The organism is Brachybacterium sp. GCM10030268 (assembly GCF_042666305.1).
Lineage (GTDB): Bacteria > Actinomycetota > Actinomycetes > Actinomycetales > Dermabacteraceae > Brachybacterium.
Genome location: NZ_JBHTCW010000002.1, coordinates 171,248 through 228,918, shown reverse-complemented (window position 1 = coordinate 228,918; position 57,671 = coordinate 171,248). Strand labels below are relative to the sequence as shown.

Annotated in this window: 49 protein-coding genes (2 of these 49 running past the window's edge); 13 read left to right on the top strand and 36 right to left on the bottom strand. The window is 70.8% G+C overall.

Translation table 11 applies throughout. The annotated features are described in order from the left end of the window. The 3 genes from doeA to ACFQRD_RS04030 form a co-directional block, all read right to left on the bottom strand. A protein-coding gene (gene doeA, locus ACFQRD_RS04040; RefSeq protein WP_377017118.1) for an ectoine hydrolase crosses the window boundary here: on the bottom strand, positions 1-1,077 show its 5' portion. The gene continues 129 nt to the left of window position 1, outside the view; 1,077 of the gene's 1,206 nt are visible here — the first part of the coding sequence; the start codon lies at positions 1,075-1,077; its stop codon lies off the left edge, out of view. Continuing rightward, positions 1,077-2,336, bottom strand: a complete 1,260-nt coding sequence (locus ACFQRD_RS04035; protein ID WP_377017120.1) for an aspartate aminotransferase family protein — start codon at positions 2,334-2,336, stop codon at positions 1,077-1,079. Before ACFQRD_RS04035 ends, doeA begins: the two co-directional genes overlap by 1 nt. 197 nt (positions 2,337-2,533) lie before the next feature. Next, positions 2,534-3,541: a LysR family transcriptional regulator gene (locus tag ACFQRD_RS04030; protein WP_377017122.1), complete on the bottom strand. Its 1,008-nt coding sequence runs from the start codon at positions 3,539-3,541 to the stop codon at positions 2,534-2,536. Positions 3,542-3,709: 168 nt separating this feature from the next. Between ACFQRD_RS04030 and ACFQRD_RS04025 the strand changes: the two genes are divergently transcribed. Further along, complete coding sequence (locus ACFQRD_RS04025; RefSeq protein WP_377017124.1) at positions 3,710-4,789, top strand: NADH:flavin oxidoreductase/NADH oxidase; 1,080 nt, start codon at positions 3,710-3,712, stop codon at positions 4,787-4,789. 82 nt (positions 4,790-4,871) lie between these two features. On the opposite strand, the gene ACFQRD_RS04020 is transcribed toward ACFQRD_RS04025, so the two are convergent. Continuing rightward, a complete protein-coding gene (locus tag ACFQRD_RS04020; RefSeq protein ID WP_377017126.1) occupies positions 4,872-5,489 on the bottom strand; it encodes a MarR family winged helix-turn-helix transcriptional regulator in 618 nt (205 codons plus the stop codon). 127 nt (positions 5,490-5,616) lie between these two features. Between ACFQRD_RS04020 and ACFQRD_RS04015 the strand changes: the two genes are divergently transcribed. Further along, positions 5,617-7,854 (top strand): MMPL family transporter, encoded by a 2,238-nt coding sequence (locus ACFQRD_RS04015; RefSeq protein WP_377017128.1) that lies wholly within the window; start codon positions 5,617-5,619, stop codon positions 7,852-7,854. Positions 7,855-7,863: 9 nt separating this feature from the next. Next, positions 7,864-8,745, top strand: coding sequence for a formyltetrahydrofolate deformylase (locus tag ACFQRD_RS04010; protein ID WP_377017130.1), 882 nt, complete (start codon positions 7,864-7,866; stop codon positions 8,743-8,745). A 52-nt stretch (positions 8,746-8,797) separates the two neighbouring features. Here ACFQRD_RS04010 and ACFQRD_RS04005 read toward each other — a convergent pair whose 3' ends face one another. From ACFQRD_RS04005 to ACFQRD_RS03995, 3 genes are all read right to left on the bottom strand, one after another. Then, positions 8,798-9,748, bottom strand: a complete 951-nt coding sequence (locus ACFQRD_RS04005) for an SDR family oxidoreductase (protein WP_377017132.1) — start codon at positions 9,746-9,748, stop codon at positions 8,798-8,800. An 84-nt stretch (positions 9,749-9,832) separates the two neighbouring features. Then, on the bottom strand, positions 9,833-10,471 hold the full coding sequence (locus tag ACFQRD_RS04000; RefSeq protein ID WP_377017134.1) for a response regulator: 639 nt from the start codon (positions 10,469-10,471) through the stop codon (positions 9,833-9,835). Beyond that, positions 10,468-11,838 carry a sensor histidine kinase gene (locus tag ACFQRD_RS03995; protein WP_377803504.1) on the bottom strand — a complete coding sequence of 457 codons (1,371 nt, stop codon included), beginning with the start codon at positions 11,836-11,838 and terminating at the stop codon, positions 10,468-10,470. Before ACFQRD_RS03995 ends, ACFQRD_RS04000 begins: the two co-directional genes overlap by 4 nt. 120 nt (positions 11,839-11,958) lie before the next feature. Between ACFQRD_RS03995 and ACFQRD_RS03990 the strand changes: the two genes are divergently transcribed. Continuing rightward, positions 11,959-13,305, top strand: coding sequence for an acyltransferase family protein (locus ACFQRD_RS03990; RefSeq protein WP_377803503.1), 1,347 nt, complete (start codon positions 11,959-11,961; stop codon positions 13,303-13,305). Between the two features lie 89 nt (positions 13,306-13,394). Here the strand turns inward: ACFQRD_RS03990 and ACFQRD_RS03985 are convergent, their stop codons facing one another. The 13 genes from ACFQRD_RS03985 to ACFQRD_RS03925 form a co-directional block, all read right to left on the bottom strand. After that, positions 13,395-14,198, bottom strand: a complete 804-nt coding sequence (locus ACFQRD_RS03985; protein ID WP_377017278.1) for a carbohydrate ABC transporter permease — start codon at positions 14,196-14,198, stop codon at positions 13,395-13,397. A gap of 131 nt (positions 14,199-14,329) precedes the next feature. Beyond that, positions 14,330-15,286, bottom strand: a complete 957-nt coding sequence (locus ACFQRD_RS03980) for a carbohydrate ABC transporter permease (RefSeq protein WP_377017140.1) — start codon at positions 15,284-15,286, stop codon at positions 14,330-14,332. After that, on the bottom strand, positions 15,283-16,653 hold the full coding sequence (locus ACFQRD_RS03975; RefSeq protein WP_377803569.1) for a substrate-binding domain-containing protein: 1,371 nt from the start codon (positions 16,651-16,653) through the stop codon (positions 15,283-15,285). Before ACFQRD_RS03975 ends, ACFQRD_RS03980 begins: the two co-directional genes overlap by 4 nt. A 153-nt stretch (positions 16,654-16,806) precedes the next feature. Next, positions 16,807-17,391, bottom strand: a complete 585-nt coding sequence (locus ACFQRD_RS03970; protein WP_377017142.1) for a hypothetical protein — start codon at positions 17,389-17,391, stop codon at positions 16,807-16,809. Positions 17,392-17,473: 82 nt separating this feature from the next. Then, a complete protein-coding gene (locus tag ACFQRD_RS03965; protein ID WP_377017144.1) occupies positions 17,474-17,947 on the bottom strand; it encodes an NUDIX domain-containing protein in 474 nt (157 codons plus the stop codon). A 54-nt stretch (positions 17,948-18,001) separates the two neighbouring features. Continuing rightward, entirely contained in the window at positions 18,002-18,313 is a 312-nt protein-coding gene (locus tag ACFQRD_RS03960) for a hypothetical protein (RefSeq protein WP_377017146.1), read from the bottom strand. Between the two features lie 30 nt (positions 18,314-18,343). After that, the gene (locus tag ACFQRD_RS03955) at positions 18,344-19,069 is read right to left on the bottom strand and encodes an NINE protein (protein WP_377017148.1); all 726 of its coding nucleotides are present in this window, start codon (positions 19,067-19,069) and stop codon (positions 18,344-18,346) included. Between the two features lie 90 nt (positions 19,070-19,159). Further along, complete coding sequence (gene der, locus ACFQRD_RS03950) at positions 19,160-21,481, bottom strand: bifunctional cytidylate kinase/GTPase Der (RefSeq protein WP_377017150.1); 2,322 nt, start codon at positions 21,479-21,481, stop codon at positions 19,160-19,162. 20 nt (positions 21,482-21,501) lie between these two features. Beyond that, complete coding sequence (locus ACFQRD_RS03945) at positions 21,502-22,611, bottom strand: prephenate dehydrogenase (RefSeq protein WP_377017152.1); 1,110 nt, start codon at positions 22,609-22,611, stop codon at positions 21,502-21,504. Further along, on the bottom strand, positions 22,608-23,483 hold the full coding sequence (locus tag ACFQRD_RS03940) for a pseudouridine synthase (protein ID WP_377017154.1): 876 nt from the start codon (positions 23,481-23,483) through the stop codon (positions 22,608-22,610). The genes ACFQRD_RS03945 and ACFQRD_RS03940 overlap by 4 nt, the downstream gene beginning before the upstream one ends. Then, positions 23,483-24,355, bottom strand: a complete 873-nt coding sequence (locus ACFQRD_RS03935) for a ParA family protein (RefSeq protein WP_377017156.1) — start codon at positions 24,353-24,355, stop codon at positions 23,483-23,485. Before ACFQRD_RS03935 ends, ACFQRD_RS03940 begins: the two co-directional genes overlap by 1 nt. A 170-nt stretch (positions 24,356-24,525) precedes the next feature. Then, positions 24,526-25,524: a site-specific tyrosine recombinase XerD gene (locus tag ACFQRD_RS03930; RefSeq protein WP_377017158.1), complete on the bottom strand. Its 999-nt coding sequence runs from the start codon at positions 25,522-25,524 to the stop codon at positions 24,526-24,528. Further along, complete coding sequence (locus ACFQRD_RS03925; protein WP_377017160.1) at positions 25,521-26,474, bottom strand: heme o synthase; 954 nt, start codon at positions 26,472-26,474, stop codon at positions 25,521-25,523. The genes ACFQRD_RS03930 and ACFQRD_RS03925 overlap by 4 nt, the downstream gene beginning before the upstream one ends. A 305-nt stretch (positions 26,475-26,779) precedes the next feature. Here ACFQRD_RS03925 and tkt point away from each other — a divergent pair, with 305 nt between their 5' ends. The 4 genes from tkt (at position 26,780) to pgl (ending at position 33,462) form a co-directional block, all read left to right on the top strand. Further along, positions 26,780-28,879 carry a transketolase gene (gene tkt / locus ACFQRD_RS03920; protein WP_377017162.1) on the top strand — a complete coding sequence of 700 codons (2,100 nt, stop codon included), beginning with the start codon at positions 26,780-26,782 and terminating at the stop codon, positions 28,877-28,879. A 128-nt stretch (positions 28,880-29,007) separates the two neighbouring features. Continuing rightward, complete coding sequence (tal, locus tag ACFQRD_RS03915) at positions 29,008-30,120, top strand: transaldolase (RefSeq protein WP_377017164.1); 1,113 nt, start codon at positions 29,008-29,010, stop codon at positions 30,118-30,120. A gap of 73 nt (positions 30,121-30,193) precedes the next feature. Then, the gene (gene zwf / locus ACFQRD_RS03910; protein WP_377017166.1) at positions 30,194-31,756 is read left to right on the top strand and encodes a glucose-6-phosphate dehydrogenase; all 1,563 of its coding nucleotides are present in this window, start codon (positions 30,194-30,196) and stop codon (positions 31,754-31,756) included. Then, positions 31,753-33,462, top strand: coding sequence for a 6-phosphogluconolactonase (gene pgl / locus ACFQRD_RS03905; RefSeq protein WP_377803502.1), 1,710 nt, complete (start codon positions 31,753-31,755; stop codon positions 33,460-33,462). The genes zwf and pgl overlap by 4 nt, the downstream gene beginning before the upstream one ends. A gap of 167 nt (positions 33,463-33,629) precedes the next feature. Here pgl and secG read toward each other — a convergent pair whose 3' ends face one another. The 9 genes from secG to uvrA form a co-directional block, all read right to left on the bottom strand. After that, on the bottom strand, positions 33,630-33,872 hold the full coding sequence (gene secG, locus ACFQRD_RS03900) for a preprotein translocase subunit SecG (RefSeq protein ID WP_377017282.1): 243 nt from the start codon (positions 33,870-33,872) through the stop codon (positions 33,630-33,632). A gap of 106 nt (positions 33,873-33,978) precedes the next feature. Then, positions 33,979-34,758, bottom strand: a complete 780-nt coding sequence (gene tpiA / locus ACFQRD_RS03895) for a triose-phosphate isomerase (RefSeq protein ID WP_377017170.1) — start codon at positions 34,756-34,758, stop codon at positions 33,979-33,981. Beyond that, on the bottom strand, positions 34,755-35,957 hold the full coding sequence (locus ACFQRD_RS03890; protein ID WP_377017172.1) for a phosphoglycerate kinase: 1,203 nt from the start codon (positions 35,955-35,957) through the stop codon (positions 34,755-34,757). The genes tpiA and ACFQRD_RS03890 overlap by 4 nt, the downstream gene beginning before the upstream one ends. 133 nt (positions 35,958-36,090) lie before the next feature. Further along, positions 36,091-37,095 carry a type I glyceraldehyde-3-phosphate dehydrogenase gene (gap, locus tag ACFQRD_RS03885; RefSeq protein ID WP_377017174.1) on the bottom strand — a complete coding sequence of 335 codons (1,005 nt, stop codon included), beginning with the start codon at positions 37,093-37,095 and terminating at the stop codon, positions 36,091-36,093. A gap of 105 nt (positions 37,096-37,200) precedes the next feature. Next, positions 37,201-38,199 (bottom strand): DNA-binding protein WhiA, encoded by a 999-nt coding sequence (gene whiA / locus ACFQRD_RS03880; protein WP_377017176.1) that lies wholly within the window; start codon positions 38,197-38,199, stop codon positions 37,201-37,203. Continuing rightward, positions 38,183-39,295 (bottom strand): uridine diphosphate-N-acetylglucosamine-binding protein YvcK, encoded by a 1,113-nt coding sequence (yvcK, locus tag ACFQRD_RS03875; RefSeq protein ID WP_377017178.1) that lies wholly within the window; start codon positions 39,293-39,295, stop codon positions 38,183-38,185. The genes whiA and yvcK overlap by 17 nt, the downstream gene beginning before the upstream one ends. Continuing rightward, complete coding sequence (gene rapZ / locus ACFQRD_RS03870; protein ID WP_377017284.1) at positions 39,292-40,149, bottom strand: RNase adapter RapZ; 858 nt, start codon at positions 40,147-40,149, stop codon at positions 39,292-39,294. The genes yvcK and rapZ overlap by 4 nt, the downstream gene beginning before the upstream one ends. Before the next feature lie 80 nt (positions 40,150-40,229). Next, complete coding sequence (uvrC, locus tag ACFQRD_RS03865) at positions 40,230-42,191, bottom strand: excinuclease ABC subunit UvrC (protein ID WP_377017180.1); 1,962 nt, start codon at positions 42,189-42,191, stop codon at positions 40,230-40,232. 6 nt (positions 42,192-42,197) lie between these two features. Beyond that, positions 42,198-45,074, bottom strand: a complete 2,877-nt coding sequence (gene uvrA, locus ACFQRD_RS03860; protein ID WP_377017182.1) for an excinuclease ABC subunit UvrA — start codon at positions 45,072-45,074, stop codon at positions 42,198-42,200. 91 nt (positions 45,075-45,165) lie between these two features. On the opposite strand from uvrA, the gene ACFQRD_RS03855 reads away from it, so the two are divergent. From ACFQRD_RS03855 to ACFQRD_RS03845, 3 genes are all read left to right on the top strand, one after another. After that, positions 45,166-45,864, top strand: coding sequence for an MBL fold metallo-hydrolase (locus tag ACFQRD_RS03855; RefSeq protein WP_377017184.1), 699 nt, complete (start codon positions 45,166-45,168; stop codon positions 45,862-45,864). Continuing rightward, the gene (locus ACFQRD_RS03850; protein ID WP_377017186.1) at positions 45,861-47,606 is read left to right on the top strand and encodes a bifunctional 3'-5' exonuclease/DNA polymerase; all 1,746 of its coding nucleotides are present in this window, start codon (positions 45,861-45,863) and stop codon (positions 47,604-47,606) included. The genes ACFQRD_RS03855 and ACFQRD_RS03850 overlap by 4 nt, the downstream gene beginning before the upstream one ends. A 185-nt stretch (positions 47,607-47,791) precedes the next feature. Then, positions 47,792-49,303, top strand: coding sequence for a DUF222 domain-containing protein (locus ACFQRD_RS03845; protein WP_377017188.1), 1,512 nt, complete (start codon positions 47,792-47,794; stop codon positions 49,301-49,303). Between the two features lie 44 nt (positions 49,304-49,347). On the opposite strand, the gene uvrB is transcribed toward ACFQRD_RS03845, so the two are convergent. Together uvrB and coaE are read right to left on the bottom strand one after the other, a co-directional pair. Further along, positions 49,348-51,453: an excinuclease ABC subunit UvrB gene (gene uvrB, locus ACFQRD_RS03840; protein WP_377017190.1), complete on the bottom strand. Its 2,106-nt coding sequence runs from the start codon at positions 51,451-51,453 to the stop codon at positions 49,348-49,350. 10 nt (positions 51,454-51,463) lie between these two features. Beyond that, a complete protein-coding gene (gene coaE / locus ACFQRD_RS03835) occupies positions 51,464-52,108 on the bottom strand; it encodes a dephospho-CoA kinase (RefSeq protein ID WP_377017192.1) in 645 nt (214 codons plus the stop codon). 114 nt (positions 52,109-52,222) lie between these two features. Here coaE and ACFQRD_RS03830 point away from each other — a divergent pair, with 114 nt between their 5' ends. Together ACFQRD_RS03830 and ACFQRD_RS03825 are read left to right on the top strand one after the other, a co-directional pair. Then, the gene (locus tag ACFQRD_RS03830; protein WP_377017194.1) at positions 52,223-53,161 is read left to right on the top strand and encodes a trimeric intracellular cation channel family protein; all 939 of its coding nucleotides are present in this window, start codon (positions 52,223-52,225) and stop codon (positions 53,159-53,161) included. Then, a complete protein-coding gene (locus ACFQRD_RS03825) occupies positions 53,143-53,793 on the top strand; it encodes a cyclase family protein (RefSeq protein ID WP_377017196.1) in 651 nt (216 codons plus the stop codon). Before ACFQRD_RS03830 ends, ACFQRD_RS03825 begins: the two co-directional genes overlap by 19 nt. Positions 53,794-53,798: 5 nt before the next feature. On the opposite strand, the gene aroD is transcribed toward ACFQRD_RS03825, so the two are convergent. From aroD to ACFQRD_RS03800, 5 genes are all read right to left on the bottom strand, one after another. Continuing rightward, positions 53,799-54,635, bottom strand: a complete 837-nt coding sequence (aroD, locus tag ACFQRD_RS03820; RefSeq protein WP_377017198.1) for a type I 3-dehydroquinate dehydratase — start codon at positions 54,633-54,635, stop codon at positions 53,799-53,801. 9 nt (positions 54,636-54,644) lie between these two features. Next, entirely contained in the window at positions 54,645-55,727 is a 1,083-nt protein-coding gene (aroB, locus tag ACFQRD_RS03815; RefSeq protein WP_377017200.1) for a 3-dehydroquinate synthase, read from the bottom strand. After that, positions 55,724-56,266: a shikimate kinase gene (locus ACFQRD_RS03810; protein WP_377803501.1), complete on the bottom strand. Its 543-nt coding sequence runs from the start codon at positions 56,264-56,266 to the stop codon at positions 55,724-55,726. The genes aroB and ACFQRD_RS03810 overlap by 4 nt, the downstream gene beginning before the upstream one ends. Continuing rightward, positions 56,263-57,516 (bottom strand): chorismate synthase, encoded by a 1,254-nt coding sequence (gene aroC, locus ACFQRD_RS03805; RefSeq protein ID WP_377017204.1) that lies wholly within the window; start codon positions 57,514-57,516, stop codon positions 56,263-56,265. Before aroC ends, ACFQRD_RS03810 begins: the two co-directional genes overlap by 4 nt. Positions 57,517-57,589: 73 nt before the next feature. Then, positions 57,590-57,671 carry the end of an HAD-IIA family hydrolase gene (locus tag ACFQRD_RS03800; protein WP_377793886.1) on the bottom strand. 749 nt of this gene lie beyond the right edge of the window, so only the last 82 of its 831 coding nucleotides appear in the window; its start codon lies beyond the right edge, outside the window; the stop codon is at positions 57,590-57,592.

The window sequence follows — 57,671 nt, the reverse complement described above, 5'->3', positions numbered from 1 at the left end:
GACGGTCTTGTCACCGTCCACTCCCCACATCCAGGGGATCACGTGGAAGGTCATCCCCGGCTCCAGCAGGGTGTCGTCCCCGGCCATCAGCGAGAGGATGTAGCCCTCGTCCCAGCTCGGCGGGAACGCGATCCCGATGGAGTACCCGGCGCGGGTGACCAGACGGGCGCCGACCTCGTTGGCCTCGATGATGCTGCGCACGATGTGGTCGGTCTCCGAGACGGTCATGCCCGGCCGCATACGGCTGCGCAGCTCGGCCAGCGCCAGCTTCATCGTCTCCTGAGCTTGCCGCATCGACGGGGTCAGTCCACCGGTGACGACGGTACGCATCAGCGCCGCGTGGTAGCGACGGAAACAGCCGCCGACCTCGAGGAACACGTGCTCGCCCGGCTGGATCGTCCGCCCCTCCCACGTGGAGTGGCCGATCATCGAACGCGGACCCGAGGCGACGTAGGGCATGACGGCGGGGAACTCCCCACCGGCCCGGAACATCGCCGCCGAGATGGCGGCGGCGACGTCGTTCTCCGTGGCCCCGGGCACGGCGGCCTCGATCCCGGCGGCCATACCGGCCTCACCGGCGCGAGCGGCCCGGCGCATCACCTCGATCTCGACGTCGGACTTGCGCAGCCTCCCCTCCTCGACGATCCCGAAGCAGTCGACCAGCCCCTCACCGTAGGCGTCGTGGAGACGGTCCTGCTGGTAGGCGGGGAAGTAGTAGCTGTTGCGCTCGAAGCCCAGCCGGGCCTCCCCCAGCCCCCGGTCCTCGAGGACCTGGACCAGGGTGCGGATGGCGTCGCCGGTGTCCGGATAGGGGTTGGTGCGCTCCACCCAGGTGCGGTGGATGACGTTGGACTCCTCCATGGCGCGGGTGATCATCACCGGCTCGTCGTGCAGGGGCACGACCAGGGCCTGGAAGAACGAGTAGCCGGTGGTCTGGTAGTCGGTGAGGTACATGAGGTTCTCGGGATCCGAGATCACCACGGCATCCAGCCGGCGCTCGACCATGCGTTCGCGCAGCTCCCGCACGCGACGCTCGTACTCCTCGGGCGGGAAGGTCATGTCCTCGCGGCGGCGCATCACTTCACCTCCAGGGCGGTCTCGATGGCCTGCTCGAGCCGGTCCAGACCGGCGGTGAGGTCATCCTCGGGGATCGTCAGCGGCGGGATCAGCTTGATGACGCGGCCGCCGCTGCCGCAGGGCCCGATCAGCAGTCCGGCCTCGAAGGCCTCCTGCTGGACGAGCTTGGCGAAGGCGCCGTCGCCGGTGTCCAGGGCCTGCATCATGCCGCGCCCGCGCACCTCCCAGCTCTGCCCGGCGTGGGTCTCGGCGATGCGCTGGAGGCGTTCACGCATGACCTCGCCCTTGTCCCGGACCTCGGCGAGGAAGGTGTCATCGGTGAAGTAGTCCAGGGCGACGGTGCCGGCGACGAAGGACAGTCCCTGCCCGCGGAACGTGCCGGTGTGGGCACCGGGGGACCACTTGTCGTCGATCTCGGGCTTGTTGAGGTTCATGGCGATCGGGGTGCCGAAGCCGCCGAGTCCCTTGGCCAGGGTGATGATGTCCGGGTCCAGGCCCATCCCATCGAAGGAGAAGTAGCTCCCGGTGCGCCCGATGCCGGCCTGGATGTCGTCGATGATGAACAGCGCACCCATCTCGTGGGCGACGTCCTGGATCTGGCGGAGCCACTCGGCAGTGGCCACATTGACGCCGCCCTCGGCCTGGACGGCCTCGACCAGGAACGCCGCCGGCGGGGTCAGCCCGCTGGAGGGGTCGGCCACCGCCTCGGCGTACTCGGCGACCGCCGTGGTGCCACCCGGGGCGGTCTCGAAGGGCAGTCGCACGATGTTCTCCAGCGGCACGCCGGCCCACTTGCGGAAGGCGTCGTTCGCGGTCGCGGCGAGTGAGCCCAGCGTCATGCCGTGGAAGCCGTGGCTGAAGGCGACGACCTCGCGGCGTCCGGTGGCCAGTCGCGCGAGCTTCAGAGCGGCTTCGACCGCGTTGGAGCCGGTGGGGCCCATGAACTGCATCCGGTGGTTCATGCCCCGGGGGGCCAGGACCACGTCGTGGAACCGGGAGACGAAGTCGCGCTTGGTGGTGGTGTAGGTGTCCAGGCTGTGGCTGACGCCGTCGGCCTGGAGGAAAGCGATCATCGCGTCCTTCATCCTCGGGTTGTTGTGCCCGAAGTTCAGAACCCCCGCCCCGGCGAAGAAGTCGATGTAGGACTTCCCCTGCTCGTCGACCTGACGGGCATTGGAGGCCGAGCTGAACACCGTGGGGTAATTGCGGCTGTAGCCGCGAATCGTGGACTCATGCTGTTCGAAGATGCTGGTGTCCATGGGAGACCTCTCATCGTGGTGCGAGGCGATCCCGATCTCCGTACCGGACCCCGGCAGCGAAGATCGCCCCTTGTGGCAGGTGCGGTCCGGTGTGATGACCCTCACTCCCCGAGGAACCCCCCGTCAAGTACCCCACGCCCACGAGTTCTTCTCGAGATCTTCCGTCCCAGGTCGCGAGCCCGCGCGGAATCGGCGGATCAGTCTTCCCGCGTGGTCAGCGGCGCATTCCAGCACACCGCGTCCGCTCGCAGGGCGTCCCGCAGCCGCACCGCGTGCGGATTGGAATCGGCCCCGGGCCGCTGCACCAGGAACAGGGTGTTCAGCGGGCCGTCGCACGGATCGTCGAGCTGGATCAGCCGGCCCGCAGCGAGGTGCTCGGCGGCCAGCGACCGGGGCACCACGCTGTACCCGGCCCCGCGTGCGACGGCGGCCACGACGTCGTGGAGGTTGGGCACCGTCAGCGCGGGACCGATCGGGGGATGCTGGGTCCCGAACACCGTGCGCCAATAGCGGCGCACGATCGGCATGTCGTCGGCGTAGCTGATCAGCGGGACCTCCCGCAGCGCGTGGCACAGCACCTGCCCGGACTGCCCGGCACCGACGTGCTGCGCCCAGGATGGTGAAGCCACCAGCACGTACTCCTCGTCGGCCAGCGGGAATGATTCCAGAGCCCGGCCGCGCGGTCGCCGGGTGGTGACGATGAGGTCGTGCTGCCCCTCTCGCAGCTCCTCGAGCAGGGTGTCGCTCACGCCCTGGCTCAGACGCACGTGGACCCCGTCGGCCACCAGCGGGGCGATCGCCGGGACCAACCGGGTGCACACGAGCTCGGAGGGCCCCGCGAGGTGCACCGGGGCCGGGCGCCCCGCGGCGCAGGCCCCGTCGTCCACGCCGGCCAGGGAGTCCAACGGCTCGCTGATGCGGGCGGCGAGTCCTCGCGCATAGGCGGTCGGCTCGACGCCGCGGGGCCGGCGCTCGAACAGCCGGCGGCCGGTGTGCTTCTCCAGGGCGCGGATCTGGGTGGTCACCGTGGGCTGGGAGAGTCCGAGCGCCGGGGCAGCGGCGGTGAACGTCCCGGCCCGGAAGACGGCGAGGAAGGTGCGCAGGAGATTGAGATCCGCGGTGCCCGCTCCGGGGCGGTGCGGGTGAGGAGCCGCCGGCGACTCGGCGATCCGAGGTGCCGGTGTGGGATGGCGTGTATCCGTCATCCCCCGATCCTAGGCACGCATCCCATAGTGATCCCTATACCAGTCATAGGGTTCACGATTGGTGCATCGATCGCTGCGGTCGTACATTCGTGGCATCGGTGCTGACACGGCGGTCCCCCGCGACTCGTCCGGTCAGCACCGTTCGTCTCAGATGAGGAGTTCTCCACCATGACCCACGCTCTGTTCGACCCGATCACTCTGCGCTCCCTCGAGGTCCGCAACCGCATCTGGGTCCCCCCGATGTGCCAGTACTCCGTCCATGAGCAGGACGGGAAGGCGACCGACTGGCATCTCATGCACTACGGGTCGTTCGCGCGCGGCGGAGTCGGCGCGATCATCGTCGAGGCCACCGGCGTGGTTCCCGAGGGGCGCATCGCCCCGCAGGACCTGGGCCTGTGGAACGACGAGCAGCGCGACGCGCTCGCCCGCATCGTCGATCTGGTCCACGACCAAGGTGCGGCGATCGGCATCCAGCTCGCCCACGCGGGCCGGAAGGCCTCCACCCATCCCGAGTGGGGCACCGACGGCTCCGGGAGCCTCACCGAGGACGATGGCGGCTGGGAGACCGTCGGCCCCTCCGCCGAGCCGTTCCCGGGCCTGAAGGCTCCGCGGGCCCTCGACGCCGCCGGGATCGACGAGACCGTCGAGGCCTTCGTCGCCTCCTCCCGCCGTGCCGTCCAGGCGGGCTTCGACCTGGTCGAGCTCCACGGCGCCCACGGGTACCTGCTGCACGAGTTCCTCTCGCCGCTGAGCAACCTGCGCACCGACGAGTACGGCGGCTCGCTCGAGAACCGGGCCCGCCTGCTGCTGCGCGTGGTCGACGCGGTGCGCGAGGAGATCGGCGAGCAGATGCCGATGCTGGTGCGGCTCTCGGCGACCGATTGGGTCGAGGGCGGCCTCACCGCCGACGAGGTCGGCCAGGTCGGCGCCTGGCTGAAGGAGCACGGCGCGGACATGCTCGACATCTCCAGCGGCGGCAACTACGTCCCCGCCCAGATTCCCGTCGGCCCCGGCTACCAGGTGCCGCTGGCCACCGCCGTGCGCGCCGCCAGCGGCCTGCCCACGGCGGCCGTCGGCATGATCGACGAGCCGTTCCAGGCCGAGCAGATCGTCGCCACCGACCTCGCGGACGTCGTGCTGCTGGGCCGGGAGATGCTGCGCGACCAGAACTTCGCGCTGCGAGCGGCACGGGCCCTGCGCCACGAGGGTGCCTACATCCCGCCGCAGTACGGCCGCGCCCACCGCTGAGGGCCCGCCGCGGCCGAGCGCGGACGCATGTCCCCGGCAGCGGGGCAGCACCGGATGATCCGTCCGGATGCTGCCCCGCTCGTCATGTCGATCCCCCTGCCGGCTCTCGTGGTGAGGGCTGTGCACCCTCGTCCCAGTGCGCACCGTCGAGGGAGATCTCGGCAGTCATGTCCGCGAGGAACGCCGTGACCACCGCGCGCTGAGCGGGCGTCAGGCGACGCGCGGCGTGGACTCGGCGTGCCTGCTGCGCTCCCACAGTCCGGACGGCCGCGGCCCGCGTGGCTGCTTCGAGCCGGATCACCAGCGCCCGACGATCCGCCGGATGCCGCTGACGACGCACGTGCCCGCCGCGCTGGAGGCGATCGAGCAGCTTGGTCGTCGAGGCGGTGGAGATCCCCAGCGACTCCGCGATGGCACCCGGGGTGGCAGGGACACCACGGTTCTCGCAGACGATGAGGAAGTGCAGCGCCCGCATGTCGGTCTCGTTGAGGTTCATGTACCGCCGTGAGGCCTCGGACAGCTCCTTCTCAGCCGCTCGCAGGCGCCCGAGCGCGGACATCAGGGCATCGATCTGCTCGATGTCCTGCTCGCTCATCCCCGTGCGGTCGACCAGATCCTGATCGGGATCGCTCCCGGAGAGGCTGTACACGTCGGCCGCCGTCGGATACCCGCCCTCGATGCTCTCCCCCGGGCTCGCCATGCAGGCATGCTACTCGTGCCGCCTCACCCCTGCCCCCGGCGCACGACTAGCTAGCTAGGCTAGCTAGTCGTGCGATACTGGCCGTGGCGCACCGGCCGCGCCCCGAGCGGAAGGGACTTAAGCTGCGATGATGACCCAAGGGACAGATCGCTCCTCTCCGGAGGATCCGAGCCCCTCGCCGGCGGACACGCGTCACACCCACCGTCGGGCGCAGTCACGCACGGGGTATCTGCTGCGACTGCTGCTGCCATCGGTCCTGATCCTCCTCTGGCTGATCGCAGCCGGGATCGGAGGCCCCTACTTCGGCCGCGTCGACGAGGTCTCCTCCAACGACCGCACCGCGTACCTCCCGGAATCCGCCGAGGCCACCCGCGTCCAACAGCTCTCCGGCGACTTCACCGGCACCGATGCGATCCCCGCCCTGATCGTGATCACCTCCCCTGCCGAGCTCACCCCCGGGCAGCTCGAGACGATCAGGACGGCCACATCGTCTCTCGCCGATGTCGACGGCGTGCGCGGGGACGTCTCACCACCGATCCCGTCCGAGGACGGTCTTGCCGTGCAGGTCTTCGTCCCGATCGACGCGGAGGCAGATCTCGCGTCCGTGGTCCAGCGCCTGGACGGCCGGCTCGCGGAAGACCTCCCCCCGGGCGTCACCTCCCACGTGACCGGGCCGGCCGGGTTCTCCGCCGACCTCTCCGGAGCCTTCGCCGGAATCGACGGACTCCTGCTCGGGGTCGCCCTGCTGGCCGTCCTGGTCATCCTGGTGGTGGTCTACCGCTCCCTGCTGCTTCCGGTGATCGTCCTGGCCACGAGCATGTTCGCGCTGTGCACCGCGCTGCTGACGGTGTGGTGGCTGGCCAAGGCGGGGCTGCTGCTGCTGAGCGGCCAGACCCAGGGCATCCTGTTCATCCTGGTGATCGGCGCGGCCACCGACTACTCGCTGCTCTACGTCGCCCGCTTCCGTGATGAGCTGCGCCGCCGGCGCCGCGCCGGGCCTGCCACCGCCGCCGCGCTGCGCGGAACCCTCGAACCGATCCTCGCCTCCGGGGGCACCGTGATCGCCGGCCTGCTGTGCCTGCTGCTGTCGGACCTGAAGTCCAACAGCGCGCTGGGGCCCGTGGCAGCAATCGGCATCGCCTTCGCGATGCTCGCCGCCCTGACGTTCCTGCCGGCCGTGCTCTCCCTCACCGGGCGGGTCGCGTTCTGGCCTCGACGCCCCCGCTACGCCCCCGAGGCCCAGGCCGATGCCGCCGATGCCGATGTCGAACACCCCGCCACCGACAGCGGCGCCTGGGGCCGCCTCGCCCGAGCCGTGGCCCGTCGGCCCCGCCCGATCTGGATCCTCACCACCCTGGTCCTCGTGGCCGGCTGCGCCGGGGCGCTCCAGCTGGAGGCCGACGGCGTCCCCCAGTCCGACCTCATCCTCGGACCCTCACCCGCGCGGGACGGGCAGGAGGCGCTCGCAGAGCACTTCCCGGCCGGCCAGGGCAGCCCCGTCCAGGTGCTCGCCGAGGAGGACCAGCTGCAGGACGCCGCCGACGTGCTGCTGGGAACCGCTGGGATCGACAGCGTGACGGTGACCGCCGACGGTGTTCCCAGCGGGAGTGCTCCCGTCACCGCCGACGGCGTTCGGGGCCAGGGTGCCGCGGACGGATCGGCGCCCGAGCCGACCGTGGTCGACACCCGGGTGCTGCTGCAGGCCACTCTCACCGACGCCCCCGACTCGGCGGCGGCCGAGCGCACGGTCCGCGAGGTGCGGGAGAGCTTCGCCGAGGCGGGCGTGGACGCCGTGACCGGTGGCGTCACCGCGACGGCGATCGATACCGACGACGCCTCGGCGCGCGACCGGGCGCTCATCATCCCGGTGGTGCTGGTCGTGATCCTCGCGATCCTGATGCTCCTGCTGCGCTCCGTGCTCGCGCCCGTGCTGCTGGTGGCCACGACCGTGCTCTCCTTCGGCACCGCCCTGGGGGTCTCCGCACTGGTGTTCACCCATGTCCTCGAGTTCCCGGGGGCGGACCCGGCGGTGCCGCTGTTCGGGTTCGTGTTCCTGGTCGCGCTCGGCATCGACTACAACATCTTCCTCATGACCCGGGTCCGCGAGGAGACACTCCGGCACGGCACAGCGCGCGGGGTGGTGCGAGGCCTGGCTGTGACCGGCGGTGTCATCACCTCGGCGGGACTCGTGCTGGCCGCGACCTTCGCCGCGCTCGGCGTGATCCCCATCCTCTTCCTCGTCCAGATCGCCATCATCGTGGCGCTCGGCGTGCTGCTGGACACCTTCGTCGTGCGCAGCCTCCTGGTGCCCGCCCTCGCACTCGACATCGGCCGGACCATATGGTGGCCCGCTCGCCTCTCCTAGACTCGTCCCATGAGCAGTCCGATCCCCGCCCACCACACCGTCCCCACGCGCGAGTACGTCCTGACCTTCGTGTGCGAGGACCGCCCTGGCATCGTGCACGCCGTCACCGGAGCGATCGTCGAGGTCCGCGGGAACATCACCGAGAGCCGCCAGTTCGAGAGCGGTGCCACCCGGCGCTTCTACATGCGCCTCCAGATCGCCACCAACGCCTCGGCCGACGAGATCCGGGCCGCCATGGCGCCGGTGGCGGACCGCTTCGGCATCGAGTACAGCATCGACTCGGTGGGACGGCCCGTGCGCACCCTGATCCTCGGATCCACGGCCAAGCACTGCCTGAACGACCTGCTGTTCCAGATCGATGCCGGGCACCTCCCGATCGACCCGAAGCTGGTGCTGGCCAACCACGCCACGCTCGAACCGCTCTCGCAGTTCTACGAGGTCCCGTTCGAGCATCTGGCCACCAAGGACGCCGCGGAGAAGACGGCGTTCGAGGATCGCGTGCGCGAGGTCGTCGCCGAGCACGACATCGAACTGGTGGTCCTGGCCCGCTACATGCAGATCCTCTCCCCCGAGCTGTGCGCCGAGCTCTCCGGGCGCTGCATCAACATCCACCACTCGTTCCTGCCCGGTTTCAAGGGCGCCAATCCGTACCGCCAGGCGTACGCGCGCGGGGTGAAGCAGATCGGGGCGACCGCGCACTTCGTCACCAGCGACCTCGATGAGGGCCCCATCATCGAGCAGGACGTGATCCGGGTCGATCACACCCGTTCCCCGCAGGAGCTGATGGCGATCGGGCAGGACGCCGAGGTGCGCACCCTGCGCCAGGCCGTCACCTGGTTCGCCCAGTCACGGGTGCTGCTGGACGGGAACCGGACCGTCATCTTCCGCTGACCGACGCCGGGCGGGCCGCGGCGTCGGGATCGGGGCCCTTGCCCCGCACCGCTCAGAAGACCGGTCTGCCGCCGGTCACCCCGATCACGGTGCCGGAGACGTAGCTCGCGTCGGCCGGGCTCGCCAGGAACACGAACGCGCCGGCGCACTCGGCGGGCTGCCCGGCGCGGCCCAGCGGGGTGTTGCCGCCGAAGGCGACGTAGTCGTCCGGGACGCGGGTGGCAACGTTCAGCGGCGTCCAGATCGGCCCCGGCGCGACCGCGTTGACCCGGATCCCCTTCGAGCCCAGGTCGGAGGCGAGGTTGACCGTGAGGTTGTTGATCGCGGACTTCGTGGCCGCATAGTCCATCAACGGCACCGAGGGATCGTAGGACTGGATCGAGGAGCAGTTGATCACGCTCGAGCCCGGCTGCAGATGCTGGGCGGCCTCCTGGGTAATCCAGAACAGCGCCTCGAGGTTGGTGGTCAGCGCGCGATGCAGCCGCTCGGAGTCGATCCCGGCGAGACCCTTGGGCTCGGCCCTGCCCCACTGGAAGGCGGCATTGTTCACGAGCACGTCCAGATGCCCGAACTCCTCGACGGTGCTCGTGACCAGGGACCTGGCGGTCTGCTCGTCTCGGATGTCCCCGGGCAGCAGCAGGGCTCGCCGGCCGGCCTCCTCGATCCAGCGCCGGGTCTCCTCGGCGTCCTCCTGCTCCTCGGGCAGGTAGTTGATCGCCACGTCCGCGCCCTCCCGGGCGTAGGCGATCGCCACGGCGCGGCCGATGCCGGAGTCGCCGCCGGTGATGAGGGCAGACATCCCCTGCAGGCGGCCGTGGCCGACGTAGGTGCTCTCGCCGTGGTCCGGGACGGGCTGCATCGGGGAGGTCAGCCCCGGGGGCTGCTGGTCCTGTGCGGGGAACGACGGCTCGCCGCCGTGGGTGGAGAGGTCGTGGGCGCGCCGGGCGACCTCCGGCACCAGCGGCTGAGTGTCCGCGGACTGCTCGGACGAGGACTGGGACATGCCGTCTCCTTCTTCCATGGTGCGGTCCATGTACCGTAGCGCTGCCGCCTGTGCAGGTCACGGCGCGGAACGAGTGGTCGAGCGTCAGACCAGGCCGTGCTCCCATGCGGTGCGCACCGCGGAGGCCCGGTCACCCACGCCGAGCTTCTCGTACACGTGCATGAGGTGGGTCTTCACGGTCGCTTCGCCGATGCCGAGGCGGGAGGCGACGGCCCGGTTGGTGCAGCCGTCGGCCACCAGTCTCAGCACCTCGGCCTCGCGGGCGCTGAGACTGATCTGCTGGCTGCGCGCTCCGGTCAGGGCGGCGAGCGCCGCCGGGGCCAGCACGGGACGGCCCTCGGCGAGGTCATGGACGGCACGGATCACCTCCTCGCGGTGGGCGTCCTTGAGCAGATATCCGTCGGCGCCGGCCTCGAGCGCGCTGCGGATGTCACGATCGGTGTCGTAGGTGGTCAGCACGAGCACCCTGGGCTGGGGGCCTTCACACTCGCGCAATGCTCGGATCGCCTCCGCGCCGGGCATGCCAGGCATCCGCAGGTCCATGAGCACCACGTCCGTGCCGCTCGCGGCGATCTCCCGCAGCGCCTCCCCGCCGTCGGAGGCGGTGGCGACCACCTCGATGCGCTCGTCCGCACCGAGCATGGCCGCCAGGCCGTCGCGCACCACCGGATGGTCGTCGACGACGATCACCCGCACCGGGGCCCCGGATGGCACGGCGCTCATCGGGGCACCCGGGCGGTGACGGTGCATCCCCGTCCCGGCTCGGCGAGGACGGTGAGGCTGCCCCCGACGGCGCGCAGCCGATCGCTCATGTTCGCCAGTCCGTGGCCGCGGGGGACGCTGTCGGGGTCGAAGCCCTCGCCGTCGTCGGCGATCCGCAGCACGTGCTCGTGCTCGTCGCCGACGAGGGTGATGGTGACGGTGCCGGCCTCGGCGTGGCGCGCGACGTTGGCGAGGGCCTCCTGCACGATCCGCACCAGCACGGCACTGTGCTCACCGGTGCGCGGGGCGTCGTCGGCATCGAAGGTGGCGACCACGTGGCGGGCGCGCGCCCATCGGGCCACGAGGTCCCCGAGCGCCTCGATCACATCGCCGTGCTGGAGCTGGTGGGGCCCGAGCGCCTCGACCGCCCGGCGAGCCTCCAGCAGGCTGTCCCGCGCGGCGTCCTCCGCGGCGGCTAGGCGATAGCGGGTTGCTGGATCGATGTGGTCGCCGACGGCTTCGAGCTGACGGATGACGCCCACCAGACCCTGGGCGACGGTGTCATGGATCTCGCGCGAGAGCCGTGCCCGCTCCTCGGCGACGCCGGATTCACGGGCCCGGGCCATCAGCTGCTCGTGCAGCGCCGCGTTCTCGCGAGTGACCCGGTCCCGTTCCCGGACCGCTGCCTCTCGCTGATCGATCATCCGCTCCCGTTCACCGCTGAGGAAGGTCATCGCTCCCGCGAGGCCGAGGTTGACCAGCGCCAGCAGGGCGTAGAACGCGGGATGGGCGAATGCCACCTCGGCCCCTCCGACCTGACCGAGGGCCGACACCAGCGCGGTGGCGGCGAGCACGAAGAGCACGGCACGGCCGGTGAGGAAACGCCCGCTGTCGAGGTAGCCGACGAAGGCATAGATGCACATCAGCGGGTTCAGGATCACCGCCGCCGCGACCAGGAGCAGATGCAGCGCGTAGAGGGCGGTGAGTCCGTGGTCCCCGGGGCGGGTGCGACGGAGACGGAGCTCCAGCACCGGGCGCAGAGCCAGCAGGGCAGCCGCGGGCACCAGTGATCCGTTCACCGAGAGGGGCTCGAGCCCACGCCCGGCGACGGCCCGGCCGATGGCCCACGCCAGGACCAGCAGCACGGGAGGCAGCCACACGAGCACCATGGTCCCGATCCGGCCGGCGTCCGCTCCGGTCGCCACCGCGGGCGAGGCGGCGATGGCGGGCGTGCGCTCGCCGTCGAGCGGAGGCCTACCGGCGGACAGCGGGGCGGTCTCCGCTGCAGGGACTGTGGATGCCGACGGCCCGCGCCGGATGGATCCGGACGGCATGGAACCGGCCTGGTCCTCCTCCGTGACCCCGGATCCGGTCGCTGTCCTCGCCATAGCTGTCAGTCTCCCGTGCCGGGCCCGCCAGCACCAGGCCCGCCACCTCCACCGATCGGTGGAGCGCACCCGGCCCGTTCGGGTGAGGCGCTCAGCGCCCGCCGTTCCTAGGTTGTGGACATGCCCGAACATCGCGATCCTGCCCCCGCCTCCCCTGCCGCTCCCCTCTCCGGGCCGGCCTCCGGCCCCGGCACCGCGGCGGAACCCGCACGGGTACCCGGCTCGCCGTCCGGCTCCAGCTCCGGGGCCGGACCTCAGTCGCGGCCCGCTCCCCCGCCGATGCGCATCCCGTCCCTCGACGCCCTGCGCGGTGGTGCGCTGCTGCTGGGCGTCCTGCTCCATGCCGTGATGCCGTTCCTCCCCGGCGTTCCCTGGCTCGTCACCGATTCGCGCAGCTCGGACGCCGCGCTCGTGGTGGTCTACGTGCTCCATCTCTTCCGCATGGTGCTGTTCATGCTCCTCGCGGGCTATTTCGGTCGCATGGTGCTGAACCGGCGAGGCGCCGGGGCCTACCTCCGCGACCGAGCGACCAGGATCGGCCTCCCGCTGGTGGGCTTCTGGCCGATCGTGGCGGGACTGACAGTGCTCGCCCTGGTCACGAATCAGCTGCTGCGCGGCGCGGGCCCCCTCACCCAGCCGCCGGCTCCCGAGGGCAGCGGTGGGGACGCGGAGGCGGGCATCCTCGCTCTACCCACCTTCCACCTGTGGTTCCTGCTGCTCCTGCTCGAGATCGTGCTCGTGACCGTCGCCGCTCGCGCCATCCTGGTGCGGATCATCGGTGCTCACCGCGCCGAGAAGCTCATCTCCCGCGCCGGAGGACTGCTCTCCTCACCTGCCGGGGTGCTGATCGCTGCGGTGCCGTACGCGCTGGGTGTGATGGCGCAAGGGACCATGGCGGGAGGGATCGTCGAGCCCCGCACCCTCATGCCTGTGGCAGGCGCCAGCATCGCCTACACCGGCGCGTTCCTCATCGGCTGGGCCCTCCACGCCCGCCCGGAGGCACTCCGGCGACTGCAGCGTCAGTGGCCAGCGCACCTCACCTGTGCGGTGCTGCTGAGCATCCTCGAATTCCTCGGTCAGCACCTGGTCCCGCTCCCCGTGGCCGCGATCGTGACGGCCGTGGCGGCGTGGACCTGGGTGTACGCCCTGCTCGGGCTCGCCGGGCGGGTGCTGGACCGCGAGATCCCGGCGGTCCGGTACCTCGCCGACGCCTCGTACTGGATCTATCTCATGCACCTGCCGCTGCTGCTGCTGGTCGAGGTGCCGCTGGCCGACCTCGCCCTACCGGTCATCGTGAAGCTGACCATCGCCCTCGTGATCGTGGTGGGCGTGCTCCTGGTCAGCTACGACCTGTTCGTGCGGTCCACGTGGCTGGGGGCGTGGCTGAACGGGCGACGGCGGCCGCGAGCATTGTTCGCCCGCTCGCAAGCTCGCAGTACGTCGATCAGCCTCCATCAGCCCCGCTGATCTCCTACCGCTCGCAAGCTCGCAGTACGTCGATCAGCCTGCGTTCCACCGCCTGATCTCCTACCGCTCGCAAGCTCGCAGTACGTCGATCAGCCTTTGACCCCGCCTGCGGCGGCGAAGCCCGTGCCCAGGCTGCGGCCCAGGAACAGGTACAGCACCACGACCGGCAGGGAGTAGAAGATCGAGAAGGCCGCGAGCTGGCCGTAGGCGACCTGCCCGTACTGCGAGGAGAACGTGTACAGCGTGACCGCGGCCGGGAGGTTCTCCGGGCTCAGCAGCAGCATGAACGGGACGAAGAAGTTGCCCCACATCATCACGAAGGTGAAGATCGTGGCGACCGAGAGGCCCGAACGCATCAGCGGCAGCACCACGGACCACAGCGCCCGGTAGACACCGGCGCCCTCGGTCCATGCCGACTCCTCGATCTCCACCGGGACGCCGTCCATGAAGCCCTTGGTCAGGAAGATGGCGTACGGGAGCGAGCTGGCACCGAGGAACAGGATCGCGCCGAACATCGAGTCGATCAGGTTCACCTGCACGAACAGCGAGTACACCGGGATCATGATCGCGGTGATCGGCAGACCCGTGGAGAAGATGATCGTCAGCAGCAGCGGCCGCTTCGCGCGGAACCGGAACCGCGACATCGGGTAGGCGCACAGGACGGCCGCGGTCATCGTCACCACGGTGGCGCCGCCGCACAGGATCAGCGAGTTCGCCAGCGGCCGGAACGTGGTCTCCATGTTCCAGATGGCGCCGAAGTTGCCCAGGCTCCAGCTCTCCGGCCAGGCCACCGACAGCGACGCCTCGACGTCGAACGAGGCCAGGACCACCCACAGCAGGGGGATCAGGAAGATCAGACCGATCACGAGCATCACCACGCTGCTGGCGGCCATGGTGGCTCGCGCACGCGGTCCCTCCGACGCCCTCGGGGTGATGCTCCGGCGGCCTCCGGAGCCGTCTCCGGCGGGATCCGCCGCGCCGGGGGTGCCGGGGGTGGTCCCGGTCGTGGTCTCTGGGGTCGCGCTCATCGCTTCTCCTCCTCCGGCAGCAGACGCAGGTACACCAGCGAGGCGACAGCCCCGATCATCAGCAGCAGCAGGGCGACGGCGGTGCCGTAGCCGAGCTGGCCGTAGGAGAACGCCTGCTCGTACATGTACAGCGGCAGGGTCTGGCTCTGCCTGGCCGGCCCGCCGCCGGTCATGATGAAGATCAGGCCGAACACCGAGAGGGTCTGCAGGGTGATCAGCATCAGGTTGGTCGCGATCGCCGGCCGCAGCAGCGGCACGGTCACGGACCAGAACCGGCGCACCGGACCGGCGCCGTCCAGCGAGGCCGATTCGTACACGTCGGCCGGCACGGAGCTCAGCGCTGCGGAGTAGACCAGCATCGAGAAGGCCGTGCCCCGCCAGATGTTGGCGAAGGCGACCGCGATGATCGGTGCGCTGAACAGCAGATCCTGCTCAGGCAGCCCGATCGCGGTGATGATCGTGTTCAGGCTGCCCTCCGGAGCGAAGAACGTGTACAGCAGGTACCCGGCCACCACCTCCGGGAGGATCCAGGCCGCGATCACGATCGAGGTGACCGCGAAGGTGATGACACGGTTGGCGCGCTCCATGAGCAGCGCCAGCACCATCCCCATGATGTTCTGGCCGATCACGGCGGAGATCACGGTGAACACCAGGGTCAGGGCCACCGAGTTCCAGAAGTCACCGTCGGTGAACGCATCGGTGAAGTTCTCGAAGCCGACGAAGCTGGTCTCCTCCGCGCCCTTGCCGCGGATCGCACTGTCGGTGAAGGCCAGGTACAGCGAATACAGGATCGGCCCGAGCATGAAACCGACCAGCAACAGCCCGGCCGGAAGCATCGGGACGGCGCGAGCTGCGGTGAGGCGGTCGCCGAGGCGGGTGCGCCGACGCGGCTGCGCCGGGGCGTCCTGCGCTGCGGCATCCTGCTCCGGGGCGGCGGGTGCACTGGTGGTCATGAGGTGGCCTCCTGCACGTTCTCCGGACCGACGATGTCCGTGACGGTGGCGTCGTACTCGGCGGCCGCGGCCTCCGGCTCGGTGCCGGTCATCACGGCCTCCATGGCCTCCTGGATCGCGGAGGACACCTCCGGGTACGAGGGCAGCGCCGGCCGGTAGTACGCGGTCTCCAGCAGGTCGGTGAAGTACTCGACCGCCGGGGAGTAGCTCAGGTAGCGCTCGTCCTGGGCGACGTCCTCGCGCACGGTGATGTGGTTGTCGGAGATCGCGTAGTTCACGAGGTTCTCGGTGGAGACCAGCTTCTCGAGGAACTGGAAGGCGACCTCGCGGTCCGTGACCCCGTGCGGGATCGACAGGCCCCAGCCGCCGGCGAGGGTGACTGTGCCGGTGCCGCCGCCGTCCTGGGTGGGCATGTCCGCCAGGCCCAGCACATCCGGCCATTCCGGCCACGGGGCGGGCGCCGACTCCGTCCAGTTCTGCGAGATCCAGGAGCCGTCCACGAGGATCCCGAGCTTCCCCTCGGGCAGCAGCGAGGTGTAGATCGTCTCGGAGATGTTGGGATCCAGGTGCTGGCCAAGGGACAGCGTCAGCTTCTCGTCGAACATCGTGCGCAGGAAGGTCAGGGAGTCGATGAAGCCCTGGCTGCCCAGGATCCACTTCTCGGCGTCGCGGTCGTAGAGCCCGGTCCCGTCCCCGGTGCCGTACAGGAGCATCTCGAAGCCCTGCATGGAGGCCTTCTCCCCCTGCGGGGTGCCGGCGAAGATGAACAGCGGGGTCGCCTCGCTGTCGGAGTCGCGGATCGTGCGGGCCGCCTCGAGGATCTCCTCCCAGCTGCCGGGCTGCCAGTCCTCCGGCAGCCCGGCTTCGGCGAAGACGTCCTTGTGGAACCACAGGGCACGGGTATCGGTGGTGATGGGAATGCCGTAGACCTCCCCGTCCTCGCCGGTGACCGCTTCCTTCGAGGCATCGGCGATGTCGTCCCAGTGCTCGAAACCCTCGACCAGGTCGGTGATCGGCTGGAGGTATCCGGCGCCGACGTCGGAGAGCAGGATGAACGAATCCTCGTAGACCAGGTCGGGGCTGGTGCGCGGCGAGCTCATCAGCAGTTCGTTCTTGGTGAAGTAGTCGTTCTCGGAGGCGACGATCGGGACCAGCTCGACGCTCAGCTCGGGGTGCTCCTCCGAGAACTCCTGGGCGGCCGTGGTGATCCATTCCTCCTTGATCGTCCCCGAGCCGAACTGCTGGAACGCGATCCGGATCAGGTTGGGGTCGCGGTTGGCACTTGAGCAGCCGGCCAGGGCCGTCAACGGCAGCACGGCCGCAGCTCCGGCGGTGAACCGCAGGAAGCTGCGGCGGTCGGCCGGCATCCGATGGAGCGGGGTGGGGGGCACGATGACCTCCTCGTCGTCGTCGTTCACGCACCGAACCATAGCCTGTGTCTCGCGCGTCACACCACATCGCCACCGGCGCGCCGCGGCCCGGACCATCCGGTACGGCGGCGGGCGCCGGGGCGGGCCGGTTCAGGGGCGTGGGCGGGCTCTGCCGGTTCCCTGGGCGCGCTCCGCATCGGCGTACCGCATGCCCGGGGGAACCTGGGCGAGTTCGAACCAGCGCCCGGCTCGCGGCAGCAGCCGGACGTCGTGCCAAGGAATCTCGACGTCCTGGCCCTGCCACAGGGTCAGGGCGATCTCGGCGCGCCGGCCGGCGGCGACCAGCGTCAGCCGCCGCAGCCGCGACAGCGGGTGGGGGTCGGCCCGGCTCGCATCGGGGATCGCGATCGCGCCGCCCAGCGCCAGGGGCCAGACGGTCTCACCCCAGTGCAGCTCGGCCTGATCGGGGGTGCCGACGATCACGGCCGGCGGGCGCAGGTCCGCCGCGGTGACCCGGGCCGGCGCGATCGGCGTTCCGCGGTCGATCACCTCGCGCTGGACCCAGGCCCCGGGCAGGACGATCCGCCCGTCGACCGCGACGTCGACCAGCAGCGCGTCGGCGAACGGGTGCAGAGGCACGCTGAGGCGACCGGCATGGACCATGTCGCGCCGGGGCGCCGCGATCACGCGGACGACGGCGACGTCGTCGACGCGGTCGGTGAGCGGGATGGACACGCGGGTGCCGGGTAGCGGGTGGTGCGCTCCGCCGTGGAGCGGGGAAGGTCGTGGTGACGTCATCGGTGGGAGGCCGGCCGGCTCATGTGCGGAAGCGCGCCTGGGGCTCGTCGGAGAGCGCGAGCTCGAGCTGTTCGAGGAACCGCGCGCTCATCGGCGGAGGCTGATCGAGGGGGAACCAGCGGGCCTCGGTGTTCTCGCCGTCGGCCGGGTACGGGTCGCCGCCGACGTAATGGCACAGGAAGCACAGATCGAGGTACTGGGCGTGATCACCGTTGGCGTACTGGATCGGCGGATGCGTGCGCACGTCGACCAGCCGTATCGGCAGGCAGTCGACGCCCGCCTCCTCGCCGACCTCGCGGACCGCGGCGGTCGCGGGCTCCTCGCCCGGGTCGATGATCCCGGTCACGGGAGTCCAGGCGCCGCTGTCGGCGCGGCGGACCGCGAGCATGCGCGAGGACTGCTGATCCAGGACGATCGCCGTGACCCCGGGCATCCACAGCAGGTCGTGACCGATGCGCTCGCGCAGGGCGAGGACGAACTCAGGCGTGGCCATGGGACCTCGTCGCTCTCGACGCCGGCAGCGGGATGGACGAGGCGGGACGGGCGCTCACGTCGCGGTGGCCAGGGACCCGATCAACAGCACCACGAACCCCGCCCACGCGAGACTCGCCAGCAGCGCGAGCACCGTGATACCCAGCAGCACCCAGGTGATGATCCAGCCGACCTTGTTCATCGTGCGCGCGGAGTACGGATCCGTATCCGCCTGCACCAGGGCGATGATCCCGAAGATCGAGGGGAGCATTCCTCCGCACAGGAATCCGACGACGATCAGCACGATGGCGCTGGTGCGGATGGATTCCTGGTCGGGAACCGGCGCGCTGTAGCCGGGCACGAGAGGTCCAGGGGGCGGATAGCTCATCGCGGTCCTCGCCGTTCGTCGCTGAGAGGATCAATCGGTCAGAGGGCGACCATGGGCGTCGCGCTCGAACTGCGGGGACTTCGCCAGGACCATGATGCCCTCGACAAGACCCCAGATACCGCTGACGAAGCTGAGCATGCCGCAGCTGAGGACCGTGATGCAGACCTGGATGACCCCGATGGTGGTGTATCCCATCAGGAAGCGGTGCACCCCGAAGGCTCCGAGGAAGATGCCGAGCAGGCCGACCAGGAGCCGACTCTGCGCTTCACCGCCGGGCGCACCCGGCTGGCCTCCCTGCGGAGCGCCCTGCTGGCCATATCCCTGCTGGCCATACTCCGGCTGTCCGTATCCCGGCTGGCCGGGCGCCGGCTGGCCATAGGGCGTGCCGGCCGGCTGCGCTCCCCCGGCCGGCTGACCGTAGGGGTCCGAGGCCGACGGGGCGGACCCGGCGGCCGGGGCCCAGGACTGCTGGCCCTGGCCGTACGGATCCGGCGCGGACTGGCCGGACGAGGGACCATAGGGATCGGACGCCGACGGACCCGAGGACTGCCCGTACGGATCCTGAGGCGCGGGCTGGGCCGACGCCTGGCCGTAGGGATCCTGTGACGGCGGCTGGGCCCAGGGATCCTGGGACTGCGGCTGGGCCCAGGGGTCCTGGCCGGCAGCCTGTTCACCGCTGGGGCCGTGGGCGGGCTGCTGGCCGTCGAACTGGTCGTCCTGGGGCGTCCAGGAGCCGTTGTCACCGGAGTTGCTCATGCCGCCCACAATACGTGCTCGCTGGGCGGGACCGCACTCGCCCCGGCCGTCGACGGGCGCGCCGCGGCTGCGGTGCGGTCGCGGCCGGGATCAGCGCCGCCGCTTCTCCCGGATCCGCACCCCGATGACGATCGGTGAGCCGGTGAACTCGAACTCCTCGCGCAGCCGGCGCTCGATGAAGCGGCGGTAGCCGTGCTCGAGGAATCCGCTGGCGAAGATCACGAAGCGCGGCGGTCGGGTGCGGGCCTGCGTGGCGAACAGGATGCGCGACTGCTTGCCGCCGCGCAGCGGGTGGGGATGTGCGGCGACCAGGGTGCCCAGGAAGGCGTTCAGGCGCCCGGTCGGAATGCGCCGGTCCCAGGATTCCAAGGACTTCTCGATCGCGGGCACCAGGCGTTCTGCGTGCCGGCCGGTCTGGGCCGAGATGTTCACCCGGGGCGCCCAGGCGACGTGCGCCAGGTCCCGCTCGATCTCGCGCTCGAGCAGCTTGTGGCGCTCCTCGTCCAGCAGGTCCCACTTGTTGAAGGCCAGCACCAGGGCCCGGCCGGACTCGAGCACCATGTCGATGATCTTGAGGTCCTGCGTGGAGATCGGCTCGGAGGCCTCCAGCAGCACGATGGCGACCTCCGCCCGGTCCAGGGCCGCACGCGTGCGCAGGGAGGCGTAGTAGTCCGCGCCCTGGGACTGCAGCACCCGGCGGCGGATGCCGGCGGTGTCGACGAAGGTCCAGTCCTTGCCGCCCAGGACGATCTTCTCGTCGACCGGATCGCGCGTGGTGCCTGCGCTCTCGTCCACGACCACCCGCTGCTCCCCCGCCAGCCGGTTCAGCAGCGAGGACTTGCCGACGTTGGGGCGTCCCACCAGGGCGATGCGGCGCGGACCGTGATCGACCGCGGCACCGCGACCCTCCTCGGGCATCACGGCGAGCACGGCGTCCAGCAGGTCGCCGGAGCCGCGTCCGTGGAGCGCGGAGACGGGATGCGGCTCGCCCAGGCCCAGATTCCACAGCGCGGCGGCTTCGAGCTCCCCGCGCTGATCATCGACCTTGTTGGCCACCAGCACCACCGGGTGCTCGGCCTTGCGCAGCACCTTCAGCAGCTGTTCATCGGTGGCGGTGATGCCGACGTTCGCGTCCACGATGAACATCACGACATCGGCCAGGGAGATGGCGACCTCCGCCTGCTCGGCGACGCGGTGCGCCATTCCCTGCAGGCGGTCCTCCCAGCCGCCCGTGTCCACCAGCCAGAAGTCCTTGCCTGCCCACTCGGCCTCGTAGAACACGCGGTCACGGGTCACGCCCGGGACATCCTCGACGACGGCCTCCCGGCGGCCCAGGATGCGGTTGACCAGGGTGGATTTACCGACGTTGGGGCGGCCGACGACGGCGACCACCGGCAGGTTGCGCTGCACGGTCGGGCGCGCGTACTCGCCGTCCTCGTCACCGAGGAGAGCGAGGTCCTCGTCGTCGAGCTCGTAGTCGGTGAGTCCGGCGCGCAGTGCGGACTCGATCTCCTCGTCGGACGGTCCGCCGGCGGGATCCTCGTCCGCCTGGCCGGGGCCGACAGGGTCGAGACTGCCGTCGGCCCGCGATCCGCTCGGTTCCGGCGCATCCGTCGCCTGCGCCTCGCCCGGGGATCCGGCGCGGCCGTCGGCCTCGTCCTCCAGGGCGGACTCCAGCTCGGATTCCGCCTGGGCGACCAGCATCAGCACCTGCTCGACGACGTCCTCGACCTCGAGCCCGGTGGTATCGACCGTGTCGACCCCGTCGGCCGCGCTGAGGAACTCCGAGACCGTGGAATCGTCGCGGTCGCGCCGCAGGACCTGGTCGGCCATCCGCTGGCGGGTGCTCTCGGAGTCCTCCAGGTCGAGCTCGGCGGCGCGTCGGCGCATCCGCTCCTCGTCGCTCGCGGTCAGCAGGACCCGCACGTGGGCGTCGGGGGCGACGACCGTGGTGATGTCGCGGCCCTCGGCGACGCAGAATCCGCGGTCGGCGGCCGTGGCGAACAGCAGCTCGCGCTGGCGGCGCTGGAGGACGGCGCGCACGAGCGTGTTGGTGGCCACGGCGCTGACGTGCTGGGAGATGCGCTCGGTGCGGATCTCGCCGGTGATGTCCTGCCCGCCGACGACCACGCTGGCCCCGCCCGGATCGGTGCCGAGGTCCAGCTCGAGGTCCTGGGCGACCTGCGCCACCGCGTCACGGTCGCCGAGATCGACGCCGCGGTCGAGGCAGGACCAGGTCACGGCGCGGTACATGGCTCCGGTGTCGACGATGCCGCCATCCAGGGCCTCGGCGACGAGGCGGGAGACGGTGGACTTGCCGGAGCCGGCCGGGCCGTCGATCGCGATGGTCACGCCGATCTGCGGTCCCGGGGTCGCGAGGGCAGAGGGATCGTGCGGCGCGCTGGTGTGCATCCTGCAAGGATACGGGGCGCTCAGGCGTCGGCGACGGTCCAGCCGCGTTCGGCGAGCGATCTGGTGAGCAGGTCCTCACGCGAGGCGTCCACGGCGATGTGCGCGAGTCCGACCGGCTGGCCGATCGTGTGCTCGAGGCGCAGATCCTCGAGGTTCACACCGATCTCGCCCATCTCGGTCAGCAGGCGTCCCAGCTCGCCCGGGCTGTCGGGCACCAGCACCACGACGGTCGCGAAGGCGTCGGTCGCCCCGCCGTGCTTGCCCGGGATACGCCGCACGCCGCGGTTGCCGTCGGCCACCAGATCGGCGAGGGCACGGCGCGACCCCACCGCGGGATCCGGGGTGCCGGCGAGTGAGTCGAGAGCCTCCAGCACGTCGTCGGCCCGGTCCCTCACCGAGCGCAGGACGGTGCCGACGGCCTCGGCATTGGCGCCCAGGATCTCGACCCACAGCCGCGGATCCGAATCGGCGATGCGGGTGGTGTCGCGCAGTCCCTGCCCGGCCAGGCCCAGCGCTTCCTCGGTGGGCTCCAGCAGCGTCGAGGCCAGCAGGCTCGCGAGCACCTGCGGCACGTGGGAGACGTGGGCGACCGCGATGTCGTGGGCGCGGGGGTCCATCACCACGGGCACTGCGCCGATCTCGGTGGCCAGGCCCTTGAGGACGGAGGCCGCCCCGGCGCGCGTCTGGGCATGGGGGACGACGACGAAGGGGCGGCCGTGGAACAGGTCGCTGCGCGCGGAGATGACGCCCGAGACCTCGCGTCCCGCCATCGGGTGCGCACCGATGTAGCGCGGCAGATCGCCGGGATCGGCCTGGGCGCGCACACCCTCCAGCACCGTGGCCTTGACGCTGGCGACGTCCGTGACCAGGGCCGAGGGCCAGCGACGCAGCGAGTCCGCGATGACCTGTGCGGCGACGTCGGGCGGAGCGGCGACGACGACCAGCGCCGGGTCCTCGTCCTCGGCCGCGGGAAGCGAGCCGACGCCGAGCTCGACGGCGAGAGCAGTGGTACCCGGGGAGATGTCCTCGACCTGGACCGTGGCTCCGGCGCGGCGCAGCGCCAGCCCGAGGGAGCCGCCGATGAGGCCGGTGCCGATGATCCGCACGGGTGAGGCCACCAAGGGGCTCACAGGCCGACCTCCGCCATCAGAGTGCCGAGCTCGCGCCCGGTGAGCTCGCGGGTCGCCCCCGGGCCGAGGTCACCGAGCAGCACGGGGCCGATGCGGGTGCGCACCAGCGCGGTCAGCTCGAAGCCCTGGGAGGCGAACATCCGGCGCACGATCCGGTTGCGACCCTCGTGCAGCGTCACCTCGACGACGGCCTCCCGGCCGTTCTGGGCGAGCACGCGCGCGCTGTCGGCGCGGGCCGGGCCGTCCTCGAGCTCGATGCCCTCGCGCAGCGCCTTGACCAGTCCGCGAGGCGGCCCACCGGGTGCCTCGAAGCGGCACACGTAGGTCTTGGAGACCTCGAAGCGGGGATGGGTGAGGCGATGGGCGAGCTCGCCGTCGTTGGTCAGCAGCAGCAGGCCCTCGGTCTCGTAGTCGAGCCGGCCCACGTGATAGAGCCGCTGGGGATAGCCCGCGACGAACTCGGTGAGGTCGCGGCGCCCTTCGGGATCGCTCATGGCCGAGACGACCCGGCGCGGCTTGTGCAGCGCCACGGTCACCTTCGCCGTGTCCAGCTGGAGGCGGCGGCCGTCGACGTGGACCACCTGGGTGGCCGGGTCGATGCGCACGCCCTGTTCGCGGACCACCAGGCCGTCGACCATGACGCGGCCCGTGGAGATCAGCGTCTCGCAGGCACGGCGGGACCCGAATCCGGCGTGGGCCAGGACCTTCTGCAGCCGCTCGCCGTCCTCGCGATGCACGTCGGGGCTCTCGTCGTCCGCGCGCGGGGCCGGCGGACGCGGGGTGCCCTCGCCGTCGCGCAAGCGCACCTTCTTCGGCGGGGTGAAGGCGCTGCGGCGGCGCTGACGGCGCCCTGGGGAGGCGGCGCCGGCCATCAGGCCGCCGCGCCGCGGGAGATCAGCTCGCGGGCCAGCTGGCGGTACGCGTCCGCGCCCTTCGTCGAGGAGGCGAAGGAGATGATCGGTTCGGCGGCCACGGACGCGTCGGGGAACTTCACGGTGCGATTGATCGTGGTGTGGAGGACCTTGTCGGGGAAGGCCTCGACCACGCGCTGGCACACCTCGCGGGCGTGGAGCGTGCGCGGGTCGAACATCGTGATGAGGATGCCGTCCATCTCGAGCTTGGGGTTGATGCGGTCCTGCACCTTCTCGATGGTCTCCACCAGCAGCGCCACGCCGCGCAGCGCGAAGTACTCGGCCTCGAGCGGGATGATCACGCCATGGCTGGCCGCCAGGGCGTTGACGGTCAGCAGCCCCAGGGAGGGCTGGCAGTCGATGATGATCACGTCGTACTCGTCCGCGACGGGGCGCAGCACGCGGGCCAGGGCCATCTCGCGCGCCACCTCGTTGACCAGGGTGACCTCGGCGGCCGAGAGGTCGATGTTCGCCGGCAGCACGTCGAGGTCCTCGGTGCCGGTGGACTGGATGACGTCATGGACGTCGTGACCGCGCTCCATCAGCAGGTTGTAGACGGTCACGTCGAGCTCGTACGGGTTGACCCCGGTGCCGGCGCTGAGGGCGCCCTGCGGATCGAGGTCGACCAGCAGGACCTTGCGGCCGAGCTCCGCGAGAGCCGCGCCGAGGTTGATGACGCTGGTGGTCTTCCCCACCCCACCCTTCTGGTTCACCATCGAGATGACCCGGGCCGGTCCGTGACCGTCGAGCGGGGCTGGCTCCGGCAGCTCCGGCATCGGGCGGCCGGTGGGACCGAGATCGATGTCCAGCTGCTGGTCGGAAGTCGAGCTCACGTCGTTGTCCTGTCGTCGGCGTCGTTCTCTGGTGCGGGGCGGCCCGCCGAGGGACCGGCTCGCGACCGGCCATGGCCCGGGCAGAGCCGGCTGTGGGTGCCGGCCCCGAGTGCTGGTGCGCGGGGCGGGACGGTCGTCGTTCTCGTGCCGGGTCCTCGTGCCGGACAAGTCTAAGCCCCCCGTCGCGCCCGGGGGTGGGCACTGGCGTGTGTCTCTCGCAGCGAATCCACTGTGACCTGCGTGTACAGCTGCGTCGTGGTGACCGAGGCATGACCCAGCAGCTCCTGCACGCTGCGCACGTCCGCTCCCCCGTGCAGGAGGTGGGTCGCATAGGAGTGGCGCAGCGTGTGGGGACTGATGGGCTCGGTCAGCTCGCCGAGATCCGCATCGCCGGCCACGCGCTGGATCACCTGCCAGGCGGCCTGTCGGGTCAGCCGGGTCCCCCGCGAGCCGAGGAAGACGGCCGGGGTGCCCGTCCCCCGGCTGGCGAGGACCGGGCGGCCGCGGGTGAGGTAGGCATCCAGCGCGTCCAGGGCGTACCGGCCGACGGGCACCACGCGCTGCTTGTCGCCCTTGCCGCGCAGGATCGCCGCCCGCTGCTCGCGATCGATGTCGTCGAGGTCGAGGCCCGTGGCCTCGGAGATGCGCGCGCCGGTGCCGTAGAGGACCTCGAGCAGTGCCCGGTCGCGCAGGGCGCGTTCGGTGGCGTCACGTCCGGTCCCGGGGCGTCCGGCCGCCTCCAGCAGCGCCTCGACCTGCTCGATGGTCAAGGGGTGAGGGAGCCGTCCGGGCAGGGCGGGGGTGGGGACCAGGCGGGACGGGTCCCCGGTGTTCGAGACGCGCTCGGCGTCGAGGAAGGCATGCAGTCCGCGCACGGCGGCGAGGGAGCGGGCTGCGGAGGACGGTGACAGAGCGGTGCCGCCGTCGGCCCCGGTCCGCAGGGTCTGGAGCCATCCGGCCAGCCGCCCGGGCTCCACGGCGGCGGGATCGATGTCGTCCTGCGCGAGATCGCGGAGGTAGCGTTCCAGGTCGCGCCGGTAGGCGGCGAGGGTGTTCGCGGACAGTCCCCGCTCGATCCGCAGATGGCTCAGGTACTGCTCGAGGATCCGGCGGTCGCCGGGGCGCAGCGTCGGCTCCCCGGTGGGTCGGCGACCGCCGCGCTCGGTCACAGCCGGACGAAGGGATCGATCGCCAGGGCGACGAAGAGCAGGGTCAGGTAGGTGATCGAGCCGTGGAAGACGACCATCGGGCCGAGCTTCCTGCCGGTCAGGCCACGGTGGACCCGGACGGCGTAGCGGATCACGAGGAACGCGAACCAGGCTCCGGCGGCGACGGCGCTGACGCCGTAGACCCATCCGGTATGGCCCAGCGGGATGATCGCCAGGCTCGCGGCGATCATCAGCAGGGTGTGCATGATCATCTGGCGGGCGACGCTCACGCGGGAGGCCACCACCGGCAGCATCGGCACGCCCGCATCGGCGTAGTCCTGGCTGAACTTCTCGGCCAGCGGCCAGTAGTGCGGCGGGGTCCAGAAGAAGATCACCAGGAACAGCAGCACCGCCGTCCAGGACACCGTGCCGGTCACCGCCGACCAGCCGATCAGCACCGGCATGCACCCGGCCACGCCGCCCCAGACGATGTTCTGGCTGGTGCGGCGCTTGAGGATCATCGTGTAGAAGACCACGTAGAGCACGATCGCGACGAGGGCGAGGCCGGCGGAGGCCCAGTTCACCAGCAGGCCCAGCCATACCCCGGACAGCAGCGACAGGGCGATGCCGAAGATCAGGCCGGCGCGCGGACTGATCTCACCGGTCACCAGCGGCCGGTTCCGGGTTCGCTTCATGCGCGCGTCGATGTCGCGGTCGAGGTACATGTTCAGCGCGTTCGCGCCGCCGGCGGCCAGGTAGCCGCCGATCATGGTCGTCAGGATCAGCCACGCCGAGGGGAACCCGCCCGCGGCCAGGAACATCGTGGGGATGGTGGTGATCAGCAGCAGCTCGATGATGCGGGGCTTGGTCAGCGCCACGTAGGCCCGGATCACGGAACCTGCCGTGCGCTGCGCAGCGGGGTCACCCCCCGTGCCGGCGTCCCGGGTCGAAGCTCCCTGGGTGGCGGTCACCGCCCACCGTCCTTCCTCCTGAGCGCGACGGGACCGTCGCATGAACCCGGCCAGTCTATGTGCTCGAGCGCCGCTGTCGCAGTCACCGGCGGGGTGAGGCAGGGCACCGTCGGCCGCCGCTGCGAGGGATCTTCGCGGCAACCGGCTGGACGAGGTCCATCATCGGTCTCGACCAGCACTAAGGTGGGACGCGTCGCTTCGGGCAGGAACTGACCACGTCGAAGGATGCTTGTCGGGGATGCCTGCCGGAGCCATCGATCCGCGCGGCCGCTGCGGCCGCTACCCGGCGAAAGGAAGCAATCGACGTGACCGATACGTTCAAGGCCCCGGAGGGTTGGACCGACCTGGACAAGCGCGCAGTGGACACCGTGCGCGTCCTCGCCGCCGATGCGGTGGAGAAGGTCGGCAACGGGCACCCCGGCACGGCCATCAGCCTGGCCCCCGCCGCATACCTGCTCTACCAGGACGTCATGCGGCACGATCCGACCGACCCGGACTGGCTCGGTCGCGATCGCTTCGTGCTCTCGGCCGGCCACTCCAGCCTGACCCAGTACATCCAGCTCTACCTCGGCGGCTTCGGGCTCGAGCTGGAGGACATCGAGGGGCTGCGCACCTGGGGCTCCAAGACCCCCGGCCACCCGGAGAACTTCCACACCAAGGGCGTGGAGATCACCACCGGCCCGCTCGGCCAGGGCATCTCCTCCGCCGTCGGCATGGCCATGGCCCAGCGTCGCGAGCGCGGCCTGCTGGACCCCGAGGCCGCGCCGGGCACCAGCCCGTTCGACCACTTCACCTATGTGATCGCCTCCGACGGCGATCTCCAGGAGGGCGTCAGCAGCGAGGCCAGCTCGCTGGCCGGCACCCAGAAGCTGGGCAACCTCATCGTCCTGTGGGACGACAACGAGATCTCCATCGAGGGCGACACCTCGATCGCCTTCACCGAGGACACCACCGCTCGCTACGAGGCCTACGGCTGGGACGTGCGCACCGTGGACTGGACCCAGGGCGGCGAGAGTTACCTCGAGGACGTGGCCGCGCTCAAGGCCGAGATCCTCGAGGCCCAGAAGGTCACCGACAAGCCGACCTTCATCCGGCTGCGCACCGTCATCGGCTGGCCGATCCCGGAGCTCGCCGGCAGCCACAGCGTCCACGGGGCCAAGCTCGGCCCCGACGCCGTCGCCGGGCTGAAGGAAGCCATCGGCTTCGACCCCGAGAAGTCGTTCCAGGTGGACGAGGACGTGCTCGCCCGCACCCGCTCGCTCGCCGAGCGCGCCGCGACGGCCAAGTCCGAGTGGGACGAGGGCTACCAGGCCTGGCGCTCCGCGAACCCCGAGCGGGCGACGCTGCTGGACCGCCTGGTCGCGCGTGAGCTGCCCGAGGGCTTCGCCGAGGCGTTCCCGGCCTTCGAGGCCGACGAGAAGGGCATCGCCACCCGCGCCGCCTCCGGCAAGATCCTCGCCGAGCTGGCCCCGGTCATGCCCGAGCTGTGGGGTGGCAGCGCCGACCTCGCGGGCTCGAACAACACCACCATGAAGGGCGAGCCGTCGTTCCTGCCCGAGGAGTACAGCTCGGAGCAGTTCGCCGGTGACGAGTACGGCCGTACGCTGCACTTCGGCATCCGCGAGCACGGGATGGGCGCGATCCTCTCGGGGATCTCGCTGCACGGCCTCACGCGTCCCTACGGCGGCACCTTCTTCCAGTTCGCCGACTACATGCGCGGCGCCGTGCGCCTCGCCTCGCTGATGAAGGTCCCCGCCACCTACGTGTGGACCCACGACTCGATCGGTCTGGGCGAGGACGGCCCCACGCACCAGCCTGTCGAACACCTGGCCGCCTACCGGGCGATCCCGAACCTCTCGATCGTGCGTCCGGCGGATGCCAATGAGACCGCGCAGGCCTGGAAGGCTCTGCTCGAGCGGGACAGCGGGCCCGTCGGGCTGATCCTCAGCCGTCAGGCCATGCCGACCTTCGACCGCTCGGAGTACGCGGGCGCCGACGGGCTGGCCAAGGGCGCCTACGTGATGAAGGAGGCCTCCTCCGGCACTCCTCAGGTGATCCTGATCGGCACCGGCTCCGAGGTGCAGTACGCCGCCGAGGCCCAGAAGCAGCTCGAGGCCGAGGGGATCGCCACCCGGCTGGTCTCGATGCCGTCCGTGGAGTGGTTCGACGAACAGGACGAGGAGTACAAGGAGTCCGTCCTGCCCTCGGCGGTCACCGCCCGCGTCAGCGTCGAGGCCGGGATCGCGATGCCCTGGTACCGCTTCCTCGGCGCCCACGGCCGGGCCGTCTCGCTCGAGCACTACGGTGCCTCGGCCGACGCCAAGACGCTGTTCCGCGAGTACGGCTTCACCCCGGAGGCGGTCATCGCCGCCGCCAAGGAGTCCCTCGCGGCCGCCGGCGCCTGACCGGTGCGGGGCGGGGCCCACGGGTCCTGCCCCGCACCCGCCTCTGGCTGGAAGAAATCCGGCCCGACCAGCGTTAGACGACGACAGCAGTTCGACACAGGGCGCGCAGCGTCCGGAAGGATATGCACATGACTCAGAATCCCCGCACCCAGGCCCTGTCCGACGCCGGCGTCTCCATCTGGCTCGACGACCTCTCCCGCCAGCGGATGACCTCCGGCAACCTGCAGGAACTGATCGATACCCGCAACGTGGTGGGCGTCACCACGAACCCCTCGATCTTCCAGGCCGCGATCTCCGGCCGCTCCGAGTACGACGACGACATCGCTCGCCTGGCCGGTGAGGGCAAGGACGTCGACGGCGTCCTCGAGGTCGTCACCACCGACGACGTGCGCAGCGCCTGCGACCTCTTCCAGGGCGTGCACGAGGCCACCGGCGGCGTGGACGGACGCGTCAGCATCGAGGTCGACCCGCGGCTGGCCCACGACACCGACAAGACCATCGAGCAGGCCAAGCGGCTGCGCGACCTGGTCGACCGGGAGAACCTGTTCGTCAAGATCCCCGCGACCGAGGCGGGCCTGCCGGCGATCACCGCCACCATCGCCGAGGGCATCAGCGTCAACGTCACCCTGATCTTCTCCGTGGCCCGCTACCAGGAGGTCATGGAGGCCTACCTCGCCGGCCTGGAGCAGGCCGCCGAGGCGGGCAAGGACCTCTCGAAGATCTACTCCGTCGCCTCGTTCTTCGTCTCCCGCGTCGATGCCGAGATCGACAAGCGCCTCGAGGCGCTCGGGGGCGAGGCCGAGACGCTGCGCGGCTCCGCCGGCGTCGCCAACGCCCAGGCCGCCTTCGGCGAGTACCTCACCGCCTTCGGGCAGGAGCGCTTCGCGGCTCTCAAGGACAAGGGCGCGAACGTGCAGCGCCCGCTCTGGGCCTCGACAGGGGTCAAGAACCCCGACTACCCCGACACGCTCTACGTCGACAACCTCGTCGCCGATCCGTGCGTGAACACCATGCCGGAGAAGACGCTGGAGGCCGTCGCCGAGCACTCCGAGCCCAAGGCCGCGCTGAACGCCGAGACCGCCAAGACGGGCGAGAGCGTCCTGGAGCGCGTCGAGGAGGCCGGGGTCGACCTGGCCGACGTGTTCGCGCTGCTCGAGCGCGAGGGCGTCGAGAAGTTCGAGAAGTCCTGGCAGGAGCTCATCGACACCGTGTCGGCGACCATCGACGACACCCGAGCCTGAGTTCTCCGAGAGCACGGCCGCGCCCGCTGGGGCAGGCCGTGCTCTCGCCGTCCGTGTCCGAGAAAGGACGATCGTGACCGATACCAGCACTCCTCCGGCAGGCGCCGAGACACCGGAGATCGCCAACCCCCTGCGTGACCCCCGCGACCGCCGGCTGCCGCTCATCGCCGGGCCGAGCTCCATGGTGATGTTCGGCGTCACCGGCGACCTCGCCCGCAAGAAGCTCCTGCCTGCCATCTATGACCTCACCCATCGCGGACTGCTGCCGGCCAGCTTCGGCCTGGTCGGGTTCGGGCGCCGCGAATGGTCCGACGAGGACTTCGCCGAGTACGTGCGCAAGAGCGTCTCCGAGCACTCCCGCACCGGCTTCTCGGAGAGCGTCTTCGAGCAGCTCCGCGGCGGGCTGCGCTTCGTGACCGGCACGTTCGACGACTCCGCGGCGTTCGAGCGCCTCACCGAGGTCGTCGGCGAGCTGGACCGCACCCGCGGGACCGGCGGCAACCACGCCTTCTACCTCTCGATCCCGCCGGACGCCTTCCCGAAGGTCTGCGGTCAGCTCGCCGAGTCGGGACTGAACACCCCGCGGGACGGCTCCTGGCGCCGCGTGATCATCGAGAAGCCCTTCGGGCACGACCTCGCCTCCGCGCGCGAGCTCAACGACGTGGTCGAGAAGGTGTTCCGCCCGGAGGACGTCTTCCGCATCGACCATTACCTGGGCAAGGAGACCGTCCAGAACATCATGGCGCTGCGCTTCGCCAACCAGCTCTATGAGCCGGTGTGGAACGCGAGCTATGTCGACCACGTCCAGATCACGATGGCCGAGGACATCGGTATCGGGTCCCGGGCCGGGTACTACGACGGCATCGGCACCGCGCGGGACGTCATCCAGAACCACCTGCTGCAGCTGCTCGCGCTGACGGCGATGGAGGAGCCGGTCTCCTTCCGTGCCTCCGACCTGCGGGCGGAGAAGGAGAAGGTGCTCGCCGCGATCGAGCTGCCCGAGGATCTCGCCGCGCACACCGCCCGCGGGCAGTACGTGGGCGGCTGGCAGGGCGGCGAGGAGGTGCGCCCCTACCGCGAGGAGGAGGGCATCCCCGCGGATTCGACCACGGAGACCTTCGCCGCGATGAGGCTCGACATCGCCACGCGGCGCTGGGCGGGCGTGCCGTTCTACCTGCGCGCCGGCAAGCGGCTGGGCCGGCGGGTCACGGAGATCGCGGTCGTGTTCAAGCGCGCCCCGTTCCTCCCGTTCCGCTCCACCGATACCGCGAACCTCGGCCAGAATGCGATCGTCATCCGCGTCCAGCCGGACGAGGGCGTGACCATGCGCTTCGGCTCCAAGGTCCCCGGCACCCAGATGGAGGTGCGGGACGTGACGATGGACTTCGCCTACGGCATGAACTTCACGGAGGAGTCCCCGGAGGCCTACGAGCGGCTGATCCTGGATCTCCTGCTGGGCGATCCGCCGCTGTTCCCCCGGCAGAAGGAGGTCGAGCTCTCCTGGCGGATCCTCGACCCCATCACCGAGTTCTGGTCGGAGAACCTCGAGCCGGCGCCCTACCGCCCCGGCACCTGGGGGCCCGACACCGCCCACGAGATGCTCGCCCGTGACGGACGTACCTGGAGGCGACCGTGATCACCACCCTGACAGACACCACCGCCTCGGCCATCGACAAGAAGATGATCGAGATGCGGGAGACCTTCGGCGCGAACACCATCGGCCGGGTGCTCACGCTGATCATCATCTCCACCGGAGATGTCGAGGATCCTCTCGAGGCGGCCGTGCGCGCCAGTCACGAGCACCCCGCCCGGGTCATCGTTCTCGACGTCGACCCGGAGGCCGAGGCCTCGGGACTGGACGCGGAGATCCGCGTGGGCCGTGACGCCGGCGCCGGCGAGATCGTGATCCTCCGCGCCCGCGGGGACATCATGTACTCGCTGGACACGCTGGTGATGGCGCTGCTGCTGCCGGACGCCCCGATCGTCACCTGGTGGCCGGAGAGCGCCCCGTCCTCCCCCGTCCACGACGTGCTGGGCTCCATGTCGCAGCGCCGGATCACCGACGCCGCGGCCTGCTCCAGCCCGCTGGCCACCCTCAAGCGTCTGCGCCGTGGCTACGCCAGCGGGGACTCCGACCTCTCGTGGTCGAGGCTGACCCGGTGGCGCGGGCTCGTCGCCAGCGCCTACGAGGTGCCCCCGATCTCGACCCCGAAGCTGGTGGAGGTCTCCGGCAGCGCCGAGGACCCCTCGGTGGTGCTGATGGCCGCCTGGCTCGAGCACACCCTCGGCGTGGATGTCCGCACGGTCGAGCCGGCCGGTGAGGTCTCGGAGGGCCCCTCCGTGCGGGGCGTGCGTCTGCACCGCGAGGACGGCACGATCGAGCTCGTCCGCACCAGCGACGACTCGATCGTCATGAACCTCCCGGGCGATCAGAGCGGCCAGCATGTGACGATGCCCCGCCGCACGCTCAGCGAGCTGCTGTCCGAGGAGCTGCGTCGGCTGAATCCCGACGAGGTCTACGGCGAGGTCCTCGCCAGCGCCTTCAGCGGGATCGACGATTTCGGCACCTACGCGCGGGGAAAGCCGGAGGCCACCGACCGGGTCCTCGAGGACGCCTCCACGGTCGCGACCGCGGCCGCGGAAGCCGTCGCCTCACAGCTCGCGGACGCCCTCGCCCAGCGCCAGGCGGCGCATCTGGTGGTCACCGGCGGTTCGGTCGGCACGAAGACCGCCGCGGCCCTGCCGGGGGCGCTGTCCTCGGCCGGGGCGGACGTCTCCCGCCTGCACATCTGGTGGGGCGACGAGCGCTTCGTGGACACCGACTCGAGCGACCGCAACGAGGTCGCCGTGCGCTCCTCGTTCCTGGAGCCTCTCCAGGAGGCCGGGCTGCCGGCACGCAACATCCACGTTATGCCCTCCCCCGCCGACGGCATGTCGCTGGACGAGGCCGCCGCGTGGTACGGGCAGCAGCTCGACCAGGCCGGTGGCGACGAGCCGTTCCGCACCCGAGGCCGCGCGTTCTTCGACGTGCTGCTCCTGGGCGTCGGGCCCGACGGTCACGTCGCCTCGCTGTTCCCGGAGCACCCTGACCAGCGGCAGGCAGGAGCCAGTGCGGTCGCGGTGACGAACTCGCCCAAGCCGCCGCCGGAGCGGATCTCCCTGCCCTGGCCCGTGCTGAACTCCTCGCGTCACGTGGCCTTCCTGGTCGCCGGCGGGGACAAGGCCGAGGCGGTCGCGAGGGCCCACGGCGAGATCGATCCGTGGCCCGTCCCGGCCTCTGCGGTGCGGGGCCTCGAATCCACCACCTGGTTCCTGGACAGCGCCGCCGCCGAGAAGCTCTGAGCCCCCTGCTCCCGGAGGGCCGGTCACCACCATGGTGGCCGGCCCTCTCTGCAATCTCGGACCCACGGCCCCTCCACGAGGCCGGACGCACGCGACGAGCAAGAGGGCCGGTCACCGTAGCGGTGACCGGCCCTCTCGGAGAGTTCAGGAATGTGCGCGCAGCACGTTCAGAGCATGCGTTCCAGGATGCCGAGGGCGACGCAGCACAGGCCCCACACCACCGCGACGGTGACGGTGAGCCGGTTCAGGTTGCGCTCGGCGACACCGGAGGCGCTGGCCGAGGACGACACACCGCCGCCGAACATGTCGGAGAGGCCGCCGCCGCGCCCCTTGTGCAGGAGGACGAGCATGATGGCCAGCAGACTGGTGACGGCCAGCAGGATCTGAAGGATGAGCTTCAGCAGGGGCAGATCCACGAGGGGCGATACCTTCCACGGAGACAGGAGGACCGATCCAGCATACGGCACGGGCCGGGCCTCTCGAAGGCCCGGCCCGCGTGGTGCCAGTCTCGCTCGCTCAGACTCCGGCGTTGTAGCCGGCGATCTTGGCGAACTCCTCGGCCTTGAGCGAGGCGCCGCCGACGAGAGCGCCGTCGACGTCCTCCTTGCCCATCAGCTCGACGACGTTGGAGGACTTGACGCTGCCGCCGTACAGCACGCGGACGGCCTCGGCGACCTCGTCGCCCTGCAGGCGGCGCAGCGCCTCGCGGATCGCGGCGCACACCTCCTGCGCGTCGTCCGGGGTGGCGACCTCGCCGGTGCCGATGGCCCACACGGGCTCGTAGGCGATGACGATCTGCCGGGCCTGGTCGGCGGTCAGGCCGTCGATGCCGCCCTCGACCTGGGCGAGGGTGTACTCGACGTGCTTGCCGGCCTGGCGCTCCTCGAGCGGCTCGCCGACGCACAGGATCGGGGTCAGTCCGGCGGCGAAGGCGGCCTTCACCTTGGCATTGGTGACCTTCTCGTCCTCACCGTGGTGCTGGCGGCGCTCGGAGTGGCCGACGGCCACGTAGCTGCAGCCCAGTGCCTTCAGCATGGGCCCGGAGACCTCGCCGGTGTAGGCACCGGACTCGTGCTCGGAGAGGTCCTGTGCGCCGTAGGCGAGGGGGAGCTTCCCGGCGTCGACCGCGGTCTGGACGGTGCGGATGTCGACGAAGGGCGGCAGCACGACGGTCTCGACCGCGTCGGTGTCGATGCCCTTGAGCTGATCACCGAGGTCCTCGACCAGGGCCAGCGCCTGCTTCCAGTCCAGGTTCATCTTCCAGTTGCCCGCCATCAGCGGGGTACGGGTGCTCACTTGGTGCCCTCCTCGAGGATCGAGATTCCCGGCAGTTCCTGGCCCTCGATGAGTTCGAGGCTCGCGCCGCCGCCGGTGGAGATGTGCGAGAAACGGGATTCGTCGAATCCGAGATTGCGGACCGCAGAGGCGGAGTCTCCCCCGCCGACCACGGTGTATCCCTCGGCGGTCGCGAGATGCTCGGCGACGGCCTTGGTACCGGCCGCGAACGCCTCGAACTCGAACACACCCATGGGGCCGTTCCAGAACACGGTCGCCGCGTCGGAGATCTTCTGTCCGAACAGCTTCGCCGTCTCCGGGCCGATGTCCATGCCCTCCTGGTCCGAGGGGATCTGGTCGACCGGCACCACGGTCGCGGGGGCATCGGCCGAGAACTCGGGGGCCACCACCGTGTCGACGGGCAGGACGAGCTCCACGCCCTGGTCCTCGGCGCGCCGCATGTACTCGCGCACCACGTCGAGCTTGCTCTCGTCCAGCAGCGACTGGCCCACCTCGAGACCCTTGGCCTTCTGGAAGGTGTAGGCCATGCCGCCGCCGATCAGGATGCGGTCGGCCTTGCCGAGCAGGGTGTCGATGACGCCGAGCTTGTCGGCGACCTTCGCCCCGCCGAGCACGACGACGAAGGGGCGCTCGGGATCATCGGTCACCTTGCGCAGGGATTCGACCTCCCCGAGGACGAGCTGGCCCGCGGCCGAGGGCAGCAGGGTCGCCAGCTCGTAGACGGAGGCCTGCTTGCGGTGGACGACGCCGAACCCGTCGGAGACGAACGCGTCGCCGAGAGAGGCGAGGGCCTGCGCGAAGACGTGGCGCTCGCCATCGGCCTTCGCGGTCTCGCCCGGGTTGAAGCGCAGGTTCTCCAACACGGCGACCTGGCCGTCCTGCAGGCCGCCGACGACCTCACGTGCGGAATCGCCGATGGTGTCGGTGGCGAAGGCGACGTCCTGGCCGATCAGCTCGCCGAGGCGGCCGACGACGGGCTTCAGGGAGTACTTGTCCTCCGGCTCGCCCTTGGGGCGGCCGAGGTGGGAGATGACCACGACGCGCGCGCCGGCCTCGCTGAGCCGGGTCAGGGTGGGCAGCGCGGCGCGGATGCGGCCGTCGTCGGTGATGGTGGTGCCGTCCAGCGGGACGTTGAGGTCTGCTCGCACGAGCACGCGCTTGCCGCGCAGCTCTCCGAGCGAGTCGATGGTCTTCAGCACTGTGGTGGTTCCTTCTGTTCGTGGCCGTGGCGGCGCGAGCGGGACGAGCGGAGCCCGCCGGACACCGACCCCTCGGGGTGGTGACCGGCGGGCTCCGGGGCGGGTCCTTGGTCGTCCGGGGACGACGGGTGGATCAGAGGGACTTGCCCACGAGCTGCGAGAGCTCGACGAGGCGGTTCGAGAAGCCCCACTCGTTGTCGTACCAGGTGAAGACCTTCACCTGGTTGCCGATGACCTTGGTCAGCTGCGCGTCGAAGATCGAGGAGTGCGGGTCACCCTCGATGTCCTTGGAGACGATCGGGTCCTCGGTGTAGCGCAGGACGCCCTTGAGGGGACCCTCGGCAGCCTTCTTCACCGCGGCGTTGACCTCCTCGGCGGTGATCTCGCGGGACGCCTCGAAGGTGAGGTCCGTGATCGAGCCGGTGGGGACCGGCACGCGCAGCGAGTAGCCGTCGAGCTTGCCCTTGAGCTCCGGGAGCACCAGCGCCACGGCCTTGGCCGCACCGGTGGTGGTCGGGACGATGTTCAGGGCGGCGGCCCGCGCACGGCGCGGATCCTTGTGGGGGCCGTCCTGCAGCACCTGGTCGGAGGTGTAGGCGTGGATCGTGGTCATCAGGCCCTTGACGATCCCGAACTCGTCGTTCAGCACCTTGGCCACGGGAGCGAGGCTGTTGGTGGTGCAGGACGCGTTGGAGACGATGTGCTGGGTCTCGGGGTCGTAGTCACCCTCGTTCACACCGATGACGAAGGTCGCGTCCTCGTTCTTCGCCGGAGCGGAGATGATGACCTTCTTGGCGCCGGCCTCGATGTGGGCCTTGGCCTTCTCGGCGTCGGTGAAGATGCCCGTGGATTCGATGACGACGTCGGCGCCGATCTCTCCCCACGGGATGTTCTTGGGATCGCGCTCGGCGAAGGCGCGGAAGGTGTTCTCGCCGACGGTGATGGAGTTCTCGTCGTGGGAGACCTCGTAGGGCAGGACGCCACCGATCGAGTCGTACTTGATGAGGTTGGCGAGCGTGGCGTTGTCCGTCAGGTCGTTGACGCCGACGATCTGGATGTCTGCCTTCTGCTCGAGCGCGGCGCGCAGGTAATTGCGCCCGATACGACCGAACCCGTTGATTCCGACCTTAATGGTCACGGTTCCTCCTAGATTCACAGGGGATCTGCGAGATATGGACAGTGGCGCGCACGCCCTCGTACGCTCGGACGGCGCCGGCTGTGACCGACGACCGGGATGATCGTATCAATGCCCCGGGTCGGGCGACGGGGGCAACCGCTCCTCGTCCACTCCGTCCTCCGTCCCGGGCAGTCCCAGCTCCTCGGCGCGCTTGTCCGCCATCGCCAGCAGACGCCGGATCCGACCGGCCACGGCGTCCTTCGTGAGCGGCGGATCGGCCAGGCGACCGAGCTCCTCGAGACTCGCCTGCCGGTTCTCCAGGCGCAGGCGCCCGGCGGCCTGCAGGTGCTCCGGCACCTCGTCCCCCAGGATCTCCAGCGCGCGCTGGACGCGCTGACCGGCGGCCACGGCGGCCCGCGCCGAGCGCCGCAGATTGGCGTCATCGAAGTTGGCCAGCCGATGCGCGGTCGCCTTGACCTCGCGGGTGGTCCGGCGGTCCTCCCAGCTCAGCACGGTCTGGCGGGCGCCCATGTGACTCAGCAGCGCGGAGATGGCCTCGCCGTCGCGCAGGACGACGCGGTCCGCGCCACGGGCTTCGCGGGCCTTCGAGGCCACGCCGAGGCGACGGGCCGCACCGACCATCGCCAGCGCCACCTCCGGGCCCGGGCAGGAGAGCTCGAGGGCGGCGGAGCGGCCCGGTTCGGTCAGGGTGCCGCGCGCCAGGAACGCGCCGCGCCACGCGGCCTCGGCGTCGACGGTGGCGCCTCCCACCACGAACGGCGGCATCCCACGCACGGGACGGCCGCGGCCGTCGAGCAGACCCGCCTGCCGGGCGAGCATGCCGCCTTCGCGGTCGACCCGCACCACGTAGCGGCTGGTGCGGCGTATCCCCGACGGGGCGAGCACCGCGAGCTCGGCGCGGTGGCCGTACATGTCGGAGATGATGGCGTGCAACCGCCGCGCGACCGAGGCGGAGTCCAGCTCCGCCTCGACCACGACGCGCCCGGCGACCATGTGCAGTCCGCCGGCGAAGCGCAGCATCGCGGCCGCCTCGGCCTTCCGTGCCGAGGGGCGGGTCACCTCGAGGCGGCTCAGCTCCTCCTTGGCATCACCGGTCAGTGCCATGCAGGTCCTCCTCGCTGGATTCGGCGTCGGCTCCGGCCGCGCCGTGGTTCTCGGACCGGGCCGGCTCGACGTCACCGTAGGCGTCGTCGAACAGATCGCGGTAGGCCGCGGCCAGGCGCACCGGGTCGTGATGCGGGAGGCCGTCGCCGACGCTGACCTGGCGCAGCAGCGCGCGGATCCCACGCGACTCGGCGGACTGGGCCAGCGCGAGCGCGTCCCCGAGGGCGGTGGGGTCGGCGACCAGGGCGTCGAACCGGGTCCCGTCGGCGTGCTCGAGCAGCACGTCCAGCAGGTCCAGGCTCGTCATGCCCTCGGCCTCCTGTGCGCCCACCGACAGGTTCGTGGTGATGCACCGTCGCGCCGGGCTGCTGCGGATGGCCTCGGCGATCTCCGGGATCATCAGGTGCGGCAGCACCGAGGTGTACCAGGATCCCGGGCCGACGATGATCCAGTCGGCCCGGCCCAGCGCCTCGATCACGTCCTCCGCCACCTGCGGCCGCGGCGGCGTCAGCCGCAGGCCCTCGACCCGTCCGTCGGCGGTCGCGACCTGCCATTGGCCGGCGACGGTGCGCAGCTGCCCGTCCGCGGACCGCACGTCGGCCTCGATGTCCAAGGGCTCCAGCGCCATCGGCAGGACGCGCCCCCGCGCGCCGAGCAGCTCGGCCATCTGGTCGAGCCCTTCGACCGGGTCGTCGAGGATCTGCCACAGCGCCACGATCAGCAGGTTGCCCAGCGAATGGCCGTCGAGCTCGCCGTCGGTGGCGAACCGGTGCTGGATGACCTCACCCCAGATCGAACCCCAGTCGGAGTCCTCGCACAGGGCGGCCAGCGCCATCCGCAGGTCGCCCGGAGGCAGCACGGGCATCTCGGTGCGGATCCGGCCGGAGGAGCCGCCGTTGTCGGCGACGGTGACCACGGCCGTGATGTCGTCGGTCAGCAGGCGCAGCGCCCGCAGGTTCGCGGCCAGGCCGTGCCCGCCGCCGAGGGCGACGACGCGCAGAGGCCGCTGGGGGTCTCCGATGCGTCCGCGCCGGGCTCTTCCGGAACGGTCGGCGCCGCGCAGATGGCGGCGCCCGGAGCGGGCGGCGATGCTCATTCCCGCCCCAGATCGCGGTGGCGGATGCGCACGGCGTGGCCGGCTCCGCGCAGCGAGTCGCCGATCCGGTCGGCGATGGCGACCGAGCGATGCTTGCCGCCGGTGCACCCGATGGCCAAGGTGGTGAAGTGCTTGTTCTCGACGCTGTAGCCGCGCAGCACGGGAATGATCATCTCGAGGTACCTGTCGACGAACTCGGCGGCATTGGCATCCCCCAGGACGAAGTCCGCGACCTCCTGGTCCGTCCCGCGCAGGGGTTTCAGCTCGGGCACCCAGTACGGGTTGGGGATGAAGCGGACGTCGCTGACGTGGTCCGCCTCCAGCGGGATGCCGTACTTGAAGCCGAAGGACAGCATGGTCACGGTCAGCCGCTGCTCGTCACTGGTGCCGAAGACGCTGCGCATCTTCATCGTCAGCTCGTGGACGTTCAGCGGAGACGTGTCGATGACCAGGTCCGCCATCCGGCGGTACGGGGCGAGCATCTCCCGTTCGCGGCGTATCCCCTCCAGCACGCCCTCCTCGCCCTGCAGCGGGTGGGGGCGGCGCACCGAGTCGAAGCGGCGCACGAGGGTGGACTCGTCGGCGGTCAGGAACAGCAGGCGCAGGCGGAGATCGGCCCGTCGCAGCTGGGCGACCACGTCGGAGAGCTCGTTGAAGAACGGACCGGAGCGGGGGTCGACGACGACGGCGAAACGGTTCTCGCGGCCCACGGCGGAGGCGCGCAGCTCGTACAGCGTGCTGATCAGCTGCGGCGCGATGTTGTAGACGACGTACCAGCCCATGTCCTCGAGCGCGTGGGCGGCGGTCTCACGGCCGGCACCTGCCAGGCCGGTGATGATGACGACGTCGCCCATCGTGTCGGAGCGGGGGGCCAGCGGGGGTTCGTCGTGCACCAGGCATTCCTTCCGGGGTCGTGAGCTGGGGACGGAGGGGATCAGCGCTCCAGGATCTCGCCGGTCGCCATGTCCACCGCGACGTCGATCGTGCCATCCTCCCCGGCCTCCGCGTCACCGGCGGAAGCGCTCCCGGTCTCGGCTCCGGTGGACGTCGCTTCGTCGGATCGTAGCGCGGCCAGGATCTGCGCGGCCAACGCGGGACCGATCCCCTCGACCTGCTGGAGGTCGTCCTCGGACGCCTGACGGATCGCCGAGACGGTCACGAAGCGGTCGAGCAGAGCACGGCGCCGGGCAGGGCCCAGCCCCGCAATGCCGTCCAGGGCGCTGGCCTGCATGGCGCGCCCGCGCTTGGAGCGGTGGTAGGTGATGGCGAAGCGGTGGGCCTCGTCACGCAGGCGCTGGACCAGGAACAGGGCCTCGCTGGTGCGCGGCAGGATCACGGGATAATCGTCGCCCGGCAGCCAGATCTCCTCCAGCCGCTTGGCGATGCCGGCCAGGGCGATGTCGGTGATGCCGAGGTCGTCGAAGGCGCGCTGGGCCGCAGCGACCTGGGGCGGGCCGCCGTCGACGAGGATCAACGAGGGCGGGTAGGCGAAGCGGCGGGCCTCCTCCTCCGTCTGCTCGGGCGGATCCAGGTGGTGCTTCAGGCGGCGGGAGATGACGTCGTACATCGAGGCGGTGTCATCCCGCGCCGCGTCACCGGTGACGGAGTAGCGGCGGTACTCGCTCTTCTTGGGCAGCCCGTCCTCGAACACGACCTGGGAGCCGACGACGTTGGTGCCGTGGGAATGGGAGATGTCGAAGCATTCGATGCGCAGCGGCGGCTCGGCCAGGTCGAGCGCTTCGCCGAGGTCCTCGAGGGCCTTGGTGCGGGCGGTGAGGTCGCCGGAGCGCTTGAGCCGATGCAGCCGCAGCGCCTCCTGCGCGTTCTCGGTGACGGTCGACAGCAGGTTCTTCTTCTCACCCCGCTGGGGGATCCGCAGATCCACCTGCTTGCCGATCAGTTCGAGCACCTGGTCACGGTTCGTGGGCTGGACCGGGACCAGCACCTCCTTGGGCGCGGCGCCCTCGGTGTACAGGGTGGTCACGGCCCGCTCGATCAGGTCGCCGGCGGTGGAGGCGTCGAGGATCTCCGCGGTCCAGCCGCGCTGGCCGCGGATCCGGCCGCCGCGGACATGGAAGACCTGGACGGACGCCTCGAGCTCGTCCTGCGCGAGGCCGATCAGATCGGCGTCGGTGGCGTCGGAGAGGACGACCGAGTTCTTCTCCATGACCTTGTTCAGCGCTTCGAGGTCATCGCGCAGCCCGGCGGCGGTCTCGTAGTCCATGGCCGCGGCGGCCTCGCGCATCTGCTTCTCGATGCGGCGGGTGTAGGTCGCGGTGTTGCCGGCCATGAAGTCCGCGAACTGCTCGGCGAGCTTGCGGTGCTCGTCCTGGGAGATGTCCCCGACGCAGGGCGCGGAGCACTTGCCGATGAAGCCGAGCAGGCAGGGCCGCCCGGAGCGCTCGGCCCGTCGGTACACGCCGGGCGTGCAGGAGCGGACGGGGAAGACCCGGAGCATCAGGTCGAGGGTCTCGCGGATCGCGCCGACCTGGGGGTAGGGACCGAAGGTGCGGTCGCCCTTGGCGCGGGGACGACGGGTGATGTGCACCCGCGGCACCTTCTCCCCCATGGTCAGCACGAGATACGGGTAGGACTTGTCGTCACGGAACTTGACGTTGAACCGCGGGTCGAACTCCTTGATCCACGTGTACTCGAGGGTGAGGGCCTCCACCTCGGTGCCGACCACTGTCCACTCCACGCCGGCGGCGGTGGTGACCATGCGCCGGGTGCGCTCGTGCAGGGCCGCGAGGTCCTGGAAGTAGTTCGACAGCCGCTGGCGGAGATTCTTCGCCTTGCCGACGTAGATCACGCGGCCATGCTCGTCGCGGAACCGGTAGACCCCCGGCCGGGTGGGGATGGTCCCGGTCGCGGGACGGTAGGTGGCGGGGTCGGCCATGGCGGATCAGGCCCCGGCCGGCACGCCGACCCGGTTCGAGCGGCCGGAGGCCAGCAAGGGCGCGAGGAAGTTGCCGGTGTACGAGCCCTCGACCGCGGCGACCTGTTCGGGGGTGCCGGTGGCGACGATACGGCCGCCGCCCGCGCCGCCGTCGGGGCCGAGATCGATGACGTGGTCGGCAGTCTTGATGACATCGAGATTGTGCTCGATGACGATCACGGTGTTGCCCTTGTCGACGAGACCGCCGAGCACCTCGAGCAGCTTGCGCACGTCCTCGAAGTGCAGGCCGGTGGTCGGTTCGTCGAGCACGTAGATGGTGCGCCCGTTGGAGCGCTTGTGCAGCTCGGCGGAGAGCTTGACGCGCTGCGCCTCCCCGCCGGAGAGGGTGGTCGCGGACTGGCCGAGCTTCACGTAGCCCAGGCCCACGTCCACCAGTGTCTGCATCTGGCGGCGGATCGCGGGGACGGCGTCGAAGAACTCGAGCGCCTCGGCGATGGACATCGCGAGCACCTCGGCGACGTTCTTGTCCTTGAACTTCACCTCGAGGGTCTCGCGGTTGTAACGCTGGCCCTTGCACACCTCGCACTGGACGTACACGTCGGGCAGGAAGTTCATCTCGATCTTCAAGGTGCCGTCGCCCGAGCAGGCCTCGCAGCGGCCGCCCTTGACGTTGAAGGAGAAGCGCCCGGCGGTGTACCCGCGCACCTTCGCCTCGTTGGTCTGGGCGAACAGGGTGCGCACCCGGTCCCATACCCCGGTGTAGGTGGCGGGGTTCGAGCGCGGGGTGCGGCCGATGGGCGACTGGTCGACGTGGACGACCTTGTCGAGGTGCTCGAGGCCGGTGACGCGCTTGTGCCGTCCCGGCACGATCCGGGCGCGGTTGAGCTCCTTGGCCAGCACGGAGTACAGCACGTCGTTGACCAGGGACGACTTTCCGGAGCCGGAGACGCCGCTGACGGCGGTGAGCACGCCGAGCGGGAAGCTGACGTCCTGGCCCGTGAGGTTGTTGGCGCGGGGCGCGACGACCTTGATCATGCGCTGGCGGTCCACGGGGCGGCGGGTCAGCGGCAGCGGGATCTCGAGCTCCCCGGAGAGGTAGCGCCCGGTCAGGCTGCGCGGGTTCGTCCGCAGCTCCTCGACCGGTCCGGAGTGGACGACCTGGCCGCCGTGCTCGCCGGCCAGCGGGCCGAAGTCGACCACCCAGTCCGCCGCGTTCAGTGTGTCCTCGTCGTGCTCGACGACGATCAGGGTGTTGCCGAGATCCCGCAGCCGGGTGAGGGTCTTGATGAGACGCTCGTTGTCCCGCTGGTGGAGACCGATCGAGGGCTCGTCGAGCACGTACAGCACACCGACCAGGCCGGAGCCGATCTGGGTGGCCAGGCGGATGCGCTGTGCCTCACCGCCGGAGAGCGTCCCGGCCGCGCGGGCCAGGGTGAGGTAGTCCAGGCCCACGTCGAGCAGGAAGCCGAGGCGGGCGCGGATCTCCCGCAGCACCTCGTCGGCGATCGCGGCCTCGCGCACCCCGAGCCGGAGGCCCTCGTGGAACTCGAGGGCGTCGCGGATCGACATCTCGCACACCTCGGCGATGGAGCGGCCGCCGACGGTCACGGCGAGCACCTCGGGGCGCAGCCGGGCGCCCTGGCACGTGGGGCAGGGCACTTCGCGCATGAACTGCTCGTAGCGCTCCTTGGCCCAGTCCGATTCGGTGTCGGAGTGGCGGCGCTGGAGGAAGTGCAGGATCCCCTCGAAACCGGTGGAATAGGTGCGCTCGCGTCCGAACCGGTTGCGGTAGCGCACGTGGACCTGGAAGTCGTTGCCGTGCAGCAGCGCCTCCTTGGCGCGCTGCGGCAGGGCCCGCCACGGGGTGTCCATCGAGAAGCTGAGCTCCTCGGCGAGCCCGGCCATGACCTCCTGATGGTGGTCGGCAGAGCCCATGGTCCACGGCGCGATGGCTCCCTGGGCGAGGCTGAGGTCCTCGTCGGGGATCACCAGCTCGGGGTCGACCTCGAGGCGCATGCCCAGGCCCGTGCATTCGGGGCAGGCGCCATAGGGGGCGTTGAACGAGAAGGTGCGCGGCTCGATGTCGTCGATGGCCAGCGGGTGGTCGTTGGGGCAGGCGCGCTTCTCGGAGAAGCGGCGGGTGCGCTCCTCGGAGTCCTCGTCGACGTCGACGAAGTCGACCACCACGAGCCCGTCGGCCAGGCGCAGCGCGGTCTCGACGGAGTCGGTCAGGCGGCGCCGTGAATCGGGCTTGGCGGCCAGGCGGTCCACGACCACGTCGATGGTGTGCTTGAACTTCTTGTCGAGCGTGATCTCCTCGTCCAGGCGCCGCGTCTTCCCGTCGATCCGGGCGCGGGCATAACCCTGGGAGCGCAGCGAGCTGATGAGGTCGACGTGCTCCCCCTTGCGGCCCTGGACCACGGGGGCCAGCAGCTGGAAGCGGGTCCCCTCGGGCTGCTCCAGCAGGGAGTCGACGATCTGCTCGGCCGAGGAGGAGCTGACCTCCTCGCCGCAGATCGGGCAGTGCTGGACGCCGGTGCGGGAGAACAGCAGGCGGAGGTAGTCGTAGATCTCCGTGATGGTGCCGACGGTCGAGCGCGGGTTGCGGTTGGTCGACTTCTGGTCGATGGAGACCGCGGGCGAGAGCCCTTCGATGAGATCGACGGAGGGCTTGTCCATCTGGCCGAGGAACTGCCGGGCATAGGCGGACAGCGACTCCACGTACCGGCGCTGGCCCTCGGCGAAGATCGTGTCGAACGCCAGGGAGCTCTTGCCGGACCCGGACAGCCCGGAGAAGACCACCAGGCGGTTCCGGGGGATGTCGATGTCGATGTTCTTGAGGTTGTGCTCGCGCGCACCACGAACGACGAGGGATTCAGTCACCGCTCCATCCTACGAGCGCGCTGCGACGTTCGAACAGCTGTTCGCCGGAGATCCTCGCGACATCTGCCGATCCCCGCGACATACTGGGGCCATGGTTGAGAACGAGTACACCGGACATGTCGAACCCCACGGCCCAAGCGCGCTGCGCTCCTTCGCCGCTCTGGAGATCCGCAAGGCCTCCGTGGGGCCGATGGACAACAACGCCTATCTGCTCACCTGCCGCGACACCGGCGCGCAGCTGCTGATCGACGCGGCCGCCGACGCCGACCGTCTGCAGGCACTGGTGGCCGAGGGCTCAGGCTCCCGCACCGGTGCCGGCTCCGCCGGTCGACTCGACACGATCGTCACCACGCATCGTCACCACGACCACGTCGGCGCCCTCGAGGAGCTGGTCTCCGCGACCGGCGCCCGCACGGCCGCCGGCGCGGAGGACGCTCCTGCCATCGCCGTGCCGACGGATGTGCAGCTGACCCACGGCGACGTGCTCGAGGTCGGCCGGCAGCGCCTCGAGGTGATTGCCCTGCGGGGCCACACCCCCGGGTCCGTCGCGCTGCTGTGGCGCGGCGGTGAGGCCGGCGACCATCTGTTCACCGGCGACTCCCTGTTCCCCGGCGGCGTGGGCAACACGGAGAACGACTCGCTGCGCTTCTTCCAGCTGCTCGACGACGTCGAGGAGCGCATCTTCGATGTGCTGCCGGACGCGACCTGGGTCTACCCCGGGCACGGGGACGACACCACCCTCGGCGCCGAGCGGCCCTCGCTGCCGCAGTGGCGCGAGAGAGGCTGGTGACCAGCACCGCCGATCCCGCCTGGTGCGTCATCGGCCGTGCCGGCGGCGGTGACGTGGTGATCGTCGATCTCGACGAGCACGGGCAGGAGATCGACCGCATCGCTCTGGGAGCCGACGAGCTTCCCGCCCACATCGCCCACCGCGAGCACCGACGCCCCCGCTGGGTGTGGAGCGACGCGGCGACCTGGTACCCGCGCGCGCTCGCAGCGGGCGTCACCGTCGAGCGCTGCCATGATCTGCGCCTGGTCCACCGGATCCTGCGCCATTCGCAGCTGGTCGCGGAACCGGAGGCGATCCGGGAGGCCACAGCCTGGGACGTCCCGATCGAACAGCACCCCGGCGCCGGCGAGGAGAGAGGCGCCGGCGCGACCCTGTTCGACCTGGACTCCTCGGCCCGGACCGACGGCGTTCCCCACCAGATCGAGGCCGCGCTCGCCGAATTCGCTCGCCAGCGCCGCGCCGTCGACGGGTCCATCGACCCCGCGCGGCTGCGCCTGCTGGTCGCCGCGGAATCGGCCGGCGCGCTGATCGCCGCCGAGCTGCACGCCGCCGGGATCCCGTGGGACACGGCCGAGCACGACCGGATCCTGCGCGATGCCATGGGGCCGCGTCCCCCAGCAGGGCAGAGCCCGGCGGGGATGGTGGAGGCCGCCGCGGAGGTCCGCGCGGCCCTCGGTGATCCGCAGCTGAGCCTCGACTCGCCACCCCGGCTGCTGCGCGCACTGCACCGCGCCGGGATCGACGTCGAATCGACCTCGCAGTGGGAGCTGACCCGCTTCGACCACCCCGCGATCGAGCCGCTGCTGCGCTACAAGAAGATGTCGCGGCTGCTCACCGCCAACGGCTGGACCTGGCTCGAGGAATGGGTCCACGACGGCCGGTACCGGCCGGTCTACGTTCCCGGGGGCGTCGTGACCGGCCGCTGGGCCTCCAGCGGCGGCGGGGCTCTGCAGATCCCGCGGCAGCTGCGCCCGGCGCTGCGGGCCGACGACGGCTGGCGCCTGGTCAGCGCCGACGTCTCACAGCTGGAGCCGCGCGTGCTCGCGGCGATGTCCGCCGATCCGGCGATGGTCGCGGCGGGCGCCGGCAAGGACCTCTACTCGGGGATCGTCGAGGCGGGGATCGTGGACAGCCGCCAGGAGGCGAAGATCGGTGTGCTCGGCGCTCTGTACGGCGGCACGACCGGTGACAGCGGGCGGGTGGTGCCCCGGCTGCGGCAGAACTTCCCCCGCGCCATGGCACTCGTGGACGGTGCCGCGCAGGTGGGCGAGCGCGGCGGCACGGTCTCCACGTGGCTCGGTCGCTCCTCCCCCGCCCCCGAGCCCGAATGGAACCAGGCGCAGAACCAGGCCTACCTGCCCGACGCCGAACCCGGCGAGCAGGAACGAGCACGCCGCTCCGCCCGCGACCGGGGACGCTTCACCCGCAACTTCGTGGTCCAGGGAACCGCCGCCGAATGGGCACTGTCGTGGATGGCTGCGCTGCGCCTGGCGCTGGCCCGGTTCGAGCCGGTGGCCGCGGCCGACGCGGCGACGCCGTCGGGGCCCGTGTTCGCGCGGCGCGCGCACCTGGCCTTCTTCCTCCACGACGAGGTGATCGTGCACGCTCCGGCCGCCCAGGCCGACGCGGTCGCCGACGCCATCCGCAGCGCCGCCGATGCCGCCGGTCGGTTGCTGTTCCCCCGCAGTCCCATCGACTTCCCCCTGGATCTGACCATCACGGAGCGCTCGCCGACGAAGTGACGTCACGTCGATTCCGTCGTCTCCGCTCCTCGTCCCCGCCCCGCCGTCCCCGCTCCAGGCTCCGCCCCCTGCTCCTTCCTCCCCAGCGCTCCGCGGTCCACACCGCGTCGGCTGCTGCGTCGTCGGTCACACCCATCTGATGGACTGGGCTCGGAAGCCAGATCAACTGCCGGTTGGAGACCGCCATGACCATCACCCCGCTGCCGTCGAGATCGTCCGAGCACCGGCGCCGCTCCCGCATCGCTCGGCAGGAAGCCGAGGCGCTGGGCGAGCAGATCCAGCAGCAGGCCGCGTTCATCGCCGAGGCCACCTGCGACATGTTGCTGTCGCTGGCCGATTTCGATGCCCGGGACGGGGTGAGCTGGTACGTGGGGCTGAAGTCGACGGCGCACTGGCTGGCATGGGCCTGCTCCATGACCCCGGGCACCGCCCGCGAGCACGTCCGAGTAGCACGGGCTCTGCCGGAGGCGCCGCTGACGGTCGCGGAGTTCCGCGCCGGCCGCCTGTCCTTCTCCAAAGTCCGCGAGATCACCCGCGTCACCGACCGTGTCGACGAAGCCGTGCTGGTGGACATGGCCCGGGCGATGACCGCCTCCCAGCTGGCACGGACCATCTCCTCGTTCCGCGCTGTCGACGGCAGCCGGCTCGGCCAGGATGCCGTGCGCCACGGTCGCTGGCAGACTCGGGACGACGGCATGGTCGAGATCCGGGCGGTGCTGCCCGCCGAGACGGGTGCTGAGGTGGTCACCGCCCTGGATCTGGCCCTGGACCGGGACGGCCACGATCCCTCCTCGCTCGATCCCGGATCCGACGAGCCTCCGAGCGACGACGCCGCAATAGCCGTGGTCACGACCACGCCGACCCTGGAGCAGCGCAAGGCCGACGCCCTGCACAGCGTGGCGCGGAGCTTTCTCGACTCCGAGCCCGACGACCGTTCCGGGGAGGACCGTCACCTGGTGGTCGTCCAGGTCAGCGCCGAGGCGCTGACCGGATCCGTTCCCGCGGGAACGCCATCTCGCGAGTCCGCGCCGACCGCCGACCAGGATGCCGTTGACACGGGGCGGGACACTGCGCCCGCACCCCTGCCCGCCACTCCCGGCGTTCCCGCGGGAACGCTCCAGCGCTGCGGTGTGGTGGGCCAGGGTCCCCTGGAATCTCGTACCGCGGAGCGGCTGGCCTGCACCGGGAAGGTCGCACTGATGGTCACCGACGCCGGTGGCGAGGTGCTCCATCTGGGCAGGTCCCAGCGCCTCGCCTCCCGTGCTCAGCGCCGCGCGCTCCGCCTGCGCGACACCGTCTGCACGTTCCCCGGCTGCCACCAGAGCCGGCATCTCGACGCCCACCACACCACTGCCTGGTCGCGGGGCGGCGCCACGGACATCGAGGACCTGGCGCTGCTGTGCCGGCGCCACCACGTGATGGTCCACGAAGGCGGTCTGCAGCTCGCCCCCGACCCTGCCCGGACCACTGCGCACCAGCCGCGGTTCCAGGTGCTCGACGACGCCGGTCACCCCGTGCAGGCGCGCTGGCCCGCCCTGCATGATCGGATGAGCGTGCGCGAGGTGCCCCACCCCCTTTCGAGCACTGCGAACGATGCAGACCCGGATCGAATCGCTGCGACCACAGGGGGCGCCGGGTTCAGTCTCGCGGACTGCGTCGAGGTCCTCTGCCACAGCGTGGTGGAACCGGCCGCGTGATGGCCCGCCACGGCAGCGTGCCCAGACCCCGCTGACGGCGTGGCTCAGCTCGAGCGCTGGACCTGACGCAGCTCCTTCTTGAGCTCCTGGACCTCATCGCGCAGTCGGGCGGCGACCTCGAAGTTGAGGTTCTCCGCGGCCTGGTGCATCTGCGCGGTCATCTCGTCGATCATGCCGGTCAGCGACCCGACCGGGTCGTCCCCGAGGTCGACGGTCCGGTTGCTGACGGCATCGACCGCGTTCGAACGGGCCTTGTCACGCTGGACCCGCTCCTTGCCCGAGCGATAGTCGGTGGCCATGAGGGTCTCGGTGTCGATGTCCTCGCGGGCCAGCATGTCGGTGACATCGGCGATGCGCTTGCGCAGCGGGGTCGGGTCGATGCCGTGCTCGGTGTTGTAGGCGATCTGCTTCTCGCGGCGCCGGTTGGTCTCGTCGATCGCCGCCTTCATCGAGTCGGTCACCGTATCGGCGTACATGTGGACCTGGCCGGAGACGTTGCGGGCGGCGCGACCGATGGTCTGGATCAGCGAGGTCTGGGAGCGCAGGAAGCCTTCCTTGTCCGCGTCCAGGATCGCGACCAGGGAGACCTCCGGCAGGTCCAGGCCCTCACGCAGCAGGTTGATGCCGACCAGCACGTCGTACTCCCCGGCGCGCAGCGAACGCAGCAGTTCGACCCGGCGCAGGGTGTCGACGTCGGAGTGGAGGTACTGCACGCGCACCCCGTTCTCCAGCAGGAAGTCCGTGAGGTCCTCGGCCATGCGCTTGGTCAGCGTGGTCACCAGCACTCGTTCGTCACGCTGGACGCGCTTCTCGATCTCCTCGCGCAGATCGTCGATCTGGCCCTTGACGGGCTTGACCACGACCTCGGGGTCGATCAGACCCGTCGGGCGGATGATCTGCTCGACCACCCCGCGCGACTTGCCGAGCTCGTAGTCCGCCGGCGTCGCGGAGAGGTAGACCGTCTGGCCGGTGCGCTCGGTGAACTCGGAGAACGTCAGCGGCCGGTTGTCCAGCGCGCTGGGCAGGCGGAAGCCGAAGTCGACCAGGGTGCGCTTGCGGGAGCGGTCCCCCTCGTACATCGCCCCGATCTGCGGGACGGTCACGTGGGACTCGTCGATGACCAGCAGGAAGTCCTCGGGGAAGTAGTCCATCAGCGTGTTCGGCGCGGTGCCCGGCGCGCGACCATCCAGATGACGGGAGTAGTTCTCCACGCCGTTGGTCGATCCCATCTGGCGCAGCATCTCGAGATCGTGGGTGGTGCGCATCCGCAGCCGCTGGGCCTCGAGCAGCTTGTCCTGGCTCTCGAGGTGCTCCAGCTGCTCGGCGAGCTCGACCTCGATCGACTCGATGGCGCGAGAGAGCCGCTCGGGACCGGCGACGTAGTGGGAGGCGGGGAAGATGTGGATGTGGTCCTCCTCGCGGATGACCTCACCCGTCATCGGGTGCAGCGTGTACAGGGCGTCGATCTCGTCGCCGAAGAACTCGATGCGGATCGCGAGCTCCTCGTACATCGGGATGATCTCCACGGTGTCACCGCGCACCCGGAAGGTGCCCCGCTCGAAGGCGACGTCGTTGCGGTCGTACTGCATGTCCACGAAGCGCTGGAGCAGCTGATCGCGATCGAGCTGGTCACCGCGAGCCAGCTGAACCATGCGATCGACGTACTCCTGAGGGGTGCCCAGGCCGTAGATGCAGGAGACCGAGGAGACCACCACGACGTCGCGGCGGGTCAGCAGGGAGTTGGTCGCGCTGTGGCGCAGCCGCTCGACCTCGGCGTTGATCGAGGAGTCCTTCTCGATGTAGGTGTCGGACTGCGGGACGTACGCCTCGGGCTGGTAGTAGTCGTAGTACGAGACGAAGTACTCCACGGCGTTGTGCGGCAGCAGCTCGCGGAACTCGCTGGCCAGCTGCGCGGCCAGGGTCTTGTTGTGCGCCATGATCAGTGTGGGTCGCTGGACCTGCTCGATCAGCCACGCCGTGGTGGCCGATTTGCCGGTGCCGGTCGCGCCCAGCAGCACGACATCCTGCTCGCCGTCGTTGATGCGGCGGGCGAGGTCGGCGATCGCCGTCGGCTGGTCGCCCGAGGGGCTGTACTCGGAGACGACCTCGAAGGGATGCTCGGCGCGGACCAGATCGGTGACAGGACGCATGTCTCCGAGCCTACGACGCGGGCCCGACGGACGACGGGACGTGCTCGTCGAGGATGCGTGAGAGTGCTCTCGTGGCTCTGCGGTCCAGGACCTCACGGCCGGCGGTGTTCAGCACCAGGCGATCGGCCCGACGGATCCTCTCGAGGTCGGTGACCTGCGCCGCTATCACCGACTCGACGTAGGCGCGGTCCCGCCCGCGGTCGCGGACCACGCGGGCGATCCGATCCTCGCGACGCGCGAGGACCACCACGACGGCTCCGTACTCAGCGTCCCTGTGCTTCTCCAGCAGCAGCGGGCTGTCGTGGATCACGAGCGCCTCCCCCGCCGCGGCGGCCTCGGCCTCCTCCCGCGCGACCTCCTCGTCGACGCGAGAGAGCACGATCGCTTCGAGATCGGCCCGGGCTGTGGAGTCCGCGAAGACCAGGTTGGCGAGCGCGGCCCGGTCCATGGTCCCCGCCGCGTTGCGGAACTCCTCGCCGAAGCGGGCGACGGCTTCCTCGACTCCCGGTCCGGGAACGTCGAGCACAGCCCTGGAATGGGCGTCCAGATCGATCACTCGGAGCCCGGCGTTCCGCCAGATCGCCGCGACGGTCGACTTCCCGGAGCCGATGCCGCCGGTCAGGCCGATGCGCAGCAGCGGGCTCTCAGCGGTCATGGCCCGATCCTACGGCGTGCCCGGAGCCTGCCCTGCGGCGCGCCCGGCAGCCGCCGGAGTCAGAGCCGTCACGGCAGCGTTCCCGCAGGCCGGATCGCGGTTTACGGTTCAAGGGTGGATCCCCTCGAACTGCTCGTGACCAACGACCTCCTGCGCGTCCTGGACCTGCTGGGGGTCTTCGTCATGGGCGTGGCCGCCGGGGCGCTGGCTTCCCGGCTGAACTTCGATGCGGTGGGGTTCGCGATCATCGGCATCGCCGCCGGTCTGGGCGGCGGCATCGTGCGTGACCTGATCCTGGATTACGGCACCCCGGCCGCCTTCGACGGGCCCTGGTACCTGGCCTGCGCGCTCGGCGGCTCGCTGTTCTCCTTCGTGATCTCGGCCGAGGGGACCCTGTGGCGGCGCCTGGTCACGGGGCTGGACATCATGGCGATGGGACTGTGGGCGGCAACCGGGACGGCCAAATCGCTCGGGTACGGGCTCGACGTGCTGCCGGCGATCCTGCTGGGCGTGGCCAGCGCGGTCGGCGGGGGCGTGATCCGTGATGTGCTGGTGGGGCGGATCCCGGCGATCTTCGGCGGCGGCCCGCTGTACGCGACCGGCGCGTTCCTCACGGCCCTGCTGACCTGGGCGGTGTTCGCGCTGGGCATGCCGGCCCCATGGGTGCTCGGTGCCGTCGGCATCGGGGCTGTGCTCGCCGGGCTCGCGGCCTGGCGGCAGTGGACGCTGCCCGCGCACAGCGAATGGCAGGTGACCATGTCCGCCTCGCAGCTGAAGGCCCTGGTGCGACGCACCCGGCGCAGCGAACGCACCCGGGTGGCGATGGAGACCGGCACGATCCCAGTGGTCGATGACTCCGTCGATGATCTCGCCGAGGACGTGACGTCGAACGACGCCGACGCTTCGTCGTACGCGGAGCGCGCCTTCGACGACGAGGCCGATGAGCTCGACGACGCCGTGGCTCCTGAGGCCGGCGAGGACGATGACTCGACGACGCTCCGCACCGACCGTTCCGACAACCCGGGAGATCCTCCATGGCCCTCATCGACCTGACGCATCCGATAGCCCCCGGTATGACCATGCACCCCGGCGTTCCTGCGCCCCGGATCCACGATGTCCTCACGTTCGAGGACTCCCGGTCGCACTACGCCCCGGGAACCGAGTTCCGCATCGCGTCCGTCGAACTGGCGACTAGCACGGGCACCTACCTCGACGCTCCGCAGCACCGGTTCCCGAACGGGACGGACATCGCAGATCTCGGCATCGATCGCGTGGCAGATGTGCCGGCCCTCGTGGTCGACGCCACCGGTGTCTCGGCAGTCGGCGCCGATCTCCTGCCCCAGCACGCTCCGGGGCACGCCGTGCTGATCCGCACCGACTGGGATCGACACTGGGGCACCGAGGAATATGGACGCAGCGAGCATCCGCACCTCACCGCGGCCGCGGCCGACCAGGTGGTGCGATCGGGCGCGGTACTCGTGGGAATAGATTCGGTCAATATCGACGCCACCACGGGGGCCGAGCGCGCGGTGCACTCGACACTGCTCGGCCACGGCGTACTCATCGTCGAGAACCTGACGCGGTTGAATGCTCTGCCCAGTGACGGAGCGTTGTTCTCCGCGGTTCCGCTTCCTGTGTCCGGCGCCCCGTCCTTCCCCGTCCGCGCATACGCCCGTGTGGGGTGAGGCGCTCAGGGACGCAGCAGCGTGAGCATGCGCGCGACCTCCCCGGCCTCGAGCTGGCCGGGCGCGGACCCCTCACCGACGGCCGCGAAGGTGGCGGCGCCGGCGAACGTCTCCGCAGCGACCCGGCTGACCGCGCCGAGCGAGCCCATGCTGATCGCGATGTGCGGGCCGAGCCCGTCGTCGGCGACCTGGACGCTTGCCGCGAGCAGGGCCAGCACGTCCCGAGCATCGCGGGGGGTCACGGCGATCTTCGGGAGGTCGGCACCGAGCCGGCGCTGGGTACGCAGGATCTCGGCCATCTCGTCCTCCGGCGGGGTGCGCTCGAAGTCGTGGAACGATCCCACCACCGCGAGCCCCAGCGCGTGCGCCGAGGCGATGACCGAGGCCCCGGTCTCGGGCGATCGGGAAGTCTCCACGTCCACGAGATCGGCGAAGCCGCCCGCCATCACCGCCTCGAGAGTTGCTGCGAGCTCGTCGTCGGAGATCTCCCGACTCCCGCCCTCGGCAGAGGTGCGCAGCGTGACCAGCAGGGCACGATCCTGCCCCATGATCTCGCGCAGGGCCGGGAGCGCCGCGACGGCGGCGTCCCGGTGCGCGGCGACATCCAGGTCCGGGCGGAATCGGTCCAGGCGCCACTCGAGGACCCGGCCGGGCGAGTCGGTGGCAGCGCGCGCCTGGTCCAGGACGGCACCCTGGTCCGCGCCCGTGACCGGGACGATGATCTCCGGCCGCCCCCGGCCGAGCTCGATCCCGCGCACCCTCACGACACCGGCATCGGCGGCGGGACCACCGGCCGCGGGGCCGTCGGCCGCCGGGGAGCCGGAGTCGCCTGAACGTGTCACGGGATCGCCTCAGTCCGCGGTGATCGCCGCGTAGGCGGACAGCAGCAGGGCCGGGTCGGGTCCCTCGAGCCGTGAGACGTGCCCGATCCGATCGAGCACCACGAAGCGCAGCAGACCGGCCCGGGTCTTCTTGTCGCGCTTCATGGCGTCCTCGAGCTTCGGCCACTGCCGGTCGCGGTAGGTGACCGGCAGCCCGAGTGATGTGAGGACGCTACGGTGACGATCGACGTCGGCCTCGGAGAGCTTGCCGGCGAGGTGGGACAGCTCGGCGGCGAACATCATGCCGACGGAGACGGCGGCACCGTGACGCCATTGGTACCGCTCGTTGCGCTCGATGGCGTGGCCGAGGGTGTGCCCGTAGTTGAGGATCTCGCGCTCGCCCGCCTCGCGGAGGTCCGCGGAGACCACTCGGGCCTTGACCCTGATGGCGCGCTCGACGACCTCGCGGAACGCTGCCGAGGAGATGTCCAGGACGGCCTCGGGATCCTCCTCGACGAGTTCCAGGATCCGCTCGTCCTCGATGAAACCGGCCTTGACCACCTCGGCGAGACCGGCGGCGGTGTCGTGATGGCCGAGCCCCGCGAGCACATCGAGGTCAGCGAGAACGGCGATCGGGGGATGGAAGGCGCCGACGAGGTTCTTGCCCTCGGCGGTGTTGATACCGGTCTTCCCGCCCACGGCGGCGTCGACCATGGCGGCGACCGTGGTCGGGACCTGCAGCACGTCGACGCCGCGCAGCCACGAGGCGGCGACGAAGCCGGCCAGGTCGGTGGCCGCTCCCCCGCCCAGGCCGATCACGAGGTCGCCGCGGCCGATCTCCGCCTGCCCGCACACACCCCACAGGAAGCCGGCCACCTGCGCCGTCTTCGCCTCCTCCCCGTCGGGGACCTCGGCGGCGAAGGCGTCGCGTCCGGCCTCGGCGATCGATGCCCGGATCTCCTCGGCGACCTCGCGCAGGCTCGGCTGGTGGACGATGACCACGCGCCGCACCCGATCTGGGATCATCGCGGGGATCTCGGGCAGGATGCCCCGGCCGACGCGGACGTCGTACCCGCCGCTCGGCGTGGTCACGGGGATCACGGTGGTGCTCATGGTCTCTCCTTCTCGGGGCGGGCCAGCAGGTCCTCCCCCAGCATGTCGGTGATGGTGCGCGCGACGGTCGCGGAACTGCCCCGGCGGGCGTCGACCCTCCATCGTGCGAGCTCGCGATAGACCGGATCGCGCTCGAGCGAGAGCTCCCGCCAGCGCTGCAGCGGATCCTGCCCGGTGAGCATGGGCCGGCCGGCCCCGCGGCCCAGGCGTCGGGCGACGGTCTCATCGTCGACCTCGAGCAGCACCACCGGGCCGCCGCGCAGACGGTCGCGGGACGCGGGGGTCATGACCGCTCCGCCGCCCAGAGCCAGCACTCCGCCGTGGGTCTCCAGAGCGCGGGCGAGGACGCCGGCTTCGAGCTCGCGGAAACCGGCCTCGCCGTCGGCGGCGAAGATCTCCGGGATGGAGCGCCCGGCCTCCTCGACGATCAGGGCGTCCAGATCGGCGAACTGCATGTCGAGGCGGGCCGCGAGCTCCCGGCCCACGCTGGTCTTGCCGGCCCCCATGGGGCCCAGCAGGATGACCGCGGGACCGCTCACGAGGCCGTTTCCGGGCCGTGGCCGAGAATGCGGGACTGGAGGTCCCCGGTACCGGCGAGGTGCGCCCGGATCTCCTCGACGCTGTCGCCGCCGGTCTTCTCCAGCAGCGCGTCGGCAAGCGTGACGGCGACGACGGCCTCGGCGATGACGGCGGCGGGAGCGACCGCGCACACGTCGGAGCGCTGATGATTCGCACTGGTCTGCTCACCGGTGGCGACGTCGATGGTCCGCAGCGCGCGCGGCACCGTCGAGATGGGCTTCAGGCCGCCGCGCACACGCAGCACCTGGCCGTTGGTCATGCCGCCCTCGAGCCCTCCGGCGCGGTTGCTGGCGCGCGGGACGGCCGACGGGTTCCCCCCTGTGGCCGGGTCGGCGAGGATCTCGTCATGGGCGACGGAGCCGCGGCGGGCGGCGGTCGCGAAGCCGTCCCCGATCTCCACGCCCTTCATCGCCTGGATCGACATGACCGCCTGGGCGAGGCGGCCGTCGAGCTTGCGATCCCATTGGGTGTGGGAGCCGAGGCCGACGGGAAGACCGTAGGCGAGCACCTCGACGACGCCGCCGAGGGTGTCACCGTCGGACTTGGCGGCGTCGACCTCGGCGACCATGGCCTCGGAGGTCTCGGGGTGGAAGCAGCGCAGCGGATCGCCGTCCAGGGCGCCGGCGTCGTCCGGGCCCGGCAGCGGGGCGTCCTCGGGCACGCGCACGGAGCCCACCGCAAGGGTGTGGGAGACCAGCCGGATGCCGGCGGCCTGCTCGAGCAGCGCCGCGGCCACGCGGCCGGCGACCACGCGGGCAGCGGTCTCGCGAGCGCTGGCGCGCTCGAGCACCGGGCGGGCGTCGTCGAAGCCGTACTTGAGCATGCCGGAGAGGTCGGCATGGCCGGGCCGGGGGCGGCTCAGCGGGCGGTTCCGGGCGATCTCGCGCTCATCACCGGTGCCGGCGTCGACCAGGAGATCCTCGCGCGGGACCGGGTCGGCGCTCATGACCTTCTCCCATTTCGGCCATTCGGAGTTGGCGATCTCGATCGCCACGGGAGAGCCGAGCGTGCGGCCGTGCCGGAGCCCGCCGTGGATGGTCAGCACGTCCTGTTCGAACTTCTGACGGCTGCCGCGACCGTGGCCGAGACGGCGGCGCGCCAGGGCGGCCTGCAGATCGTCACTGGTCAGCTCGATGCCGGCAGGGACGCCGTCGAGCAGGGAGATGAGGGACGGGCCGTGGGATTCCCCGGCCGTGAGCCAGCGCAACATGGCCCCGATTCTCTCATGTGGCCGTGCGCGCACGAGCGGTCGTCCGCGCTGTGCGCAGGACCTCGGCCGAGGATCAGTCCTCGTCCAGCTCCTGGGACGACAGCGGCGTGAGGCGTTCGACCAGCGGGACGACGTCCGCGATGCCGCTGAGGACG

Excerpts from the sequence above, each read along its gene's own strand:
- ACFQRD_RS04035 (WP_377017120.1), bottom strand. The coding sequence starts at position 2,336 with ATGGACACCAGCATCTTCGAACAGCATGAGTCCACGATTCGCGGCTAC.
- ACFQRD_RS04030 (WP_377017122.1), bottom strand. The coding sequence starts at position 3,541 with ATGACGGATACACGCCATCCCACACCGGCACCTCGGATCGCCGAGTCG.
- ACFQRD_RS04025 (WP_377017124.1), top strand. The coding sequence starts at position 3,710 with ATGACCCACGCTCTGTTCGACCCGATCACTCTGCGCTCCCTCGAGGTC.
- ACFQRD_RS04020 (WP_377017126.1), bottom strand. The coding sequence starts at position 5,489 with ATGGCGAGCCCGGGGGAGAGCATCGAGGGCGGGTATCCGACGGCGGCC.
- ACFQRD_RS04015 (WP_377017128.1), top strand. The coding sequence starts at position 5,617 with ATGATGACCCAAGGGACAGATCGCTCCTCTCCGGAGGATCCGAGCCCC.
- ACFQRD_RS04010 (WP_377017130.1), top strand. The coding sequence starts at position 7,864 with ATGAGCAGTCCGATCCCCGCCCACCACACCGTCCCCACGCGCGAGTAC.
- ACFQRD_RS04005 (WP_377017132.1), bottom strand. The coding sequence starts at position 9,748 with ATGTCCCAGTCCTCGTCCGAGCAGTCCGCGGACACTCAGCCGCTGGTG.
- ACFQRD_RS04000 (WP_377017134.1), bottom strand. The coding sequence starts at position 10,471 with ATGAGCGCCGTGCCATCCGGGGCCCCGGTGCGGGTGATCGTCGTCGAC.
- ACFQRD_RS03995 (WP_377803504.1), bottom strand. The coding sequence starts at position 11,838 with ATGGCGAGGACAGCGACCGGATCCGGGGTCACGGAGGAGGACCAGGCC.
- ACFQRD_RS03990 (WP_377803503.1), top strand. The coding sequence starts at position 11,959 with ATGCCCGAACATCGCGATCCTGCCCCCGCCTCCCCTGCCGCTCCCCTC.
- ACFQRD_RS03985 (WP_377017278.1), bottom strand. The coding sequence starts at position 14,198 with ATGGCCGCCAGCAGCGTGGTGATGCTCGTGATCGGTCTGATCTTCCTG.
- ACFQRD_RS03980 (WP_377017140.1), bottom strand. The coding sequence starts at position 15,286 with ATGACCACCAGTGCACCCGCCGCCCCGGAGCAGGATGCCGCAGCGCAG.
- ACFQRD_RS03975 (WP_377803569.1), bottom strand. The coding sequence starts at position 16,653 with ATGCCGGCCGACCGCCGCAGCTTCCTGCGGTTCACCGCCGGAGCTGCG.
- ACFQRD_RS03965 (WP_377017144.1), bottom strand. The coding sequence starts at position 17,947 with ATGGCCACGCCTGAGTTCGTCCTCGCCCTGCGCGAGCGCATCGGTCAC.
- ACFQRD_RS03960 (WP_377017146.1), bottom strand. The coding sequence starts at position 18,313 with ATGAGCTATCCGCCCCCTGGACCTCTCGTGCCCGGCTACAGCGCGCCG.
- ACFQRD_RS03955 (WP_377017148.1), bottom strand. The coding sequence starts at position 19,069 with ATGAGCAACTCCGGTGACAACGGCTCCTGGACGCCCCAGGACGACCAG.
- der (WP_377017150.1), bottom strand. The coding sequence starts at position 21,481 with ATGCACACCAGCGCGCCGCACGATCCCTCTGCCCTCGCGACCCCGGGA.
- ACFQRD_RS03940 (WP_377017154.1), bottom strand. The coding sequence starts at position 23,483 with ATGGCCGGCGCCGCCTCCCCAGGGCGCCGTCAGCGCCGCCGCAGCGCC.
- tal (WP_377017164.1), top strand. The coding sequence starts at position 29,008 with ATGACTCAGAATCCCCGCACCCAGGCCCTGTCCGACGCCGGCGTCTCC.
- whiA (WP_377017176.1), bottom strand. The coding sequence starts at position 38,199 with ATGGCACTGACCGGTGATGCCAAGGAGGAGCTGAGCCGCCTCGAGGTG.
- yvcK (WP_377017178.1), bottom strand. The coding sequence starts at position 39,295 with ATGAGCATCGCCGCCCGCTCCGGGCGCCGCCATCTGCGCGGCGCCGAC.
- rapZ (WP_377017284.1), bottom strand. The coding sequence starts at position 40,149 with ATGGGCGACGTCGTCATCATCACCGGCCTGGCAGGTGCCGGCCGTGAG.
- uvrC (WP_377017180.1), bottom strand. The coding sequence starts at position 42,191 with ATGGCCGACCCCGCCACCTACCGTCCCGCGACCGGGACCATCCCCACC.
- ACFQRD_RS03855 (WP_377017184.1), top strand. The coding sequence starts at position 45,166 with ATGGTTGAGAACGAGTACACCGGACATGTCGAACCCCACGGCCCAAGC.
- ACFQRD_RS03845 (WP_377017188.1), top strand. The coding sequence starts at position 47,792 with ATGACCATCACCCCGCTGCCGTCGAGATCGTCCGAGCACCGGCGCCGC.
- uvrB (WP_377017190.1), bottom strand. The coding sequence starts at position 51,453 with ATGCGTCCTGTCACCGATCTGGTCCGCGCCGAGCATCCCTTCGAGGTC.
- coaE (WP_377017192.1), bottom strand. The coding sequence starts at position 52,108 with ATGACCGCTGAGAGCCCGCTGCTGCGCATCGGCCTGACCGGCGGCATC.
- ACFQRD_RS03825 (WP_377017196.1), top strand. The coding sequence starts at position 53,143 with ATGGCCCTCATCGACCTGACGCATCCGATAGCCCCCGGTATGACCATG.
- aroB (WP_377017200.1), bottom strand. The coding sequence starts at position 55,727 with ATGAGCACCACCGTGATCCCCGTGACCACGCCGAGCGGCGGGTACGAC.
- aroC (WP_377017204.1), bottom strand. The coding sequence starts at position 57,516 with ATGTTGCGCTGGCTCACGGCCGGGGAATCCCACGGCCCGTCCCTCATC.